At 65.5% G+C, this 57,079-nt stretch carries 52 protein-coding genes (2 of these 52 only partly in view); 26 read left to right on the forward strand and 26 right to left on the reverse strand.

The genetic code is table 11. The features are described 5' to 3' along the window. From dnaQ to FFS37_RS07170, 5 genes are all read right to left on the reverse strand, one after another. Nucleotides 1–411 carry the 5' portion of a DNA polymerase III subunit epsilon gene (dnaQ, locus tag FFS37_RS07145; RefSeq protein ID WP_137930244.1) on the reverse strand. Its footprint begins 324 nt before the window's first position, so only the first 411 of its 735 coding nucleotides appear in the window; the start codon lies at nt 409–411; the stop codon falls past the left edge of the window. Nucleotides 412–620: 209 nt separating this feature from the next. After that, entirely contained in the window at nt 621–1,208 is a 588-nt protein-coding gene (coaE, locus tag FFS37_RS07150; protein ID WP_137930245.1) for a dephospho-CoA kinase, read from the reverse strand. Further along, nucleotides 1,205–2,047 carry a shikimate dehydrogenase gene (locus tag FFS37_RS07155; protein ID WP_137930246.1) on the reverse strand — a complete coding sequence of 281 codons (843 nt, stop codon included), beginning with the start codon at nt 2,045–2,047 and terminating at the stop codon, nt 1,205–1,207. The genes coaE and FFS37_RS07155 overlap by 4 nt, the downstream gene beginning before the upstream one ends. Beyond that, nucleotides 2,040–2,639 (reverse strand): Maf-like protein, encoded by a 600-nt coding sequence (locus tag FFS37_RS07160; RefSeq protein ID WP_137930247.1) that lies wholly within the window; start codon nt 2,637–2,639, stop codon nt 2,040–2,042. Before FFS37_RS07160 ends, FFS37_RS07155 begins: the two co-directional genes overlap by 8 nt. Before the next feature lie 286 nt (nt 2,640–2,925). After that, a complete protein-coding gene (locus FFS37_RS07170) occupies nt 2,926–3,747 on the reverse strand; it encodes a pyruvate, water dikinase regulatory protein (RefSeq protein ID WP_137930248.1) in 822 nt (273 codons plus the stop codon). 404 nt (nt 3,748–4,151) lie between these two features. Between FFS37_RS07170 and hemE the strand changes: the two genes are divergently transcribed. The 4 genes from hemE (at nt 4,152) to yddG (ending at nt 8,282) form a co-directional block, all read left to right on the forward strand. Further along, nucleotides 4,152–5,183 carry a uroporphyrinogen decarboxylase gene (gene hemE / locus FFS37_RS07175; protein ID WP_137930249.1) on the forward strand — a complete coding sequence of 344 codons (1,032 nt, stop codon included), beginning with the start codon at nt 4,152–4,154 and terminating at the stop codon, nt 5,181–5,183. Next, entirely contained in the window at nt 5,183–5,728 is a 546-nt protein-coding gene (gene hemJ / locus FFS37_RS07180) for a protoporphyrinogen oxidase HemJ (RefSeq protein ID WP_137930250.1), read from the forward strand. The genes hemE and hemJ overlap by 1 nt, the downstream gene beginning before the upstream one ends. Nucleotides 5,729–5,903: 175 nt before the next feature. Then, the gene (gene rho / locus FFS37_RS07185) at nt 5,904–7,169 is read left to right on the forward strand and encodes a transcription termination factor Rho (RefSeq protein WP_137930251.1); all 1,266 of its coding nucleotides are present in this window, start codon (nt 5,904–5,906) and stop codon (nt 7,167–7,169) included. 192 nt (nt 7,170–7,361) lie between these two features. Then, a complete protein-coding gene (yddG, locus tag FFS37_RS07190; protein WP_137930252.1) occupies nt 7,362–8,282 on the forward strand; it encodes an aromatic amino acid exporter YddG in 921 nt (306 codons plus the stop codon). Between the two features lie 16 nt (nt 8,283–8,298). Here the strand turns inward: yddG and FFS37_RS07195 are convergent, their stop codons facing one another. Beyond that, complete coding sequence (locus tag FFS37_RS07195) at nt 8,299–10,317, reverse strand: thioredoxin domain-containing protein (RefSeq protein ID WP_137930253.1); 2,019 nt, start codon at nt 10,315–10,317, stop codon at nt 8,299–8,301. 69 nt (nt 10,318–10,386) lie between these two features. Between FFS37_RS07195 and mnmE the strand changes: the two genes are divergently transcribed. The 6 genes from mnmE (at nt 10,387) to FFS37_RS07230 (ending at nt 17,331) form a co-directional block, all read left to right on the forward strand. After that, nucleotides 10,387–11,715, forward strand: a complete 1,329-nt coding sequence (gene mnmE, locus FFS37_RS07200) for a tRNA uridine-5-carboxymethylaminomethyl(34) synthesis GTPase MnmE (protein WP_137930254.1) — start codon at nt 10,387–10,389, stop codon at nt 11,713–11,715. Nucleotides 11,716–12,189: 474 nt separating this feature from the next. Beyond that, nucleotides 12,190–14,061: a tRNA uridine-5-carboxymethylaminomethyl(34) synthesis enzyme MnmG gene (mnmG, locus tag FFS37_RS07210; protein WP_137930255.1), complete on the forward strand. Its 1,872-nt coding sequence runs from the start codon at nt 12,190–12,192 to the stop codon at nt 14,059–14,061. Further along, on the forward strand, nt 14,058–14,690 hold the full coding sequence (rsmG, locus tag FFS37_RS07215) for a 16S rRNA (guanine(527)-N(7))-methyltransferase RsmG (protein ID WP_137930256.1): 633 nt from the start codon (nt 14,058–14,060) through the stop codon (nt 14,688–14,690). Before mnmG ends, rsmG begins: the two co-directional genes overlap by 4 nt. Before the next feature lie 54 nt (nt 14,691–14,744). Next, nucleotides 14,745–15,545, forward strand: a complete 801-nt coding sequence (locus FFS37_RS07220; protein WP_137930257.1) for a ParA family protein — start codon at nt 14,745–14,747, stop codon at nt 15,543–15,545. Nucleotides 15,546–15,610: 65 nt separating this feature from the next. Beyond that, nucleotides 15,611–16,498: a ParB/RepB/Spo0J family partition protein gene (locus FFS37_RS07225; protein WP_137930258.1), complete on the forward strand. Its 888-nt coding sequence runs from the start codon at nt 15,611–15,613 to the stop codon at nt 16,496–16,498. Nucleotides 16,499–16,800: 302 nt separating this feature from the next. After that, nucleotides 16,801–17,331 (forward strand): dihydrofolate reductase family protein, encoded by a 531-nt coding sequence (locus tag FFS37_RS07230; protein WP_137930259.1) that lies wholly within the window; start codon nt 16,801–16,803, stop codon nt 17,329–17,331. A gap of 157 nt (nt 17,332–17,488) precedes the next feature. Here the strand turns inward: FFS37_RS07230 and holA are convergent, their stop codons facing one another. After that, entirely contained in the window at nt 17,489–18,532 is a 1,044-nt protein-coding gene (gene holA, locus FFS37_RS07235) for a DNA polymerase III subunit delta (RefSeq protein ID WP_137930260.1), read from the reverse strand. Between the two features lie 544 nt (nt 18,533–19,076). On the opposite strand from holA, the gene FFS37_RS07240 reads away from it, so the two are divergent. The 4 genes from FFS37_RS07240 (at nt 19,077) to lpdA (ending at nt 24,295) form a co-directional block, all read left to right on the forward strand. After that, nucleotides 19,077–20,309: a 3-methyl-2-oxobutanoate dehydrogenase (2-methylpropanoyl-transferring) subunit alpha gene (locus FFS37_RS07240; protein WP_137930261.1), complete on the forward strand. Its 1,233-nt coding sequence runs from the start codon at nt 19,077–19,079 to the stop codon at nt 20,307–20,309. A 3-nt stretch (nt 20,310–20,312) separates the two neighbouring features. Next, nucleotides 20,313–21,326 carry an alpha-ketoacid dehydrogenase subunit beta gene (locus tag FFS37_RS07245; protein WP_137930262.1) on the forward strand — a complete coding sequence of 338 codons (1,014 nt, stop codon included), beginning with the start codon at nt 20,313–20,315 and terminating at the stop codon, nt 21,324–21,326. A gap of 16 nt (nt 21,327–21,342) precedes the next feature. Continuing rightward, nucleotides 21,343–22,668: a dihydrolipoamide acetyltransferase family protein gene (locus FFS37_RS07250; RefSeq protein ID WP_137930263.1), complete on the forward strand. Its 1,326-nt coding sequence runs from the start codon at nt 21,343–21,345 to the stop codon at nt 22,666–22,668. 229 nt (nt 22,669–22,897) lie between these two features. Continuing rightward, on the forward strand, nt 22,898–24,295 hold the full coding sequence (lpdA, locus tag FFS37_RS07255) for a dihydrolipoyl dehydrogenase (RefSeq protein ID WP_137930534.1): 1,398 nt from the start codon (nt 22,898–22,900) through the stop codon (nt 24,293–24,295). 144 nt (nt 24,296–24,439) lie between these two features. Here the strand turns inward: lpdA and FFS37_RS07260 are convergent, their stop codons facing one another. Further along, nucleotides 24,440–25,795, reverse strand: coding sequence for a saccharopine dehydrogenase family protein (locus FFS37_RS07260; RefSeq protein WP_332311469.1), 1,356 nt, complete (start codon nt 25,793–25,795; stop codon nt 24,440–24,442). Here FFS37_RS07260 and FFS37_RS07265 point away from each other — a divergent pair. From FFS37_RS07265 to FFS37_RS07275, 4 genes are all read left to right on the forward strand, one after another. Then, complete coding sequence (locus FFS37_RS07265; RefSeq protein ID WP_137930264.1) at nt 25,695–26,123, forward strand: Lrp/AsnC family transcriptional regulator; 429 nt, start codon at nt 25,695–25,697, stop codon at nt 26,121–26,123. The two genes, FFS37_RS07260 and FFS37_RS07265, sit on opposite strands and share 101 nt — an antisense overlap. 165 nt (nt 26,124–26,288) lie before the next feature. Beyond that, nucleotides 26,289–26,441: a hypothetical protein gene (locus FFS37_RS35720; RefSeq protein ID WP_171026203.1), complete on the forward strand. Its 153-nt coding sequence runs from the start codon at nt 26,289–26,291 to the stop codon at nt 26,439–26,441. Nucleotides 26,442–26,514: 73 nt separating this feature from the next. Beyond that, nucleotides 26,515–28,074 carry an ArnT family glycosyltransferase gene (locus FFS37_RS07270; protein ID WP_171026204.1) on the forward strand — a complete coding sequence of 520 codons (1,560 nt, stop codon included), beginning with the start codon at nt 26,515–26,517 and terminating at the stop codon, nt 28,072–28,074. Nucleotides 28,075–28,136: 62 nt separating this feature from the next. After that, on the forward strand, nt 28,137–28,688 hold the full coding sequence (locus FFS37_RS07275) for a phosphatase PAP2 family protein (RefSeq protein ID WP_137930266.1): 552 nt from the start codon (nt 28,137–28,139) through the stop codon (nt 28,686–28,688). A 61-nt stretch (nt 28,689–28,749) separates the two neighbouring features. Here the strand turns inward: FFS37_RS07275 and FFS37_RS07280 are convergent, their stop codons facing one another. The 5 genes from FFS37_RS07280 to FFS37_RS07300 form a co-directional block, all read right to left on the reverse strand. Then, a complete protein-coding gene (locus FFS37_RS07280; RefSeq protein WP_137930267.1) occupies nt 28,750–29,004 on the reverse strand; it encodes a DUF1344 domain-containing protein in 255 nt (84 codons plus the stop codon). Nucleotides 29,005–29,185: 181 nt separating this feature from the next. After that, nucleotides 29,186–30,550 (reverse strand): sensor histidine kinase, encoded by a 1,365-nt coding sequence (locus FFS37_RS07285; RefSeq protein WP_137930268.1) that lies wholly within the window; start codon nt 30,548–30,550, stop codon nt 29,186–29,188. A gap of 30 nt (nt 30,551–30,580) precedes the next feature. Continuing rightward, nucleotides 30,581–31,264: a winged helix-turn-helix domain-containing protein gene (locus FFS37_RS07290; protein WP_137930269.1), complete on the reverse strand. Its 684-nt coding sequence runs from the start codon at nt 31,262–31,264 to the stop codon at nt 30,581–30,583. A gap of 95 nt (nt 31,265–31,359) precedes the next feature. Next, entirely contained in the window at nt 31,360–32,154 is a 795-nt protein-coding gene (locus FFS37_RS07295) for a COG4705 family protein (RefSeq protein WP_137930270.1), read from the reverse strand. A gap of 27 nt (nt 32,155–32,181) precedes the next feature. Further along, on the reverse strand, nt 32,182–32,439 hold the full coding sequence (locus FFS37_RS07300; RefSeq protein WP_137930271.1) for a hypothetical protein: 258 nt from the start codon (nt 32,437–32,439) through the stop codon (nt 32,182–32,184). Nucleotides 32,440–32,701: 262 nt separating this feature from the next. Between FFS37_RS07300 and FFS37_RS07305 the strand changes: the two genes are divergently transcribed. Continuing rightward, on the forward strand, nt 32,702–33,337 hold the full coding sequence (locus tag FFS37_RS07305) for a methyltransferase family protein (RefSeq protein ID WP_137930272.1): 636 nt from the start codon (nt 32,702–32,704) through the stop codon (nt 33,335–33,337). Between the two features lie 40 nt (nt 33,338–33,377). Here the strand turns inward: FFS37_RS07305 and FFS37_RS07310 are convergent, their stop codons facing one another. From FFS37_RS07310 to FFS37_RS07350, 9 genes are all read right to left on the reverse strand, one after another. Next, nucleotides 33,378–34,697, reverse strand: coding sequence for an NAD(P)/FAD-dependent oxidoreductase (locus tag FFS37_RS07310; RefSeq protein ID WP_210240445.1), 1,320 nt, complete (start codon nt 34,695–34,697; stop codon nt 33,378–33,380). Nucleotides 34,698–34,774: 77 nt separating this feature from the next. Next, entirely contained in the window at nt 34,775–35,827 is a 1,053-nt protein-coding gene (locus FFS37_RS07315) for an ABC transporter substrate-binding protein (protein ID WP_171026205.1), read from the reverse strand. Next, nucleotides 35,820–36,938, reverse strand: coding sequence for an ABC transporter ATP-binding protein (locus tag FFS37_RS07320; protein WP_137930274.1), 1,119 nt, complete (start codon nt 36,936–36,938; stop codon nt 35,820–35,822). Before FFS37_RS07320 ends, FFS37_RS07315 begins: the two co-directional genes overlap by 8 nt. Further along, on the reverse strand, nt 36,935–37,750 hold the full coding sequence (locus FFS37_RS07325; protein WP_137930275.1) for an ABC transporter permease: 816 nt from the start codon (nt 37,748–37,750) through the stop codon (nt 36,935–36,937). The genes FFS37_RS07320 and FFS37_RS07325 overlap by 4 nt, the downstream gene beginning before the upstream one ends. Next, nucleotides 37,747–38,628, reverse strand: a complete 882-nt coding sequence (locus FFS37_RS07330; RefSeq protein ID WP_232375592.1) for an ABC transporter permease — start codon at nt 38,626–38,628, stop codon at nt 37,747–37,749. Before FFS37_RS07330 ends, FFS37_RS07325 begins: the two co-directional genes overlap by 4 nt. Beyond that, nucleotides 38,625–39,800: an acyl-CoA dehydrogenase family protein gene (locus tag FFS37_RS07335; protein WP_137930276.1), complete on the reverse strand. Its 1,176-nt coding sequence runs from the start codon at nt 39,798–39,800 to the stop codon at nt 38,625–38,627. Before FFS37_RS07335 ends, FFS37_RS07330 begins: the two co-directional genes overlap by 4 nt. Continuing rightward, a complete protein-coding gene (locus FFS37_RS07340; RefSeq protein ID WP_171026206.1) occupies nt 39,797–41,950 on the reverse strand; it encodes an acetate--CoA ligase family protein in 2,154 nt (717 codons plus the stop codon). The genes FFS37_RS07335 and FFS37_RS07340 overlap by 4 nt, the downstream gene beginning before the upstream one ends. Nucleotides 41,951–42,130: 180 nt before the next feature. Continuing rightward, nucleotides 42,131–43,054: a LysR substrate-binding domain-containing protein gene (locus FFS37_RS07345; RefSeq protein WP_137930278.1), complete on the reverse strand. Its 924-nt coding sequence runs from the start codon at nt 43,052–43,054 to the stop codon at nt 42,131–42,133. Continuing rightward, a complete protein-coding gene (locus FFS37_RS07350; RefSeq protein WP_137930279.1) occupies nt 43,051–43,698 on the reverse strand; it encodes a TetR/AcrR family transcriptional regulator in 648 nt (215 codons plus the stop codon). Before FFS37_RS07350 ends, FFS37_RS07345 begins: the two co-directional genes overlap by 4 nt. Before the next feature lie 462 nt (nt 43,699–44,160). On the opposite strand from FFS37_RS07350, the gene FFS37_RS07355 reads away from it, so the two are divergent. Both FFS37_RS07355 and FFS37_RS07360 read left to right on the forward strand, forming a co-directional pair. Beyond that, a complete protein-coding gene (locus FFS37_RS07355; protein ID WP_137930280.1) occupies nt 44,161–45,546 on the forward strand; it encodes an aminotransferase in 1,386 nt (461 codons plus the stop codon). Nucleotides 45,547–45,583: 37 nt separating this feature from the next. Next, entirely contained in the window at nt 45,584–46,651 is a 1,068-nt protein-coding gene (locus tag FFS37_RS07360) for a peptidase C39 family protein (protein WP_137930281.1), read from the forward strand. Nucleotides 46,652–46,691: 40 nt separating this feature from the next. On the opposite strand, the gene FFS37_RS07365 is transcribed toward FFS37_RS07360, so the two are convergent. After that, complete coding sequence (locus FFS37_RS07365; RefSeq protein ID WP_232375593.1) at nt 46,692–48,830, reverse strand: TonB-dependent receptor plug domain-containing protein; 2,139 nt, start codon at nt 48,828–48,830, stop codon at nt 46,692–46,694. A gap of 331 nt (nt 48,831–49,161) precedes the next feature. Here FFS37_RS07365 and FFS37_RS07370 point away from each other — a divergent pair, with 331 nt between their 5' ends. From FFS37_RS07370 to FFS37_RS07380, 3 genes are read left to right on the forward strand one after another with little or no spacing between them, the layout of a single operon-like run. Beyond that, complete coding sequence (locus tag FFS37_RS07370; protein WP_408631430.1) at nt 49,162–50,205, forward strand: iron ABC transporter substrate-binding protein; 1,044 nt, start codon at nt 49,162–49,164, stop codon at nt 50,203–50,205. A gap of 38 nt (nt 50,206–50,243) precedes the next feature. Next, complete coding sequence (locus FFS37_RS07375) at nt 50,244–51,251, forward strand: FecCD family ABC transporter permease (protein WP_232375594.1); 1,008 nt, start codon at nt 50,244–50,246, stop codon at nt 51,249–51,251. Beyond that, entirely contained in the window at nt 51,248–52,051 is an 804-nt protein-coding gene (locus FFS37_RS07380; RefSeq protein ID WP_137930284.1) for an ABC transporter ATP-binding protein, read from the forward strand. The genes FFS37_RS07375 and FFS37_RS07380 overlap by 4 nt, the downstream gene beginning before the upstream one ends. On the opposite strand, the gene FFS37_RS07385 is transcribed toward FFS37_RS07380, so the two are convergent. Continuing rightward, complete coding sequence (locus tag FFS37_RS07385) at nt 52,033–52,518, reverse strand: hypothetical protein (RefSeq protein WP_137930285.1); 486 nt, start codon at nt 52,516–52,518, stop codon at nt 52,033–52,035. The two genes, FFS37_RS07380 and FFS37_RS07385, sit on opposite strands and share 19 nt — an antisense overlap. A gap of 219 nt (nt 52,519–52,737) precedes the next feature. Between FFS37_RS07385 and FFS37_RS07390 the strand changes: the two genes are divergently transcribed. Beyond that, nucleotides 52,738–53,103, forward strand: a complete 366-nt coding sequence (locus tag FFS37_RS07390) for a RidA family protein (RefSeq protein WP_137930286.1) — start codon at nt 52,738–52,740, stop codon at nt 53,101–53,103. 29 nt (nt 53,104–53,132) lie between these two features. Further along, a complete protein-coding gene (locus FFS37_RS07395) occupies nt 53,133–54,368 on the forward strand; it encodes an amidohydrolase/deacetylase family metallohydrolase (protein WP_137930287.1) in 1,236 nt (411 codons plus the stop codon). Between the two features lie 172 nt (nt 54,369–54,540). Here the strand turns inward: FFS37_RS07395 and FFS37_RS07405 are convergent, their stop codons facing one another. Both FFS37_RS07405 and FFS37_RS07410 read right to left on the reverse strand, forming a co-directional pair. Continuing rightward, entirely contained in the window at nt 54,541–56,331 is a 1,791-nt protein-coding gene (locus FFS37_RS07405; RefSeq protein ID WP_137930289.1) for an NAD(P)/FAD-dependent oxidoreductase, read from the reverse strand. A gap of 206 nt (nt 56,332–56,537) precedes the next feature. Further along, nucleotides 56,538–57,079, reverse strand: partial view of a MurR/RpiR family transcriptional regulator gene (locus FFS37_RS07410; protein ID WP_137930290.1) — the 3' portion only. 388 nt of this gene lie beyond the right edge of the window; the window shows 542 of its 930 coding nt (coding positions 389–930); its start codon lies beyond the right edge, outside the window; the stop codon is at nt 56,538–56,540.

Here is a 57,079-nt window from a genome sequence, read left to right on the forward strand (position 1 = left end):
GCACAGAGCGTCCAGGGAATTGGGGCCCATCGGGTGCTTGCGGCGGGCCAGCGCCAGCGTGTCGACGACGACCCCGTTGTCGACGGGCGGGTGGCCGAGCCGGCCAAGCTCGACGTTGAGGAAGCCGATATCGAACGTCGCGTTGTGGGCGATCAGCTTGGCGCCGTCGGTGAACTTCAGCCACTCCTCGGCGATCTCGGCGAAGGTCGGCTTGCCCTGGAGGTCGGCCGCGCTGATGCCATGCACGGCCTGCGCCTCGGCGTTGATCGCGCGCCCCTGCGGGTTGATGTAGTGGTGGAAGGTTTTCCCGGTCGGGAAACGGTTGACCAGCTCGACGCCGCCCAGCTCGATCACGCGGTCGTCGCGAGAATCGAGGCCGGTGGTTTCGGTATCGAAGATGATCTCACGCATCGAATCAGGTCGCTCCTGTTGGGGGGAGAATCGTGAGAGCGGAACAAAATGGCAATAGCTGTTTTCCCTTCTCCCCTTGTGGGAGAAGGTGGATTGGCGCGCCAGCGCCGAGACGGATGAGGGGTGTTCCAGCGGAATGAGACGTCGGTGTTCCCTGGAGCACCCGGTCGCCTTCGGCGACACCTTCTCCCACAAGGGAGAAGGGAAAATCAGCGCTCGCCGATCAGGCCCGTAACGATCGCATGGACCTGGGCGCGCGCCGCATCCATGCCCTGGCCTGTGTCGACAACGAAATCCGCAAGCTGCCGCTTTTCGGCATCCGGCACCTGCTTGGCCAGGATCGAGGCCAGTTTTTCTTCCGTCATGCCCGGCCGCGCCAGGACGCGCTGGCGCTGGGCCTCGGCCGGCGCGGTGACGACCACGACCTTGTCGACCCGGCCGCGTCCGCCGGTTTCGAACAGCAGCGGTATGTCGAGCACCGCGATCGATTCGCCGGCGCTACGATGCTTGGCCAGGAAGGCGTCGGCGTCGGCGCGCACCAGCGGATGGATGATTGCTTCGAGGCGCTTCAGCGCGTCGGCATCGCCGAGCACGCGCGCGCCGAGCTTCGCCCGGTCTACCACGCCGCCGGCGGTGGTGCCCGGAAAGGCCGCCTCGACCAGCGGGGCGGCCTTGCCGGCATAGAGGCGATGCACCGTCTCGTCGGAATCGTGGACCGGCACGCCGGCCTCGGCGAACATTTTTGCTGTCGTCGACTTGCCCATGCCGATCGAGCCGGTGAGGCCGAGCACGATCATGGTTTCGGAACCAGATCGGCGACGATGAGGGCGCGCAGCTCCGCCGAAACCTTCGGCCTGACGCCGAACCAGCGCTCGAAACCAAGCACCGCCTGGTTGAGCAGCATGCCGAGCCCGTCGACCGTTTTTAGCCCATGCGCGCGCGCCGCAGCAAGCAGCGGGGTCTCGAGCGGCACATAGACGATGTCATTGACCACGGCATGGCCGGGCAGCAGTGCCGGATCGGCCGGCAGGCCCTCATTGCCCTGCATGCCGAGCGCGGTGGTGTTGACGAGCAGGCCGGCATCGCGCAGCAGCTCGGCGGTCGCGGCCGGCCCGTGCGCCGAGACGCCGGCGCCGAAGCGGTCGCGCAGTTCGACCGCCCGCGCAAGCGTGCGGTTGACGATGCGGATATCCCTGACGCCGCGCTGCTTCAGCGCATGGATGACAGCGCGGGAGGCGCCGCCGGCGCCCAGCACCACGGCCGGGCCATTGCCCGCCCAGCCCGGCGCGTAATCGTCGAGATTGGCGGCGAAACCGTGCGCGTCCGTGTTGCCGCCCCAAAGCGTGCCGCCCTCGAACCACAGCGTGTTGACGGCGCCGATTTCGTTCGCCGCATGGTCGCGGCTGGCGACGCCGGCAAAGGCCGCTTCCTTGTGCGGGATGGTGACATTGCCGCCGGCATAGCCGTTCGCACGTAGCCCAGCCAGGAAATCGGCAAAAGCCTCGGGCGCCACATCGATCGCCTCGTAGCTGCCGTCGATGCCATGCTCGGCCAGCCAGTGGCCGTGGATCCTGGGCGAGCGCGAATGCTTTATCGGATGGCCGGTGACGAAAGCCTTCTTGGTCGCTTCAGCCATCGATCGCTCCCAGCGTGCGCAGTTCAGCCAGCAGCGGCAGCAGCGGCAGGCCGACAATGGTGAAATGGTCGCCTTCGATTTTCTCGAACAGCTGGATGCCTTCGCCTTCGACCTGGTAGGCGCCGACGCTGGCCAGCGCCTTGGCGCCGACCCGGGCAAGGTGCCGGCCGATGAAAGCGGGATCGAGCTTGCGCATGGTCATGGAGGCGATGCCGACATGGCGCCACAGCACCTTGCCGTCGCGCACCAGCACGGCGGCGCTGTTGAGCTGATGGGTCTTGCCCGACAGCGCCAGCAGATGGCGGCGCGCGGCTTCCATGTCAGCCGGCTTGTGAAACACTTCATCGCCGAGCGACAGGGTCTGGTCGCAGCCGAGCACCAGCGCGCCGGGCCGGCGCTCGCTGACCTCCGTGGCCTTGGCCTCGGCCAGCACCAGCGCGACATCCTCGGGCGAAGCGCCGCTGTCCTGCAGCGGCGCCTCGAGCGCGCGCTCGTCGAGCGTGGCGGGAACCGCCTCGATGTCTATGCCGGCGTTGATGAGCATCGCCTTGCGGAAGGGACTGCCTGAGGCGAGGATGATTTTTTCGGTCATTTTTCCGTATGGGCGCAAACACGGTGCGGTTGGAATGTGAGCAGCTTTACTTCTGTAAGTCGCCGCCGCCCCTCATTGTCCTGCCGGACATTTCTCCCCGTATAGAGACGGGGAGAAAGATTCAGCGTCAAGGCAGGCGCTCTTTCGAGCAATGCTGGCGGTTGGCGAAACCATCGAGGACAGCACCCCTCACCCCGTCCCTATACGGGGAGAGGATGCCGGCAGGCAGGTGAGGGGCAGCGCCGACCCTCCGTTCGGGAGACTGGGGAAGCTCATTCTCGTCTGCCTATCTGTTCTTCCCGCGCAGGGCAACGATAGCCGCGGCCGTTTCCTCGATCGAGCGGCGGCTGACGTCGATCATCGGCCAGCCGTGGCGCGTGCAGATCTGGCGGGCATAGGCGAGTTCCTCGTTGATGGCGGCGCGGTCGACATAGTCGGTCGGCACATAGGAGCTGCTGTTGCCGAGGATGCGGTTCTGACGGACATGCGAGATGCGCTCGGCGGTGGCGATCAAGCCGACGATCAGCGGGGTCTTGGCGTTGACCAGGCTCTCCGGCACCGGCACGCCGAGCACGATCGGAATGTTGGCGGTCTTGATGCCGCGATTGGCCAGATAGATGCTGGTCGGCGTCTTCGAGGTCCGCGAAATGCCGATCAGCACGATGTCGGCGTCGTCCATATTGGCGGGCAGCTGGCCGTCATCATGCTCCATGGTGAAGTTGAGCGCATCGATGCGGCGGAAATATTCAGCGTCGAGAACATGCTGGGCGCCGACGCGTCGGCCGGCCGGCGTGCCGAGATAGGACTGGAAGACGGTCAGCACCGGTTCCAGCACGGAGACGCAAGGCAGGCCCATGGCCGCGCAGCGCTCGTCGATGCCGCGCGCCAGCTTCTGGTCGACCACCGTATAGAGGATGATGCCCGGCTCTTCCTCGATGTCCTCGAACACCTTGGCGACCTGCTTCTCGGTGCGGATGAGCGGATAGATGTGTTCGATGGCGCGCGCATCCTTGTACTGCGCCGAGGCCGCCCGGCCGGCCGCCAGCAGCGTTTCGCCCGTGGCGTCGGAAATCAGGTGCAGATGGAAGAAGCTCTGGGGTTTGTTCACAGGGTTTTACCTAGGGCTGTGGGCGGATGTGGATAAGGCTGGATGAAATGACGGGCCGGCGGGAAGCGACTGTATCAGATGGCTGGTTGTCCACAATTCGATGCGCTGTAAGCTTCACCGGGCGGCTGGGGACAAGTCCGGGGACGACGGTTTTTGCCTTTCGGCCATCCACAGGGCAAGTCTCGGTGAGGGCAAGCCTAGCGCATTGACTCCAATGGAGGATTCCGGATTGTCCCCAGAACCCTGCAAACCGCGGCGGGAAATGCGCGACAATATGCTTGCTGGTTTTTTGACGGCCAAAGCGGGACAGGTGACAACCAACAGAACCAACAGACTCTTAGAATCAGAAGATTCTTTAAAATAAGATATTTGATTAAAGGGAAGTCTGGGGAAGCGAGCGTTCCATGCCTGCCAAGCGGATCATGCTGGATGTCCTGAAAGGGGAGGCTCATTTTCCGCCTCCGCTCTGGATGATGCGCCAGGCGGGACGTTATCTCCCGGAATACAGGGAAACGCGCAGGCGGGCCGGTTCGTTCCTCGATCTCTGCTACGATCCCGACCTTGCCGTGGAAGTGACGCTCCAGCCGATCGAGCGCTTCGGCTTCGATGCCTCGATCCTGTTCTCCGATATCCTCGTGGTTCCGCATGCGCTTGGCCGCGACGTGCGTTTCGAAGAGGGGCGGGGCCCGCTGCTGACGCCGATCACGGCGGGCGAGATCGCGGCTCTCGGCAATGATGTGTTTCACGTGAATCTCGAACCGGTCTATGAAACGGTCCGCCGGCTGCGGGCGAAACTGCCCGGCGAGACGACGCTGATCGGCTTCTGCGGCGCGCCATGGACGGTGGCGACTTATATGATTGCCGGCCACGGCACGCCGGACCAGGCGCCGGCGCGGCTGTTCGCCTATCGTGAACCGGCGGCGTTCCTGCAACTGCTGAAGGTGCTCGCCGATCATTCGGCCGCCTATCTGATCCGCCAGATCGAGGCCGGCGCCGATGTCGTGCAGATATTCGATTCCTGGTCGGGCGTGCTCGACGATGTCTCCTTCGAGCTGTTTTGCATCCGGCCGGTGGCCGAGATCGTCCGGCAGGTGCGCGCCGTGTATCCCGAGGTTCCGATCATCGGTTTTCCCAAGGGCGCCGGCGCCCGCTACGAGAGCTATCGCCAGAAGACCGGGGTGACCGGGCTCGGCATCGACTGGACGGTGCCGCTGGAGACGGCGAAGGCGCTGCAGCGTTCCGGCGCCGTCCAGGGCAATCTCGACCCGCTGCGCCTCGTCGCCGGCGGCAAGGCGCTCACCGAGGGCGTCGCCGCGATCCTGCAGACGCTGGGAGACGGGCCGCTGATCTTCAATCTCGGCCATGGCATCACGCCGGAGACGCCGGTTGCCCATGTCGAGGCAATGGTGAAACAGGTTCGGAGCGCGGCACGCTGATGACCCAATCGAACAATGGCAGCGGCACCAACAGCACCGGCCAGGCGATGATGCGCATGACCATAGGCATCGTCGTGCTGATCGTGCTGACCGCGCTTTTGTATTTCTTCGCGCCGGAGAGCTTCTATCCCTGGGCGAAGGCGATCCACATCCTCGGTGTCATCGCCTGGATGGCGGGCATGCTCTATCTGCCGCGCCTGTTCGTTTATCACGCGGATGCGCAGAAGGGCTCGGTGCAGTCGGAGACCTTCAAGGTGATGGAGCGCCGGCTGCTGCGCGGCATCATCAATCCGGCGATGATCGTGACCTGGGTTTTCGGGTTATGGATGGCCTGGAAGATCTTCGCGTTCCAGGGTGGCTGGCTGCATGCCAAGATCGGCCTGGTGCTGATCTTGTCGGGTATTCATGGCTATCTCGCCGGCGCCGTGCGCAAATTCGCCGAGGATCGCAACGAGAAACCGGCACGGCACTGGCGGATCGTCAACGAGATCCCCACATTGCTGATGATCGCCATCGTGATCCTGGTTGTCGTGAAGCCCTTCTGAGCTTTTACCGGGCGATCAGGACAGCCGCAAAAGGCGGCTTGCTCTTTCAGAAAACCGACGATACAAGACGGGTCTTCCTTCCCGTCATGCGCCGCCCTTTTCATTCGCTTTCGGCCGCGCCCGGCATTTGTCGCATCCCGCCGATTTTTCCCAAAGCCTACCCAGAGTCTATCTAATGCAAGAAATGAAACTCGCCGAGTTCAAGAACAAGAAACCGCCAGAGCTGATCGCGTATGCCGAATCGCTCGAGGTCGAGAATGCCAGCGTGATGCGCAAGCAGGAGCTGATGTTTGCGATCCTGAAGAAGCTTGCCGCCCAGGACGTCGAGATCATCGGCGACGGCGTGGTCGAGGTGCTGCAGGACGGTTTCGGCTTCCTGCGCTCGGCCAATGCCAACTACCTGCCCGGTCCCGACGACATCTACATCTCGCCGTCGCAGATCCGGCGCTTTTCCCTGAAGACAGGCGATACGGTCGAAGGGCCGATCCGCAGTCCGAAGGAGGGCGAACGCTATTTCGCGCTGCTCAAGGTCAACACGATCAATTTCGATGACCCCGAGAAGATCCGCCACAAGATCCATTTCGACAATCTGACGCCGCTCTATCCGACTTCGCGGCTGAAGATGGAAGTCGACAATCCGACCACCAAGGACATTTCACCGCGCGTGATCGACCTTGTGGCGCCGATCGGCAAGGGCCAGCGCGCGTTGATCAACGCGCAGCCGCGCACCGGCAAGACGGTGCTGCTGCAGAACATCGCGCACTCCATCACCGCCAACCATCCGGAATGCTACCTGATAGTGCTTCTGATCGACGAGCGTCCGGAGGAAGTCACCGACATGCAGCGCTCGGTCAAGGGCGAGGTGATCTCCTCGACCTTCGACGAACCGGCGGTGCGCCACGTGCAGGTCGCCGAAATGGTGATCGAAAAGGCCAAGCGCCTGGTCGAGCATGGCCGCGATGTCGTCATCCTGCTCGATTCGATCACCCGTCTCGGCCGCGCCTACAACACCGTCGTGCCGTCATCCGGCAAGGTGCTGACCGGCGGTGTCGACGCCAATGCGCTGCAGCGGCCGAAGCGTTTCTTCGGTGCGGCCCGCAACATCGAGGAAGGCGGTTCGCTGACCATCATCGCCACCGCGCTGATCGATACCGGCAGCCGCATGGACGAAGTGATCTTCGAAGAGTTCAAGGGCACCGGCAACTGCGAAATCCAGCTCGACCGCAAGGTGGCCGACAAGCGTATCTATCCGGCGATCGACATCCTGAAGTCCGGCACCCGCAAGGAAGACCTGCTGGTGTCGCGCCAGGATCTGCAGAAGATTTTCGTGCTGCGCCGCATCCTGGCGCCGATGGGAACCACGGACGCGATCGAGTTCCTGATCGACAAGCTCAAGCAGACCAAGACCAACGGTGATTTCTTCGATTCCATGAATACCTGAGTTTCGGTCCGGATCAGTCCGGGCCGCGCATTGAAGCCCCATTCCGCTTCGCCGGGATGGGGCTTTTTGCTGCCCTGCGCCGGGTCGCATTTGCAACAGTGATCGGGCGTGGGCGACGGCAGCCGGCCCGGGCCCTGTGCGATGTTTGGCGTGACCCCGATGTCGGGGATCGCATGCCGAGGTTGAAGCGACGTGAAGAAGACCATCCCGACCCTTGTCGGCTTTTCAGCCATCCTGACCTGGTCTTTCCTTGCCTTGCTTTCCACCGCGGCCGGGCCGATCCCGCCCTTTCAACTGGCGGCCATGACGTTTTTTCTCGGGAGCCTTGTCGGAGCGGGAAGCTGGGTGTTCCGGCCAGGCGCGATCCGCTCGCTGCGGCAGCCCTGGAAGGTCTGGGCGACCGGGGTTGCCGGCCTGTGCATCTATCATTGCGCCTATTTCTTCGCGATCCAGTCGGCGCCACCCGTCGAGGTCAGCCTGATCGCCTATCTCTGGCCGCTGCTGATCGTCGTCTTCGCCGCCTTCCTGCCGGGCGAAAGACTCAAGGCGCACCACCTTGTCGGCGTGGTTCTCGGTCTTGCTGGCGCGATCGTGGTGATCACCAAGGGCGGCAATGTCGGACTGGCGAACGGGGTGATGAAGGGCCATGTCATCGCGCTGTTCTGCGCTTTCATCTGGGCCGGCTATTCGGTGCTGTCGCGTCGCTTCGGCGAGGTGCCGACCGATGTCGTGGCGGGCTACTGCTTCATCACGGCGGTCGTGGCTCTGGCTCTGCATCTTGCCCTGGAAACGACGGTCTGGCCGCAGGCGCCGATGCAATGGGGCGCCATACTGGTGCTCGGTGCCATCCCGCTGGGTGCGGGCTTCTATGCCTGGGACTATGGCTGCAAACACGGGGACATCATGATCCTGGGCGCGCTGTCCTACGCGGCGCCGCTGTTTTCGGTGATCGTGCTGCTGCTCGCCGGCTTCGGCGTGTTCCATTGGTCGGTGGGGCTGGCGTGCATCCTGATCACCGTGGGTGCGGTGATTGCCGCCAAGGACCTGCTGTTCAGGTCCCGGCAACGCGCAACGCGGCTCGAAGCGCCGGCGCCGTCGGTGCCGCAGGCCTGAGAGCCAGCTGTTTCGGCTACTGTCGACGCAGCAAGCGCTCCAACGCCTGCGGATCCGGGACAGCGGGGAGGCAGACCTGGCCAGTGCAGAGCCAGGCGCCCGGCCGGTTGGTTGGTGGCAGAATCCCCCCGGGCAGCAAGGGTCGATTCGCTGCCGTACCGATCGGCACGACAATATCGACACGGCGCGGATCAGGGTTTCGATTCGCGACCGGAACAAGCGTCGGGTCTTCCAGCCGATCCACGATGACCAGTTTCAACGGCTCGATGGCGAGCGCGCAGGCATTGACGATACCCGTCTGGCCATAGGACTGATGCGCGGCCCGGCCGGCGGCGTGCTCGGCGATCGTCCATACTCTCTCATGCAGGTCCAGATCGCCGGTGACCGAGGCCAATCGCACCAGCGCCTCGATGATCTGGCTGGTGGCCGACGCAATGGCTTCGTCGACGTCGCCGCGGATGCGGATCGGCACGTCCGTGCTATCGGAAGCGGTCAGATAGTAGCCGGTTCGCTCGGCGTCGGCATGCCAGCGGTCAAGCTGTTCGATGAACCGGGCGGCCTGATCGACATAGCTCCACTCGCCTGATGCTTCGAACAGGGCGATGGCGGCATTGGTCATGGCGGCATAGTCGCTCGAGAGCGCCGGAAAGAGTTTCTTCGCACCAAGCATGGAGTGCGGCAGGCGGCCGTCGCGGCTGGCCCCGCTGATATGAGCGAAGGCCTGCGCTGCCGCTTCGATCCAGTCGGGCCGCGCCAGGGAACGGCCGGCCTCGGCCAGAGCGGCGATCATCTGGCCGTTCCAATCTGTGAGGGCCTTGGCGTCGAGACCCGGCCGAACCCGGTCTTCCCGGGCCGCGAGGAGCCTCGCCTTGAGCGGGACCAGCCGGTCGTGGTCGGCGATACCAAGGGCTTGCTGGTCACGAGTTTGGTGGACGACAGGCTTGCCTTCCCAGCCATGCGGGCTGGACAGGGTGAAGTGGTTGAAAAACATGGTGGAATCGTGAACGAGCGCGGTTTCCACCTCATTCTGGGTCCAGGTGTAGAAAAGACCTTCCTCGCCGTCGCTGTCGGCGTCGAGGCTGGCGGCGAAGGCGCCGCCGTCGACCTGCATTTCGCGTAGCAGCCAGGCGACCGTCTCTTCGATTCGTATCCGGAACAAATCATTGCCGGTCGCGGCATAAGCCCAGTTGCAGGAGCGGATGAGTGCGGCATTGTCGTAGAGCATCTTCTCGAAATGCGGCACCAGCCATTGCGCATCGGTCGAATAGCGGCTGAGCCCGCCGCCGACATGATCGTAAATGCCGCCGGCCAGCATCTGTTCGAGGCTGACAAGCACGTCGTCTCTGTGCGTGGCGTTGCCGTCGCGCAGCCAGGACAGCCAGAGCGTCTGCATGAAAGGCGCGTTCGGAAACTTCGGCGCGCCGCGCAGGCCGCCGAGGTCGCGGTCGATCATGCCGTCGATGCGGCCGGCGAGATCAGACAGCGTGTCGCGATCGAGAAGCTTCCTGGCGTGGGACCCGGCAAGGCGGGCCTCGACATGGGACGTCAGTCCATCGGCGCTCTGGTTCAGGCTATCGCGCTTCTCGCGCCAGGCCTTGTCGATGGCTTCCATCACCTGGATGAAGCCGGGGCGCCCGTAACGCGGCTGGCGGGGAAAATAGGTGCCGCCCCAGAAGGGCTTGCCGTCCGGCGTCAGGAACATGGTCAGCGGCCAGCCGCCCTGTTCGCCCATCGAGGACAGCGCGGCCATGTAGATCTGATCGATGTCCGGACGCTCTTCGCGGTCGACCTTGATATTGACGAACAGACGGTTCATGACGGCGGCCACATCGTCATTCTCGAAGCTCTCATGCGCCATGACATGGCACCAATGGCAGGCGGCATAGCCGATGGAGAGCAGTATCGGCCTGTCCAGGGCCTTTGCTTCCTCAAGCGAGGCCGGCGACCAGGCCCGCCAGTGGACGGGATTGCCGCTGTGCTGCTGCAGATAGGGGCTGGCCTCGTCGGCGAGCAGGTTTTTCGCGGGCAATGTCACGGGGACCAACTTTGGCGGTAACGTGGTTCGGTGTGGCGGGAAGCTAGGGCGGTTCGGCAGAGCGGGCAAATGATTTCAGGCGATTCGATCGTGGCATTGTCGAGCGGCCGGCTTCCGGCCGGCGTAGCGGTGGTGCGGATTTCCGGCGCGCAGACTCGATTCGTGGTCGAAACGATTGCTGGCGCCATGGTTAAGGAGCGCGAGGCGATTCTGCGCAAGTTCAAGACGCCGGATGGCACCGTGCTCGACAGCGGTCTGGTGATCTTCTTTCGAGGCCCGGCAAGCTTTACCGGTGAGGATGTCGCCGAGTTTCACGTGCATGGCGGGCGCGCCGTGGTGGCCAGGATGCTGGAGACGATCACCGCCTTCGACGGTGTCAGGCATGCCGAACCGGGCGAATTCACGCGTCGAGCCTTTCTCAACGGCAAGGTCGACCTTGTCGAGACCGAGGCTTTGGCGGACCTCGTCAACGCCGAGACCGAGGCGCAGCGGCGTTTTGCCATCCGCAACGCCGAGGGCGTTCAGAGCGATCTTTATCTGTCATGGCGCCGGCGCCTCATCCACGCGCGCGCGATGATCGAGGCCGAGATCGACTTCGCCGACGAGGATGATGTGCCCGGCTCCGTTTCGGATGCGGTCTGGTCGGATGTGGGATTGATGATCGGCGAGATCGATCGTCACGTTGCCGGATTTCGAGCCGCCGAGATCATTCGCGACGGCTTCGAAGTGGTCATTCTTGGCGCGCCGAACGCGGGCAAGTCCAGCCTGTTCAATACGTTGGCGCGCCGCGATGCCGCTATTGTAACGGATGAGCCCGGCACAACGCGGGATCTGCTGGAGGTCGTGCTTGATCTTGGTGGCCTCCGTGTCAGGCTGACCGACACCGCCGGTCTGCGCGACGCGCCGGGCAAGGTGGAAGCGATCGGCATCGAGAAGGCAAGGGCAAGGGCCCACGGCGCCGACCTCGTTCTGCTCCTTGAGGACATGGCTGCGCCGATGCCTGTCATCGCTGCTGGCGATCCGAAACGAATGATGCGCGTCGGGACCAAGCTCGATCTCCTGGACGGCAAAGCGAACCGTGGCGGGGAAGGACATTACGACCTGGCGATCTCGACTTTGGACGGCGCCGGCATTGATGCATTGCTGGCGCAGATCAGCGCGCGCGCCGTAAGCGCCGCCGGGGATGTCAGCGATGTGCTGCCGTCACGGCTGCGCCATGTCGAACTGCTTGGCGAGACGACGCGCCATCTGGCGCGGGCCATGGAGCAGGCGGCAGGGCAGGAGTTGCGCGCCGAGGAGTTGCGGCTGGCGGCGGACCGCCTTGGCCGTATCATTGGCGCCGTGGATGTCGAGGATCTGCTGGACGTGATCTTCGCGCAGTTCTGCATCGGCAAGTGACTCACGTGAAACATTTCCGGCACGCTCGGGCCGGGCATGATTCACGTGAAACGGGGACGCGCGAGAAGCCCTTGGTGACTCACGTGAAACACCGAGGTTCGGGTCGCACGGCACTGTCCCAGAGGGTGGGGGATGCATGATCATAGCAGAAGTTAGCGCCGCCCCTCATCCGCCTGCCGGCACCTTCTCCCCGTATAGTCACGGGGAGAAGGGAGCTGTCGCACCCTTGGCGCCTTATCCTGCAACGTTGGTGATGGACGAAATCGTCGATAACAGCGCTCCTCTCCCCGTCACTATACGGGGAGAGGATGCCGGCAGGCAGGTGAGGGGCAGCGTCAGCGCTTGGAATTGATGGGCAGCAATCGCGGGGGCAGCAGGTCTGTTTCACGTGAAACCCGCCGCGAAGTCTTCTTGACAGTTTGCCGTCGTGGGGACATTTGTCCCCTATCTCTTTTGAGTCCTGGGAATCTTTCAATGACCGATCACTATGATGTGGTTGTGGTGGGTGGAGGCCATGCCGGCTGTGAGGCGGCAAGTGCTGCCGCGCGCTCCGGCGCGCGCACCGCCCTGGTGACGTTGCGCTTCGATACGATCGGCGTGATGTCGTGCAATCCCGCGATTGGTGGGCTCGGCAAAGGCCATCTGGTGCGCGAGATCGACGCCCTGGATGGCCTGATGGGGCGTGTGGCGGACGCCGCGGGCATCCAGTTCCGGCTGCTCAACCGCCGCAAGGGCCCGGCCGTGCGCGGCCCGCGCGCCCAGGCGGACCGCAAGCTCTACCGCCTTGCGATGCAGGAAGCGATTCGGCAGCAGAACGATCTCGACGTGATCGAGGGCGAAGTGCTCGATTTCGACATCTCCGCCGGCCGGATCGCCGCCGTGCTTCTTGCGGATGGCCGCAGGCTCGACTGTGGCGCGGTGGTGCTGACGACCGGAACCTTCCTTCGCGGGCTGATCCATATCGGCAAAAAGAAGATTGTCGCCGGTCGCATGAACGAGCAGGCGAGCCTGGGGCTTTCCGCAACCATGGGCAGGGCCGGTTTCCAGCTCGGCCGCCTGAAGACCGGCACGCCGCCGCGCCTGGATGGCCGCACCATCGACTGGGCCTCGCTCGAAAGCCAGGCAGCGGATGAGAACCCGGTGCCGTTCTCGCTGATGACCGATCGCATAACCACGCCGCAGATCGATTGCGGCATCACGCGCACGACTGCGGCGACCCACGAGCTGATCCGGGCCAATCTGGGGCGTTCGGCCATGTATTCCGGCTCGATCGAGGGGGTCGGACCGCGCTATTGCCCATCGATCGAAGACAAGATCGTCAAGTTCGGCGACCGCGATGGCCATCAGATCTTTCTCGAGCCGGAGGGGCTCGACGATTCCACGGTCTACCCGAACGGCATTTCGACCTCGCTGCCGCAGGATGTTCAGCTCGATATCCTGAAGACCATTCCCGGCCTGGAGCGTGCGGCCATGCTGCAGCCTGGCTATGCCATCGAGTACGATCATGTCGATCCGCGTGAACTCGCTCCCACACTGGAGACCAAGCGCGTCGCCGGCTTGTTTCTCGCCGGGCAGATCAACGGCACGACGGGTTATGAAGAGGCCGCCGGCCAAGGCCTGCTCGCGGGGCTCAACGCGGCGCGGCGCGCCGGCGGTGGCGAGCAGATCGTGCTCAGCCGCACCGAAGCCTATATCGGTGTCATGGTCGACGACCTGACCAGCCGCGGTATCAGCGAGCCCTACCGCATGTTTACCTCACGCGCCGAGTTTCGGCTTTCGCTGCGCGCCGACAATGCGGATGAACGACTGACGCCGCTGGCGGACAGGCTGGGGATCGCATCGGCCGGTCGCATGCGGCGCTATGGCGACGTCATGCAGCGGCTCGACGAAGCGCGCGACCTGGCGAGCACACTCACCATGACGCCGAACGAGGCGGCGCGGCACGGGCTGGAGATCAACCGGGACGGCGTACGCCGCACCGGCTACGAATTGCTGGCCTACCCCTCTGTCGATGTCGCATGGCTGGCCGGGGTAGAGCCGAGATTCGCCGAGATTGACGCGAAGACGGCGGAACGTCTCGAAACGGAGGCGAAATATTCGGTTTATCTCGACCGCCAGAAGACTGACGTGGCGCAGATACGGCATGAAGAAAGCCGCCTGATCCCGGAAGGCGTTGATTTCGCTGGCGTGCCGGGACTGTCCAATGAGCTGAAGCAGAAGATGCAGGCGCGGCGTCCGCGCTCTGTCGCTGATGCGCAGCGCATGGAGGGCATGACGCCGGCGGCGCTCGCGATCATCGTAGCACATGTCCGCCATCATGAGAGCGCGCAGAGGAATGTTGCGTGAGCTCTTTTACCCTGAAGAGCCTGCAGGATGCCGCAGGCCCGGTTTCACGTGAAACATTCGATCGGCTGGTGGCGTTCGAGGCGATGTTCCAGAAATGGAACCTCAGCATCAATCTCGTCGCCCAGTCGACATCCGGCGACGTCTGGCAGCGCCATATACTGGACAGCGCGCAACTGGCGCGCATCGAGCCCACGGCCAAGCACTGGGTCGACATCGGATCGGGCGGCGGATTTCCGGGCCTGGTCGTGGCCTTTCTGCTGGCCGAGCGCGATGGCGCCAGCATCGATCTGGTCGAGAGCAATCGCAAGAAGGCGTCATTTCTGCAGACTGTGATCGGCCAGTTCGGTCTGCCCGCCCGGGTTACGGCGCGGCGCATCGAAGACAGCCATGCCCTTGTTGCGACGCCGCAAATCGTCACGGCCCGGGCTCTGGCCTCGCTGCCGGTCCTGCTCGATCTGACGGCGCCATGGCTGACGGCCGGAGCGCGCGGCCTCTTCCACAAAGGCCGGGATTATCGCGCCGAGGTGCAAGAAAGCGTTAACCGATGGGCCTTCGATCTGGTAGAACATCCGAGCGTGACCGACCCCCAGGGGGTTGTCCTCGAATTGTCCAATGTGCGAGCCCGCTGACACGCGGATTGCACCGATGTCGGCGACCCAAACATGAATTTCTGGCATAAACCCATGATGAAGAATGGCCCCCGAATCATCACCGTAGCCAACCAGAAGGGCGGGGTCGGCAAAACGACCACCGCCATCAATCTGGCCACCGCGCTGGCGGCCATCGGCGAGAAGGTGCTGATCGTCGATCTCGACCCGCAAGGCAATGCCAGCACCGGACTCGGCATCGACCGCAAGGATCGCACGGTCTCGTCCTATGATGTTCTGACCGGCGAGCTGGATCTCGAAGCCGCTGCCGTGCCGACAGCGGTCCCGGGCCTTTCGATCGTGCCGTCGACGCTCGACCTGCTCGGCATCGAAATGGAGATCGCCTCGGCGCCCGACCGGGTGCTCAAGCTGCGCAATGCGCTCCGCGACGCGACCGGGCGCGGAGCGCCCTTCGGCTATGTGCTGATCGATTGCCCGCCTTCGCTCAATCTTCTGACCCTGAATTCAATGGCGGCGGCCGATTCAGTTCTCGTGCCGCTGCAATGCGAGTTTTTCGCGCTCGAAGGATTGAGCCAGCTGCTCGAAACCGTCGAGCAGGTGCGCCGCTCGATCAATCCGGAGCTGACCATCCAGGGCATCGTGCTGACCATGTATGACGGGCGCAACAATCTCGCCAACCAGGTGGTGCAGGATGTCCGCGCCCATATGGGCGACAAGGTCTACGAGACCATCATCCCGCGCAATGTTCGGGTGTCGGAAGCGCCTTCCTATGGCAAGCCGGCGATCCTTTACGATCTCAAATGCTCGGGCAGCCAGGCCTATCTGCAACTGGCCTCCGAGGTGATCCGTCGCGAGCGGAAATTGCGCGCTGCCTGATTGGTGGATGCATATTTAACGGCCGATTCGATACCGAAACGATCTAAGAAGACCTTGGAATAGAGATGAGCGAAGACCTTTCGAGAAAAAGACTGGGCCGCGGGCTCGCGGCACTGATCGGCGAGATCGATCGCCCGGCAGCACCGGAAAAGCCGGGCATGAGCGCCGACGGCAAGGTGCCGATCGAGTTTCTGAGCCCGAATCCGAAGAATCCGCGGCGGCATTTCGGCGAGGCCGAACTGACTGACCTTGCGCAGTCGATCCGCGAGCATGGCGTGGTGCAGCCGGTGGTGGCGCGGCCTTCGCCGGCGCAGGCCGGCCGCTACGAGATCATCGCCGGCGAACGCCGCTGGCGCGCCGCGCAACGCGCCGGCCTGACCGAAATCCCGGTCATCGTTCGCGAGGTCAACGACCGCACGGCGCTCGAACTGGCGATCATCGAGAACGTGCAGCGCGCCGACCTCAACGCGGTCGAGGAAGCGCTCGGCTATCAGCAGTTGATCGACGACCATGGCTATACCCAGGCCGATCTCGGCCAGGTGATCGGCAAGAGCCGCAGCCATGTCGCCAACACGCTGCGGCTCCTGAAGCTGCCCGACGTGATCCGCGGCATGCTGGTCGACGGCGCGTTGTCGGCGGGCCATGCCCGCACGCTGGTGACGGCGGAAGACCCGGCCGGCCTTGCCAAGCGCATCGTCGAGGAGGGGCTTTCGGTGCGCCAGGCCGAAGCGCTGGCGCAGATGCCGGCCGGCGGCGGCGCCAACGGCGCCAAGGCCGCTCCGGCCCCCGCCGCCGACAAGGATGCCGACACGCTGGCACTTGAAAAGCTGCTGACCGACACCACCGGCATGATCGTGTCGATCGATCACAAGGGCAAGGGCGGCACGCTGCGCGTGGCCTACCGCAGCCTGGAACAGCTCGACGAACTCTGCCGGCGGTTGAAGCAGGACTGACAGGCTGTTGAAACCGAAGATCAATTAGCCGGCAAATCAAGTTCCGGCGAAAGATCGAAGATGACCTCTCAAGGGCTGGCCAAAGCGCCGGCCCTTTTTCTTCCTGCTGCTTGAATGGAAGCGTCGAACTTCGCGACAGGCCGGAAGCGCCTGCAAGCGGCAACGGCGTCATGATCAGGGATGCGCCGCGGCGAGGCGACCGGCTGCTGTCTCTTCAGCGGCCCCCGGATTGTAACCCGCCTCGGTTCTGCGTAGCGTGGGCTCATCGCTTTCCAGAGTGGCCGGGGGCGGAGGTAAGAAGCATGGCGAAGCTCGTATACGCTTTGAATCAGTCGCTCGACGGCTATGTCGACCACATGGCATTCGCGCCCGATGCCTTGGTTTTCCGCCATTTCATCGACGATGTGCGTTCCGTGGCGGGCAGCGTCTACGGGCGGCGCATGTATGAGGTGATGCGGTACTGGGACGACGATCGTCCTGAATGGGCCGAGGCGGAGCGTGAGTATGCGACGGCGTGGCGAAGCCAGCCGAAATGGGTCGTCTCGCGGACGCTGACGTCGGTCGGCCCGAACGCCACACTCGTCGAAGGCGACGTCGAGGCTGAGATACGCGGGCTGAAGGCCCGGCTGGATGGCGTGATCGAGGTCTGCGGACCCGAGCTTGCCGGGAGCCTCACCGATCTTGGCCTTGTCGATGAATACAGGCTGTACCTCCATCCCGTGGTGCTTGGCCACGGCAAGCCGTTCTTCGCCGGCCCGCGGCCGCGCCTGCGGCTGGTGGCAAGCGATAGAATCGGTGACGACGTGATCAGGCTGACCTACGTTCCCGCCTAGGCTCGATATCGAAGCATGGCCGAAAAGTATGAAAGCGGCTGCTCTCGCGGACAAACGTCTCCGTTGGTCCCGGCATCCCGGCTCTAGGCGCGTCTCCAGGGAAAGCCGTTGCACTGCTTCTCCCGGGATTTCCCGGTCGCACGACGCAAGAAATCGCTCAGCGCTGCGCCAGCCGGCTGCTCTCCAGGGCGATGCCGAGCAGCGCCTGGCGAGCCAGCGCGACGGAAAGGTCCGGCCGCCGGCGTGTCTGCAGCACGGCCTGATGCAACCGGTTCAGCGCGCGGCTGAGTGCTTCGCTGCTCCAGCGGTCCAGCGTCTTTTCCACCAGCTTGCGGCGCGAGAAGAAAACCGGGGGACGGGCCGCGGCGACGACGGAGGCGGCGCTGCGACCGCCCGATTCCATCTGGCCGCGCATGACCTGAATCTGCTGCAGCTGCCGCATCGCCGAGGACAGGACGAGGAAGGGCGGGCCGCCGCCCTGGCAGTGACGGGTGAAGGCGGTGTCGAAGTCACCGACCTTGCCCTCGAGCAGCGCATCGACCGCGTCGTCGAAGGAAGCGCCGGACACGTCGCCCGAGGTGGCGCGCACCTCTTCCAGCCCGATCTCCTTCTGACCATGGGCATAGAGGACAAGCTTTTCGATCTCGCCGCGCGAAGCCAGCCGGTCGCCGCCGAGATTGCGGCGCAGCGCCTGCCTGGCCTCCAGAGTCATCGACATGCCCGCCTTGCGCAGCTCGTCGTCGATCACCGTATCGATGTCCCTGGCCTCGTCGGCGTAGCATGGCAGCGCCATGGCGTTGTCGGCGCCCTCGACCACGGCGCGCAGCCCGACGCCTTTCTTGAGGTCGCCGGCCTCGATCAGGATGATCGCGTCGCGCGCGGGCTCGGCCGTCAGCGCCTTGACGTCGTCGGCCAGCGCCTTCTGGCCAGTGGCGTTGCGCACCCACAGCAGCCGCCGGTCGGAAAACATCGGCACGGTGCGGGCCTCGTCGAGGAGCCGGCCCTCGTCGCGGTCGACCTCCGAGCCCTCGAGCCTGACCACCGAGAACGGATCGTCGAGCGGCAGGCCGGTCTTCGCGGCGAAGGCCTTGGCGCGCTCGGAAACCAGGCCGCGATCGGGTCCGTAAAGCAGGACGATCCAGACGCGCGGATCGGGCTTCGCCAGCCAGCCGTCGACCTCGAATGCTTTCTTCTGTGCCATGGGAGAGTGGTTAGCATGATGCGGGGGTGGCTTCCAGTTGGGTTCATTTCCCGGGAGTATTCGATCGACAGCGGGAGAAGATGGGTTTGCCGGCCTTGGCGTCTCCTCTCTCCCGAAGTGGTTCCCCCAATCCGTCGCTGCTTCGCAGCGCCACCTTTCCCCCTCCGGAGGGAAAGGAAGGGAGCCTTGCTGGATAAGCGTCGAGCGCAAAATGCCTGGCGCCTTTCCTCTCCCCCGTCGATCGGGGGAGAGGTGTCTCGGCGAAGCCGAGACGGAGTGGGGGGTCGACCAGCGCGGCATAAGTCGATGGGCGCGCCAGACTCTTGCCCTCCAATTGCCTTATCTGACGACAAACCCCGCGCAATCTTGCGCCAAATTGCGCGCCCGCGCCCAACATCGACAAGAAATTTCGCGGACATATCTTCATCTTGGCGTGGGGGCTGGATCGGCCGTCACGGCCGGGGGCCGGAGGCGTGCCGACGAATTGGCACTGGTGGGGCGATATGCGAATATCCACATCAGGCAACATTGGAGGACATAGGTCATGGCCGATGCTGGGATGTTGCGGTTTCACGTTCCCGAGCCGGAAGTTCGCCCGGGCGGTACGCCTGACTTCTCCAACGTGACCATCGCCGAGGCCGGCTCGGTGCCGCGTCCGGACATCGATGTCGACCCGCGCACCATCCGCGACATGGCGTTTTCGATCATCCGGGTGCTCAACCGCAATGGCGAGGCGGTCGGACCGTGGGCCGGGCTGCTTTCCAGCGACGAACTGCTGGAAGGCCTGCGCCACATGATGACGCTCAGAACCTTCGACGCGCGCATGCAGATGGCGCAGCGGCAGGGCAAGACCTCCTTCTACATGCAGCATCTGGGCGAGGAGGCGGTGAGCTGCGCCTTCCGCAAGGCGCTGGCGCCGGGCGACATGAATTTCCCGACCTATCGTCAGGCCGGCCTGCTCATCGCCGACGGCTATCCGATGGTGTCGATGATGAACCAGATCTATTCCAACGAGGCCGACCCGCTGAAGGGCCGGCAGTTGCCGATCATGTATTCGTCGAAGGAGCATGGCTTCTTCTCGATCTCGGGCAATCTGGCGACGCAATATATCCAGGCGGTCGGCTGGGCGATGGCTTCGGCGATCTCGAACGATTCACGCATCGCCGCCGCCTGGATCGGCGACGGCTCGACGGCAGAGTCCGATTTCCACTCGGCGTTGGTGTTCGCCTCCACCTACAAGGCGCCGGTCGTGCTCAACGTCGTCAACAACCAGTGGGCGATCTCTACTTTCCAGGGCATCGCGCGTGGCGGCTCCGGCACGTTCGCGGCCAGGGGTCTCGGTTTCGGCATCCCGTCGCTGCGCGTCGACGGCAACGATTACCTGGCCGTCCATGCTGTCGCCAAATGGGCGGCGGAGCGGGCGCGCAGCAACCTCGGACCGACGCTGGTCGAATATGTCACCTACCGTGCCGGCGCCCATTCGAGTTCGGACGATCCGTCCGCCTACCGGCCGAAGACCGAATCCGATGCGTGGCCGCTCGGCGATCCGGTCGTGCGGCTGAAGAACCATCTGATAGGGCTCGGCGTCTGGTCGGACGAGCGGCATGCGCAGGCCGAGGCCGAGATCCTCGACACGGTGATCGCGGCGCAGAAGGAGGCCGAAAGCCACGGCACGCTGCATGCCGGCGGCAAGCCGTCGACGCGCGAGATGTTCGAGGGCGTCTTTGCCGAAATGCCCGCGCATCTGAGGCGCCAGCGCCAGCAGGCAGGAGTCTGAGCCATGCCGAGACGGACCATGATCGAGGCCATTCGCGACGCCATGGACGTGTCGATGGGGCGCGACGAAAAAGTCGTCGTCTTCGGCGAGGATGTCGGCTTTTTCGGCGGCGTCTTCCGCGTCACCCACGGCCTGCAGGCCAAATACGGCAAGAGCCGCTGCTTCGATGCGCCGATCAACGAATCCGGCATTGTCGGCTCGGCCATCGGCATGGCCGCCTACGGGTTGAAACCCTGTGTCGAAATCCAGTTTGCCGACTACATGTATCCCGCCTACGACCAGCTGACCCAGGAAGCGGCCCGGCTGCGCTACCGCTCGAACGGCGATTTCACCTGCCCGATCGTGGTGCGCATGCCGACCGGTGGCGGCATCTTCGGTGGCCAGACGCACAGCCAGAGCCCAGAGGCGCTGTTCACCCATGTGTCCGGGCTGAAGACGGTGGTGCCGTCCAATCCGCACGATGCCAAGGGCCTGCTGATCGCGGCGATCGAGGATCCCGATCCGGTGATCTTCCTCGAGCCGAAGCGGCTCTACAACGGTCCGTTCGACGGCCATCACGACCGGCCGGTGACGCCATGGTCCAAGCATGAACTCGGCGAGGTGGCCGACGGCCACTACACCGTGCCGCTCGGCAAGGCGGCTATCCGCAGGGCGGGCTCCGCCGTCACGGTGCTTGCCTACGGCACGATGGTCTATGTCGCGCAGGCGGCCGCCGAGGACACCGGCGTCGACGCGGAGATCATCGACCTCAGGACCTTGCTGCCGCTCGACCTCGATACGATCGTGACCTCGGTGAAGAAGACCGGGCGCTGCGTCATCGTGCACGAGGCGACGCTGACCTCCGGTTTCGGCGCCGAGCTGTCGGCGCTGGTGCAGGAAAACTGCTTCTACCATCTGGAGGCGCCGGTGGCGCGCGTCGCCGGCTGGGACACGCCCTATCCGCATGCGCAGGAATGGGACTATTTCCCCGGCCCCGCACGGGTCGGCCGCGCGCTGCGTGAAACTCTCGAAGCCTGACCCGGGGAGGCCAGACATGGGCGAACACATCATCAAGCTTCCCGATGTCGGCGAAGGCGTCGCCGAGGCCGAGCTTGTCGAATGGCATGTGAAGATCGGCGACATCGTGCGCGAGGACACGGTGCTTGCCGCCGTGATGACCGACAAGGCGACGGTGGAAATCCCGTCGCCCGTCGACGGTGAGATCCTGTGGCTGGGCGCGGAGATCGGCGACACGGTGGCGATCGGTTCGCCGATCGTGCGGTTGAAGGTGTCGGGCGACGGCAATGTAAAGCCGCAGGACAGCGCCAAGGCCGAGCCCGTGGCCGCCGCACCGCCGGCCAAGCTTCCAACGCCGAAGCCTGAGACCGCCGTGCCGGCCGCGAAGACCCCGCCAAAGACCAGTGCGCCGGAGGTGAAACCCGCCCCGGTCGTTTCGAAAGGCTCCGGGCAGAATTCCGGCGCGCCGCGTCCGGAGGGTGGAAAACCGCTGGCTTCTCCGGCCGTGCGCCTGCGCGCGAAAGAGGCCGGCATCGATCTCAGGCAGGTCGCCGGAAGCGGCCCTGCCGGGCGCATCGGCCATGAGGACATCGAGGCCTTCCTTGCACGCGGGCCGCAAACGGCGAAGACCCCGGGCCTCGCCCGCAACGATGCGGTCGAGGACATCAAGGTGGTGGGCCTGCGGCGCAAGATCGCCGAGAAGATGTCGCTGTCCAAGTCGCGCATCCCGCACATCACCTATGTCGAGGAGATCGACGTCACCGCGCTGGAGGAGCTGCGCGCCGCGCTCAACAAGGAAAAGCGGGTCGCCAAGGGTGGTGGAGAGCGGCCGAAACTGACGCTGCTGCCGTTCCTTATGCGGGCGATGGTCAAGGCGATAGCGGACCAGCCGCAGCTCAATTCGCTGTTCGACGACGAGGCCGGCATCATCCACCAGCATGGCGGCATCCATATCGGCATCGCGGCGCAGACGCCGGCGGGACTGGTGGTGCCTGTCGTCAGGCACGCGGAGGCGCGCGACATCTGGGATTGCGGCGCCGAGGTCATCCGGCTGGCCGAGGCGGCGAAGTCCGGCACCGCGACGCGCGACGAGCTCACAGGCTCGACCATCACCATCACCTCGCTCGGCGCGATGGGCGGCATCGCGACCACGCCCGTCATCAACCATCCGGAGGTGGCGATCGTCGGCGTCAACAAGATCATGGTGCGGCCTGTATGGGACGGCACGCAGTTCCTGCCGCGCAAGATGATGAATCTGTCGTCGAGCTTCGACCACCGCGTCATCGACGGCTGGGACGCAGCGGTGTTCATCCAGCGGATCAAGGCGCTGCTGGAGACGCCGGCGCTGATTTTCGTGGATTGAGGGCGATGGGGTTGGTCTATCAGCGCGCGGTGTCGGGGTATGGGCTCCCCCTTCTCCCCTTGTGGGAGAAGGTGTCGCCGAAGGCGACGGATGAGGGGTGTTCCAGCGGAGTGAGACGTCGGCGTTCCCTGGAGCACCCCTCATCCGTCTCGGCGCTAACGCGCCGATCCACCTTCTCCCACAAGGGGAGAAGGGAGGGCGCGCACCGATCGCCGAAAGGATAGCCATGATGAAAGAAATCTCCTGCAAGCTGCTCGTCATCGGCGCCGGCCCCGGCGGCTATGTCTGCGCCATCCGCGCCGGGCAGCTCGGTGTCGACACGGTGATCGTCGAGGCGGGCAAGCCGGGCGGCACCTGCCTCAATGTCGGCTGCATCCCGTCCAAGGCGCTGATTCATGCGGCGGAGGAATTCGAGAAGGTCTCGCACATGGCCGGTGGCAAGAGCCCGCTGGGCATTTCGCTCTCGGCGCCCGTCCTCGATCTCCGCAGGACCGTCGCGTGGAAGGACGGTATCGTGAGCCGGCTCAACAGTGGCGTCGCCGGGCTGCTGAAGAAAGCCGGCGTGAAGACCGTGCAGGGTTGGGCAACCTTCCGCGACGGCAAGACCGTGGCGGTCGAGACCGAGACTGGAAGCCAGGTGATCCGGGCTGAAACGATCGTCGTCGCCACCGGCTCGGCGCCGGTGGAATTGTCGTTCCTGCCCTTTGGCGGGCCTGTGATATCGTCCACCGATGCGCTGGCTTTGAGTGCGGTCCCCAAGAAACTCGCCGTCGTCGGTGGCGGCTATATCGGGCTGGAGCTCGGCATGGCCTTCGCCAAGATGGGTGCCGAGGTGACCGTGGTCGAAGCCTTGCCGCGCGTGCTGGCGCAGTATGATTCGGAGCTGACCCGGCCGGTGGTCAAGCGGCTCTCCGCGCTCGGTGTCGAGGTGATGACCGGCGCCAAGGCAAAGGGGCTGTCGGCCAAGGGCGACGCCTTGCTGGTGGAGACATCGGACGGCAAGAACGCCAGGGTCGCGGCGGACAAGATTCTGGTGACGGTCGGGCGCAAGCCGGTGACGGATGGCTGGGGGCTCGACCAGATCGACCTCGACATGGCGGGAAAATTCATCCGCATCGACGACCAGTGCCGCACCTCCATGCGCGGTATCTTCGCTATCGGCGACGTCACCGGCGAGCCGATGCTGGCGCACCGGGCAATGGCGCAGGGCGAGATGGTGGCCGAGATCGTCGCGGGCCACAAACGCAGCTGGGACAAGCGCTCCATCCCCGCCGTCTGCTTCACCGATCCCGAACTGGTCACGGCCGGTCTCACGCCGGACGAGGCCAAGGCGCTCGGCGGGGAGATCAAGATCGGCCTGTTCCCGTTCGCGGCCAATGGGCGCGCGATGACGAAGCTGGGCGAGGACGGGTTCGTGCGCGTCGTGGCGCGCGCCGACAATCATCTGGTGCTTGGCATCCAGGCGGTTGGACAGGGCGCGTCTGAACTGGCGGCGGCGTTCGGGCTGGCTCTGGAGATGGGGGCGCGGCTGGAGGATATTGCCGGAACCATCCACGCACACCCGACGCAGGGCGAGGGTTTCCAGGAAGCGGCGCTGAAGGCGCTGGGCCACGCGCTGCATATTTGAGATTTACCCTCCCCCTTGTGGGGAGGATCGATCCGCGGAGCGGAGCGGGGTGGGGGTCTTCGTAGGGCGCACCCCACCCCGTCTCGCAATCCGCTTCGCTGCGACCGCGAGCCGACCCTCCCCACAAGGGGGAAGGTAAAGAGCTCAGCTCGCGAGCCGGCTTACCATTTCGTGCTGCGCATACGCCCGCCCAAAGCGGTTGGCCAGAAATGCGTCGAGCGCGATGTCTTCCTGCTTGACGAAACCCGTCGCCGGCAGGCTGCCGTCGGCGAGCATGTCGAGCACGGCGCAGATGCCGGAAGCGGTGGTGATCTGGATGGCGCTGCGCACGCTCTGGCCGACGCGCCGGGAATAGATCTTGTTGGCGTAGGTCTCCTGCAGCAGGCGACCGTTCCTGCGGCCAGAAACGGTGACGAAGACGATGACAACGTCCTGCAGCGTCGCCGGCAGGGCGCTTTCGAAGATGTCCTTCAGCACCTCGCGGCGATGGCGCAGGCCAAGATCGTTGAGCAGAGCCTTCATGATCGCGGCATGGCCGGGATAGCGGATGGTGCGGTAGTTCAGGGTGCGCACCTTGCCCTTCAAGGTCTCAGCCAGTGTGCCGAGGCCGCCGGAGGTGTTGAACGCCTCATAGGTGACGCCGTCGAGCGAAAACTCCTCGCGTTCCTCCAGCGGCGGCACTTCCACCAGCTCGCCCTCGACGATCGCCTCGCAGGGCTCGCAATATTCGTTGATGACGCCGTCGGTGCTCCAGGTCAGGTTGTAGTTCAGCGCGTTGGACGGGTATTGCGGCAGCGCGCCGACACGCATGCGCACGCTTTCCAGCGTGTCGAAGCGGCTGGCGAGATCGTTGGCGACGATCGAGATGAAGCCCGGCGCCAGGCCGCATTGCGGAATGAAGGCGCTTTTGGCGGAACGGGCAAGTTCCTTGACGCGCCGGGTCGAAACGACGTCCTCGGTGAGGTCGAGATAATGCACGCCGGCGCTGGCGGCGGCCTCGGCGATGCGCGTGGTGAGATGGAACGGGGCCGCGCTCAGCACGGCGAATTTGCCGGCGAGGGCCGCTTCGAGCGCACCGGGCGCCGCAATGTCGAGTTCGAGCGTCTCGACGCCGGCGGGCAATTCCGCCGCGGCAAGCTGAACGGCGGAGCGGTCGACGAGGGTGACCCGATAGTCACCGGTTGCCGCCAGCATCTCGGCGATGGTCGAGCCGATCTTGCCGGCCCCGACGATAACGATGTGGTTCATGGTCAATACCCCCTGCTGTTGGTGTTCGGCCAGTTCATGTCGGGCCAGTTCGAGCTGGCGGGAATCATCGCAGCTTGCCTGTCGAAAGGAAGCGTGGAATATGACAAAGTGAAACCTATCTTTGGTCAATCCGCCGGAGCCATTCGTCGAAATGCTCAGTGAACCTGAACAGGCCCTGCTCTCCCTGCTGAGCGCCAACGCCCGCGTCTCGACGGCCGAGCTGGCGCGGCAGCTCGGCGTCTCTCGCACCACGGTGCAGAGCCGGCTCGAACGGCTGGAGCAGCGCGGCATCATCGCGGGCTACGGCGTCAGGCTCTCGCCGGACTATGAGCAGGGGCTGGTCAGGGCGCATGTGCTGCTGACCGTCACGCCCAAGCTCGCCGACAAGGTGGTGCGGGCCCTGCAGGCGCTGCCGCCGGTCAGGACGCTGCACTCGGTCAGCGGCAATTTCGACATGATCGTCATCGTCGACGCGCCGTCGATCCGCGACCTCGACGCGCTGCTCGACCAGATCGGCGCCATGGAAGGGGTCGAACGGACCTCGTCCTCGATCATCCTGTCGACGCGGATCGATCGCTGATCGCGCGGCGGCCTCGCGTCGACAACTCGTGGGCGCCCGTCACTTTATTACCGATTTGTATGAATCCCGTAACGCTCACGTATAGTTGACAGGGCAATGTCACATCTGAACCGCTGCGGCTAATCAGTCCCAAGCCGAAAACCTGTCGTGTTCCGAGAGGTGGCTTTGCCCGTACCGCGTAGCGTCCCCGTCTGGCCGAGCCGATGGATATGGATCACGGCCAGCCTCGTGGTGCTGGCCATTGCCAGCCTGCTGATCATTCTGGCCGGTAACGAGTCCGTGCCCGACTATGGCTCCCATCTGCTCTGGTTCTGGTAGCGGGCGGATGGGGATCGACGAAACATTGCAGGGCGCCGGCGCCGCACAATGGCCTCGATCAGGCAAGACGCGATTGTCTGCCTTGAGCCCCGGTGCGGGGGTGGCGCTTCTCGTGCTCGGCTTCCTGATCTTCAGGATCGGGCTGGCGTCGGTCATCCCGTTGTCGATCGACGAGGCCTATGCGGTGGTGGTGTCGCGCAGCCACTCGCTCTCCTATTTCGATCATCCTCCGATCGGCTTCGCGCTTGCCCGCTTGATGGCGGATCTTTCGGGCAGCGAATTTCGGCTGCTGGTCAGGCTGCCCTATGTGATGCTCGGTTCGGCATCGGCGTTGCTGCTGTTTGCGCTCACCCGGTATGCCTATGGTGCGGTTGCGGCGTTCTGGGCCGTGGCCTGGTTCAGCGTCGCACCGTTCTTCCTCATATCGGCCGGCCATTTCGTGGTTCCGGACGGTCCGCTGGACTTCTTCCTGCTGGCCGCCGCCTGCCTGGCGGCGCCGATGCTTCTCGGCGGGGAGCCGCATCAGGCCTTCGCGCGCTGGTGCGCGGCTGGCGTGGCGCTCGGGTTGGCGCTGATGTCGAAGTATCAGGCCGGCCTGTTCTGCATTTCCGCGCTGCTGGTCCTGTTGCTGACGAAACCCGGCCGCGACCAGCTGCGGACCCCCGGACCGTGGGTGGCCGGCGCCATCGCGGCGCTCGGCCTGCTGCCGGTCGTCCTGTGGAACATGGAGCATGGCTGGATTTCGTTGGCCTTCCAGTCCGGCCGGGGCACCGCCAATGAGGGACATCTGCTGCACCCCGGCAATCTCGCCATCACATTGCTCGGCCAGGTGGGCTATGTCTGGCCGACCATATGGCTCGCCGCCATGGCGTGCCTTTGGCGAGGCGCCTGGGGCGGCACACCGGCGGATCGCTTCTTCGTGCTGCTCGCGGCGCCCTCCATCGTGTTCTTCGACCTGATGGCGCTGTTCAGCGCCCACTCGCTGCCGCACTGGTCGATGAGCGGCTTCCTGTTCGCCTTTCCGCTCGTCGGCCAGTGGTGCGGCGCCTATTCTGCCCGCCGGCCGGCGCGGCTGTTCACGTCCTTCGCCGTCGCCGCCGGGGTGGTTGCGGTCCTGGCCACGGGATTTGCGGTGCAGGCGACGACCGGCGCCCTGACCAGGCCCTTCTTCCAGCGGGCGCCGAAGTTCGACATCAACTGGCAGATCGTCGACTGGTCGGCGCTGACCGACGGCAAGGTCGCCGACGAGATCAGGCGCGCCAATGGATACGCCGTCGCCTCGAACTGGATGCAGGCCGCGAAGCTGGCTTATGAACTCGGCCCGGACGTCCCGATCGAGGTGCTGCCCGGCGACCCCAGGCACTTCCAGTTCATGGACGACAAGCGCCTCGCCGGCCGAACCGCGGGCTTTTTCATCGCCGCCGAACCTTTCGGCGAGGAAGCCATTCGTGAAAAGGATTATCGCGACAGTCTCGGTGGCCTGTTCGCCGTCACCGGCGATGCCCGGCATATGCCGCAGCAGGTCGCGGGATTTCCGGTCTTCGACATGCTGATCCTGCCGGTGCGGCGCAGCGGGCAGCCACTGCCCGAGGCCGGCGCCCAGCCGGCGACGCAAGGCGGGAGCCAGCCATGAGCGAGGTGGCTTCACCAACTCCCCCATCACCTGCCGCCCGCCAATAGCCGGAACGACCGTTCATGCTTCAGCTTGACGCAGCGATAACCGCCTGGATCAACACATGGGCCGGACAGGCTCCGGCAATCGACCCGATGATGATCGGTGTTTCGACCGTCGGCGTGCCGCTGATGGTGCTCGCGGTGGCGTCGCAATGGTGGCTGCCGCGCCGCGACCCGGCGATCCGTCATGTGCTGGTCGCGGCCGGGCTTTCGTTTCTTCTGGGGCTCGGCATCAATCAGCTGATCCTGCTTTTCATCCAGAGGGCCCGACCCTACGAGGCTGATGTCACCCACCTCATCATCGACAGAACAGTCGATTTCTCGTTTCCGTCCGACCATGCGACGGCAGGTTTCGCCATCGCGGCCGCGTTCCTCGTCCACGGCCTTTCCCGGCGCGGGCTTTGCTTCCTGGCCGCCGCCGTGCTGATCGGGGTCTCGCGCATCTATCTCGGAACGCATTATGTCAGCGACGTTGCCGGCGGCGCCGCGACGGGTTTTCTGGCTGCCCTGCTGGTCCGGAGCGCATACCGCGAAAACACCGGGCTCGACCGTCTGGTCACGGGACTGTTCTGAAGCTGCCTCAAGCCACCCGCCGGCAGCGTTCGCCGCCGGCGGGTGGCCGGGCTTACGTGGTCTACTTGGCGGGCTGGATGCTGGACACCAGCGATTTGCCCGACTTGGTCGAATAGGTGACGACGACCTTCTCGCCGGCCTTCAGCGTCTCGACCTCGATGCCTTCCGGCAGGTTCAGGGTCTTGCCGTCGGCCAGCGTGATGGCATCGCCCTTGGCGTCGACGCTGGTGATGGTGCTGGTGACCGTCCTGGCAAAGGCGGCGGTCGACAGTGCGGTCGCCAGCACGGCCGTGGTGACGATGACGAGTTTCTTCATGGTCGTTCTCCTGATGGTTCGTGACGCCGGAGAGATCCGGCTTCGACAGGGCCGGACTGTCGCCGGCCGACCTCTCTCCTTGTCGAGAGAAGATGGGATCGATCGTAGACGGCTGAGCTTTCGAGCGGTTTGCCGCGGCCTTACCAATGGGTAAGACGGTGTGGCGAAAATCCTTCGCCGGCTAAGCCAGCGGAAAACTCACCACCACGGCAAGGCCGGGGCGGGCATCCTCGAGCGCGATCGAGGCGCCGTGCAGGTCGGCGATCGCCCTGACGAGGCTGAGGCCGAGCCCGCTGCCCGGCGTCGAACGGCTGTGGTCCAGCCGGTAGAGCCGCTGAAACACCTTTTCGCGCTCGTCGGCGGGGATGCCGGGGCCGTTGTCGGCGACGGCGGCCAGCACGCGGTCGCCCCGCCGCGCCACCGACAGCTTGATCGTCGTCCCGGGCGGGCAATGACGCAGCGCGTTCTCCACCAGATTGGCGAACATCTGCGTCAGGAGTTCCCGGTCGCCATGGATGCGGTCCGCCGTGTCCTGCGGCTCCGGCGATGACAGCGACTTGCCGTCATCCTCGGCGACGTCGGTGTAGATTTCGGCGATGGTCTGCAGGATCTCGCCGGGATCGACATCGGTGAAACGCGCCTTGCGCGCGCCGGCCTCGATCTGCGCGATCCGCAGCAGCGCATCGAAGGTCTCGTTGATCTGGTGGCCCTCGGCCCGCGCGTCGGCGAGGTCGCCGGAGACGTCCTGGTCCCGCGCGGCCCTGTCGGCCGCCCCTTCCAGGATCATCTGCAGGCGGTTGAGCGGGGTCTTCAGATCATGCGCGATGTTGGCGCTGACCTGTTTCATGCCGTCGACCAGACCCGACAGCCGGTCGAGCGCCGCGTTGACCTGGCCGGAGACGACGTCGATGTCGTCGCCATTGCCGGTCAGCGGGATGCGGGTATCGAGCCGGCCGTGCGAGACGTCGACCATGGTGGCGGCGATGCCGTCGAGCCGCAGCTGGACGCGGGAGGCGAGCAGAGCGCCGCCGGCGACGGCGAGGCCGGTGATGATCAGGGTCGCCCAGCCGAAACTCATCAGCATGATCGTCTCCAGCGCCTCGGTTTCGGAGAGGCTGAAGGCAACCGTCAGATTGTTGCCGCCGACCGTGCCGGTATAGGCGCGGTAGTCGGTATCGGGCGGCAGGCCGGGCATTTCGGTGCCGAACATCGAGAAACCGTCGGGAAGCCCGGCCGCGGTGAAATTGCCGGCCAGCCGGTTGCCGGCGGTGTCGGTCAGCGAGAAGAGTTGCTCCTTCTTCAGGCTGCGCGCGGAGTGGTTCTGGACGGTTTCCACCAGTTCCCGGATGTCATCGTCCGTATAGGTGGCGGCGACGACGGAATATGTCTCCTTGATGGTTTCGTCGAGCTGCTCTGCGAGATCGGCGCTCATCATCTGGTAGACGATGGCGCCCGCCAGCACGAAGGCCAGCATGAACAGGAAGGCGAATGTCAGCGCGAGCCGGAACGGCGTGCTGCGCAGCAGGCGGGCCCATGTCCCGGTCATGCCTCGGTTCCGGTCATGATGCGGGCCCGGTTATGATGCGGGCATTGCATGCAGGCTGTAGCCGGTGTTGCGGACAGTGTGGATGAGCTGCGTTTCGAACGGCTTGTCGATCTTGGCCCGCAACCGGCTGATATGGGTCTCCACCACGCTGGTCTTGGGGTCGAAATGGAAGTCCCAGACGCGCTCCAGCAGCATTGTGCGGGTGATGACGCGGCCCTCGCCGCGCATCAGCACTTCGAGCAGGCTGAACTCCCTGGGCTGCAGGTCGATCGGCTGGCCCTGCCTGACGACGCGCCGCATGATCAGGTCCATTTCGAGGTCGGCGACGCGCAGAACGGTCTTCTGCTCCTGCGCCGCCGGGCGCCGGCCGAGCGCGTTGATGCGGGCGAGAAGTTCGGAAAAGGCGAAGGGTTTCACCAGATAGTCGTCGCCGCCGGCCTCGAGACCCTCGACACGGTCGTCGATGCCGCCGACGGAAGTCAGGAAGATCGCCGGCGTGCGCACGCCGGCGGCGCGGATCGCCTTGACCATCGACAGGCCGTCGAGGCCAGGGATCATCCGGTCGGCCACGATCACGTCATAACCGCCGCTGGTGGCGGCGAACAGCGCGTCGTGGCCGTTGCGCAGGAGGTCGCAGACATGGCCGGCTTCCGTCAGTCCCCTGACGATGTAGTCCGCCGTCCTGTGGTCGTCCTCGACAAGAAGTAGCCGCATCTCGGTTCCGGTTGATTGCCGATATCGGGGACAGGCTATCACCGGTACGGGTTCGTTCCTAGGATGGTGGCGACGTCCATTGCCGCCAGCCCGTTTCAGTCCGATTCGAGCAGGATCTCGTCGGCATCGTCGGCCGTCTTCTTCAGCGTCATGTAGAGGACGAGCGCGACGATGCAGCCGAGGAAGATCAGGCTGGTGAAGGTGGTGCCGAAGCCAAGGCCGCCATATTCGACCGGCTGCGACAGGAGATCGCCGAAGGACGCGCCAAGCGGCCGCGTCAGGATATAGGCGAGCCAGAAAGCCAGGATGGCATCGAGGTTGATCAGGTAGTAGGCGAGCGTGATGAGCGCGATGACGCCGCCGAACAGCAGACCCGTGGCGAGGTAGCCGATGTCGAAGCTTTCGGCGACGAGATCGCCGGCGGCGGTGCCGAGCGAGAAGGTGAACAGGATCGCCAGCCAGTAGAAGATCTCGCGCCTGGTGGTGAAGATGGTGTGGATCGACAGCGTCCGTTCGCTGGCATACCAGACGGCGAACGTTGCCGCGAGCAAGACCGAGAAGGCGATGGTGGTGGTCTGCAGGCGTACGCCGAAATTGTCGACGAGATTGTCGGTGATCAGCGTGCCGACGACGCTGATCAGCACCACCGCCAGCCAGTAGGCCCAGGGCACGTAGCGCTTCTGGGCGAACTGGAGGACGAGGGCGACGATCAGGACGCCGGTCATGATCAACGAGGTGACGGTCAGCCCGAGCCCGAGGTTGACGGCAAGATAGTCCGCCGCCGTCTCGCCCATGGTCACCGCCATCAGCTTGATCAGCCAGAAATCGACAGTGACGTCCGGGACCCTGTTAGAGGCCGGTCCGTTGGGGTGGGTGCTGGGCGCGAGCATGGCTGAGATCCTCGATGGCTGATGTCGTTACTTGCCCATGACCTTCATGGCCTGGGCGAAGAAGTCGTCGGCGCGCTTGTCGTCGTCGGCGTTGCAGCGCTCGATGCCCTTGCTCTCCAGATCCAGAACCTTGGCCTTGTCGGCGGTGTTGAGCTTGGCCTGCCCTTCGGCGGCCCGCAGCGCCTTCAGTGTCTCCTCGCAAGGCGCGGGGGCGGCGGAGGCGGCGGAAATCGAAGCGGAGACGGCGAGCGCGGCCGCCGCGAGGGCAAATGCAAATCTTTTCATGAAACCATTCCCTGTCTGATGCCGGCTGGCCGGCTGGTGCAATCGAACCGGCTTTCAAGTCCAGGCCGGCATCCAGACGATAGGGAAGCGACTTCACTGCAGCCTGTCCGTGGACATACAATTTCGTAAGAATGGCCGTCGTGCCGGCGAAAGGACTTTACGGAGGGCTCGCGGTGCGCTGATAGAAGGCCACGGCCTTGTATCCGCCATCAATCTCATGCCCCAGTGCTCCCGGGCCAGCCAGAGCCCAAGGAAAACACGAATGACCTACGCGTCCCTCAAGCCGGTTTCACAGGCTTTCGTCCAGCGCAAGCGGCTGATCTTCGTTCGTGTCGCGGCGGCGCTGGCGGTGGTGCTGCTGTTCCTCACCAAGCCGGCGCTCAGCGAAGGCTCGAACGGGCACGAAACGCTTGAATTCATCGGCTTCTGCCTGGTGCTGACCTGCGTCGCCGGCCGGCTGTGGAGCATTCTCTATGTCGGCGGCAAGAAGAACGAGGAGCTGGTTTCGACCGGCCCGTTCTCGATGAGCCAGAACCCGCTCTACTTCTTCTCGACGGTGGGCGCGGTCGGCATCGGCCTGCTCTACGGCTCGCTGCTGGCGGCCGCGGTGCTCGGCATCGCCAGTTTCCTCATCTTCCGTGTCACGGCGCGCAAGGAAGCCGAGTTTCTGCTGGGCAAGTTCGGCGCGGCCTATGTCGCCTACATCAACAGGACGCCACGGTTCTGGCCGAACCCGCTCATCTACCGCGACAGTGACGAGCTGCAATTCTCGACGCGGGCGCTGAGGCGCACTTTCTATGACGGGCTCTATTTCCTGGCCATTTTTCCAGCCATCGAGCTGATCGAGTATCTCCGGGAGACGGGGCTGCTGTTCCCGGCCTTCCTGACGGTCTATTGACGGCCGGCACGCGACAAGGCACGCGACTGGCGGCAAGCGATCACGCGGCGCTCCGGCTGTCGAGCAGCCGGTAATACTGGCTGAAGGCGAAGACGCCGACCTTGCGCAAGGCATGCAGCGCGTAGCGGTCAGGCGCGGTCACCGGGAACGGCAGGTCGGCCGGCGCGGTGCCCAGTGCCAGATCGGCGAGCAGCTTGCCCGTTGTCGTGCAGGCGGCCACGCCGCGCCCGTTGCAGCCGAGCGCGGTGAGCAGGCCGGGCGCCAGTATGTGGATATGCGGCATCGTATCCTTGGTGATGGCGACCTTGCCGCTCCAGACGAACTCGACCGGCGCGCCGGCGGCCTGTGGAAAGATGCGGGCCAGCGCGGCCTTCAGCGGCGCGGCGTCGCCCATCGTGGGATTGTCGTCAACGGGTGAGCGCCCGCCCATCACCAGCCGGCCTTCGTGGTCGAGGCGGAAATAAAGCAGCAGGCGCCGCGTGTCGGCGACGCCCTGGCCGCCCGGCAGGATGGTTTTGCGCACCGACGGCGCCAGCGGATGCGTGGCGATCTGGAAACTGGTGACCGGAATGACGGTCTGGCGCAGCCCCGGCCAGAGATTGCCGGTATAGGCATTGGTGGCGAGTACGACCTGGCGCGCCCGGACCGAGGCCTGGCCAAGATCGAGCCGCCAGCCGTCGCCATCGCGACGCAGGCCAAGCGCCGGCGACCGGGCCAGGATGGTGGCGCCGTGCGACATCGCCGCCGCCGCCAGGCCGCGCGCGTAGCTTAGCGGCTGCAGCACACCGCCGCGCGGATCGAACCAGCCGCCATGATAGGCGCCGGCGGCAGAGCCGGTGAGCTCGGCCATCGCGCCGGTATCGAGCAGGCGCGCCTCGACGCCGCGGGCGCGCCATTGCCGGAAGCGCGGCGTGACGATGTCCGAAAACGGCCCCGGCCCATGCGCGCCCTGGATCCAGCCGCTGCGCTCGGCGTGGCAGTCGATGCCGTACTTCTCGATGATATCGAAGACCAGATCGCCACCGGCGCCGAAGGTTCTGGTGATGGCGCCGCCGAGCGCCTGGCCGAACCTCGCCTCGAGCTTGTCGGGATCATGCTTCAGCCCGGCGATGATCTGCCCGCCATTGCGTCCCGACGCGCCCCAGCCGGGCTCGCTCGCCTCCACAACGACCACCTTCCTGCCTGCCTGGGACAGGTGCAAGGCCGTGCTCAGCCCGGTATAGCCGGCGCCGACGATGGCGACATCGGCCACGGCATCGCCTTTCGCCCTGGCATAGTCTGGCGCGGGCGCCGCCGTCGCCGCCCACAGGCTGGCCGGCAAGGCGAGGGATTCCTCGGCGTGCATGTCTTTCCCCAGCAAGGTGTCTTTCCCCAAGTAGGTGGTCCTGGCGTTTTACCCGGGGTGGCCAATCCCTGGCCACCCCGGGTAAAACGGGGTTACTGCAGCATCAGCTGGTTCCACTTTTCCTCATAGGCGACCGAATATTTGTCGGCTTCGCCTTCGTTGAGGATCAGCATCTCCTTGATGTTGTCCGGCGACATGACGAGGATTTTCTTCGTCTCCACATCGGCCCCCGATGTGGCGCTGCTCAGCACCGGGCCATAGGTCTTGAGCTCCAGCAGTTTCGCCTGCTGGGCATCCGCCAGCGCGAAGTTGATCGCCTCATGCGCCAGTTCGACATTGGGCGAGCCCTTGGGGATGACCCACCAATTCGCCCAGGCGATGCCGTCCTTGTAGGTGAAGCCGACCGGCGCGCCTTCCGCTTCCGCCGCCAGCACGCGGCCGCTCCAGGCCGAGGACAGCGCCAGCTCGCCGGAGGAGAGCAGCTGAGGCGGCTGCGCGCCGCTGCCCCACCACACGGTGACATGCGGCTTCAGCTCCTTGATCTTGGCCATAGCCATATCGGCCTTCTCGGTGGTGTAGGGGAAGACTTCTTCATGCTTCAGGCCGGCGGCGAGAAGGGCGGCCTCGTAGTTGTAGTAGAAGAAGCGGTAGAGGCCGCGTGGTCCGGGAAAGCGCTTCACGTCCCAGAAGTCGGCCCAGGATTGCGGGCCGGCATCCGGGAAGGCGGTCTTCGACCAGGCCATGATGGTGGCGCCGGTCGAGGTGGCGATGCCGTTGGGGGCGACCCAGCCCTTTTCGAGCGCCGCCGCATTGGGGATCTTCGACACGTCGATCGGTTCGAGGAAGCCTTCATTGGCGCCCTGCCAGACCGTGCGCCCGCCGACGTCGACCAGGTCCCACTCGACCGCCTTGGCCTGGACCATGGCCTTGATCTTGGCGGTCTCGGTCGGCGAGGTGTTGACCACCGGGATGCCCTTGAGCTGGCCGAACGGATCGATGAAAGCCGCCTTTTCGGCATTGGACAGCGCGCCGCCCCAGGAGGTGAAGGTGAAGGGCCGGTCCGCCGCGCGCGCCAGCCGGGGAAGACCCGCCGCGCCGGCCAGCACGCCGCCCGCTGCCGTCAGAAGGAAAGTACGCCTATGCATCAGCTTTCTCCGTTTTGGTGGGTTTGGATGGGGAATGCGGAACCGCGCGGACATGGCCCGGTTTCCAGGTGACATGCACCCTGGCGCCCGCCCGCAAGGCGCGGTCGGTGATCTGGCGGGCGGCAAGCGTCTGGCCGCTCTCCAGCCGCAAGGTGAGTTGCGTAAGCTCGCCGAGATAGATCACCTCGACGATCTCGGCGGCGACGCCCTCACCGTTGCGATCGAGCTCGACATGTTCGGGCCGGAGCAAGAGCCGCGCCGGCTCGCCCGCTGCGGTGCCGGGTGCCGCGTCGACGGCGATCGTCCTGCGGAAGGCCTCGACATCGACGGACGCCTGGCCGCCTGATGCCGAGAGGACGCGCACTGGCAACAGGTTGGATTCGCCGATGAAGCCGGCGACGAAGGCATTCACGGGACGGTCGTAGAGATCGTCGACCGTTCCGAGTTGCTGGATGCGGCCACCGTCCATCACCGCGATGCGGTCGGAGAGCACCAGCGCCTCCTCCTGGTCATGGGTGACATAGATGGTGGTGCGGCCGAGCTTCTGGTGCAGCCGGCGCAGTTCGAGCTGCACGGAGCGGCGCAGCTGCTTGTCGAGCGCGCCGAGCGGCTCGTCCATCAAAAGCACGTCGGGCTCGATGACCAGCGCGCGGGCCAGCGCCACGCGCTGCTGCTGGCCGCCGGACATCTGTTGCACGGCCCGGTCGGCGAAACCGTCGAGACGCATCAGCGACAGGATTTCACCGACGCGCCTGGCGATCTCGGGCTTGGGCAGGCGCCGCACGCTCAAGCCGTAGGCGACGTTCTCGCCGACGCTCATATGCGGAAACAGCGCGTAGTTCTGGAACACCATGCCGATGTTGCGATGGCGGGCGGGCAGGCGGGTGACGTCGCGTTCGCCGATGCGGATCTCGCCCGCCGTCGGCTCGACATAGCCGGCGGTGAGGTTGAGCAGTGTCGTCTTGCCTGAACCCGAAGGCCCGAGCAGCGTCAGGAACTCGCCGGCCGCCACATCGAGATCGGTCGGCTCCAACGCCCTGAAGCTTCCATAGCTTTTGGAGACGCCGGTGAGGCGCAAGGATTGCCCGGTGTGTACTACGGATTGAGTCATCGGCTCGGGCTCCCGGTTTTGCGGCTGCCAGTTTGGCGGCTGAATGCCTGCGCCAGCGCGAACAGGATGATGGCGAGTGCGATCATCACCGTCGCGGCGACCGCGATGACCGGCGTGAATTCAAGCCGGATCGATTCCCATATCTTCACCGGCAAGGTCTTGGAGGCGTAGCCGGCCATGAAGACGGCGATGATGACCTCGTCGAAGGAGGTGATGAAGGCAAAGATGGCGCCGCCGACGATGCCCGGCGTGATGTTGGGCAAGGTGACGGTGCGGAAGATCCGCCATGGGCTGGCGCCCAGACCGGCGGCGGCGCGCAGCCAGTTGTCGTCCACGGCGCGGAGCGCGATACCGACATTGATGACGACGAAGGGCAGCGCCAGTATGGCGTGGCCAAGGCTCATGCCCAGGATCGTGCCGGAGAGGCCGACATCGAGCGCACTGCGGTAGAGCGCCACCGCGGTGACGATGACGGGCACGATCATCGGCGCCAGGAAGAGGCCGGTGACCAGCATGCGCAGCCGTCCATCGATGCGGCGCAGGCCGATCGCGGCAAGGGTGCCGAGCACCACCGCGATGATGGTCGCCAGCGTCGCGACCTCGACGCTGTTGACCAGGGATGTGTGCCATTCGGGATCGGCGAGAAAGCGTTCGTACCAGACCCCGGACCAGGCGCGCGGCGGCAGATAGATGAAGCTCGCCTTGTTGAAGGAGGCCGGCACCACGGCCAGGATCGGCAGCACCAGGAAGGCGAGCACCAGGCTGGCACCGGCATTGGCTGCAATGCGCAGGAGGAGCGGCAGCCGGTTCATCGCGCGAAAAGCCCCCGCTCGATCGGCAGCAGCCGGGCGGCCAGTCCCATCAGCACCAGCACGATCGCCAGAAGGGCGAGCGAGCCGGCGGCGGCGAGCGACCAGGCGAGCCGGTCGTTGACGAAGCTGGCGATCAGCATCGACAGGGTGATGGCGTTCGAGCCGCCAAGCAGCGCTGGCGTGATGAAGAAGCCGAGCGACAGCAGGAAGACGAAGGTGGCGCCGCCGGCAAGGCCGGGCAGGCAGAGCGGCAGATAGATGCGCCGGAAGGTGTCGACGAGGCTGGCGCCCAGCCCGTCGCTGGCCAGCAGAAGCCGGCGGTCGATGCGGACCATGGCGCCGTAGAGCGGCAGGATCATGTAGGGCAGGAGAATATGGATCATGCCGATGAGCACGCCGACATTGTTGAACAGCAGCGCCAGCGGCGCCTCGGTTATGCCGGCGCTCATCAGGAGCCGGTTGATCGGGCCGTTGCGCTCCAGAAGCAGCATCCAGGAGAAGGTGCGCACCAGAACCGAGATCCAGAAGGGGAACAGCACGCCGTAAAGCGCGATGCCGAACCAGACGCCTTCGAGGCGCGACAGGACGTAGGCGACGGGCCAGGCAAGCAGCACGCAAAGCGCCGTCACCATCACGGCGACGACGAAGGTGTTCCACATCACCTGGCGATAGACCGCGCTTTCAGCGAGCACGCCGAAGGTCGCGAACGGCCCTGCCGGATCGATGAAAGCCAGCGAGAACAGCCGCGCCAGCGGCACCACGAACAGCAGCGCCAGCACGACCAGCGCCGGGCCGAGCAGGAACGCGGTCTCGGCATGCCGGCGCGACAGCAACGCGGCCCGCGCTTTCGGTTGAGTATGGGTGCCGGCAGCGGTCACGCCCAGGCAACCTCGCTGAACACGCCCATGCCGCGCTTGCGGATCTGGCCGGCGACCACGACGCGCTGGATTTCCGACGTGCCCTCCCAGATACGGTCGACGCGGATGTCGCGGTAGAGCCGCTCGACCGGGTTCTCGCGCATGTAGCCGCGTCCGCCCAGCACCTGCAGCGCCTTGTCGATGACCCGGCCGGCGGCTTCCGAACAATAGAGTTTCAGCGCGCTGGCATGGGCATGCACGCGCTTGCGGTCGAGACCCTGGTCGATCTCCCAGGCGACGCGGTAGAGCATCGACTTGGCGGCGAAGATGTCGATGGCCATGTCGGCCAGCATGAACTCGACGCCCTGGAAATCGCGGATCGGCCGGTCAAACTGGTGGCGCGTGGTGGCATAGTCGTTGGCGATCTCGGCGGCGCGGGTGGCGGCGCCGACCGCATGCGAGGCGATCTGCAGGCGGGCCTCGACGAACCAGTCCTTGGTCAGTTCCAGGCCCTGGCCGATACGGCCCAGCATCTTGTCCTCGCCCACGGTGGTGCCTTCGAAGCGAAGCTCGGCGTGGTCGAAGGCGAAATTATGCATGAATTTCGGCGAGCGCAGATGCACCATGTTGTTCACCGGCTTGTCGACCAGGAAAAGGGTCGGCTTGTCGGGATCGTCGTCGACATGGGCATGGACGATGACGAAGTCGGATGCGTTGTAGGAGGTGACGAACCATTTCTCGCCGGTGAGATGCCATTCGCCGTTCTTCAGCACCGCGCCTGTCTTGACCCGGCGCGGGTCGGAGCCGGCCTCCGGTTCGGTGATGGCGAAGGCGCCGCGCCGGTAGCCGTGCGAGGATGGGACGAGATAGTCGCGCTTCTGCGCCTCGGTTCCGAATTTCAGGCTGACCGGCGGACGCCAGACGCAGCTCCACAGGCCGTTGGTGACGCGGCCGAGCTGTTCCTCGATCGCCGTCTGCTCGACCATGGTCAGGCCGAGGCCGCCATTTTCCTTGCTGTGATTGATGCCGGCGAGGCCCCAGTCACGCACCTGTTGCCGGACGGCCTCACGGCGCTCCATCGGCAATTCGCCATGCTCGTCGGTGATCATCTCCAGCGGCAAAAGCACCTGGTCGCAGAAGTCGCGCCCCTTTTTCGACAGTTCTTTTTCACGCGGGCTGAGGTCGAAGTTCATGGCATTTCCCTGATGTGTGTATCGTGACGAGCGGCCGGCTTCGCGGCGACCACAAGCGCGTCGACGGCGATGCAGCCGCGGTCTGAAACCATGAGCGGGTTGACGTCCATCTCGTCGATGAGGTCGCCGAGATCGGCGGCAAGCATCGAGAAGCGGGCGAGCGCGGCGACAAGCGCCGGCCTGTCGGCGGCGGGCTGGCCACGGCCGCCGTCGAGCAGCGGGCTGACCTTCAGCCTGCCGATCAGGTCGCGTGCCTGTTCGAGGCTGAGCGGCGGCAGGGCAACGGCGCGGTCTCTCAGCACCTCGATCCAGATGCCGCCGGAGGCGACGACCAGATAGGGGCCGAACTGCTGGTCGCTGACCAGGCCGAACGCGATCTCCACCCCCTTCGGCGCCATTTCGGCGACGAGCGCCTGCGGGCTGAGCCGCGCCGCCATCCCGGTATAGGCATCCGCCAGCGCGCTCTCATCCGCGAGGCCGAGATGGACGCCGCCGACATCGGATTTGTGCTGGATGCCGGGGGCGGCGGTCTTCAGCGCGACGGGAAAGCCGATTTTTTGCGCGCTGGCGAGAACACCGTCCAGCGTGGCGGCGGCGATCGATCGCGGCGTGGCGATGCCGTAGTCGGCCAGCAAGGCCAGCGCCTCGCTCTCACCGAGCGCGCCTGGCTGGGCGAGCCTACGGCGCCAGCGCTCGCGGACATCGCGCGCCACGGCGGACGGATAGGTGTGGCTGACGGCGCGCCGGTCGCGGAACGCCAGCAGGCTGCGGATGGCGTGCAGGCCCTCGTCGGTGCCGTCGATGACCGGCACGCCGGCCTCTGTCGTGGCGAGCGCCAGCGCGCGGTGGTTGACCGCACCGTAGTTGCTGACGACGCAGACCGGCTTGTTCGTCTTGGCGCTGGAGCGAATCACGGCGCGGGTGAAGCCCTCGGCGATGTAGGATCCGTCACGAATATCCTGGAACAACACGCCGATGGCCGTGTCCGGGTCGGCCAGCATGGCATCCATGCAGGCCTCGACATGCATTTCGAAGTCGAGGCCGGAGCCCCAGACATCGAGCGGATTGGCCGGCTGCAGGCCGCTGTCGAGATGGAGCCGCAATCCCTCGCGGGTCCGCTCCGTGATGGCCGCGAACGGCACGCCGGCCCTTGCCGCGAGGTCGGCGACCATTTCGCGCTCGCCGCCGGAATCGTGCAAGCTGGCCAGGCCGCCTTTCGCCGCCCGCCTGCCGGCCGAAAACAGAGTGAGGTTGGCGGCGAGCTGGTCCAGCGTGTCGACGCTCGCCACGCCCCATCTTTCGAACAAAGCCTCGTAGGCGGCATCGTCGCCGGCGATGGCACCGCTGTGGCTGGCGGCGAAGCCGGCGCTGAGCTCGGTGCGCCCGACCTTCAGCGCCACGACGGGGATGCCGAGACGGTCGGCTTTTTCCAGGCAGCGGGCGAAATCGTCCGGCCGCCGCGCCGTTTCCAGGAACAGGCCGATGACGGAGGTGGCGGGCTGGTCGAGCGCCCAGTCGACATAATCTGATGTCGTCGTCGTCAGTTCGCGGCCGCTCGAGACGCAGAGCTGGTACTTCAGACGCTGGTCGTTGTAGGCGAGCGCCGAGAAGGCCGAGCCCGACTGGGTGATCAAGGCGACGCCGCCGGGCCGCATGGGGAGGTCGGCGGCGAAACCGGAGACGCGCAGCCCGATCTGCGGGTTGCAGAAACCCATGCCGTTGCCGCCGCAGATGACGATGCCGGCCTCGCGGGCGATGTCGGTCAGCCGGCCGGCGAGCGGGTCGTTGGCCGCTCCCGTCAGGTCGCAGCTGGCAAAGATGGTGACCGCCCGGGCGCCATGGCGCGCGGCGGCCAGCAAGCCCTCTTCGAGATAGTCATTGGCCAGGCCAAGCACGACATGGTCGACCATTTCGGGCAGGCTGGCGAAGTCGGGGAAGCACGGCACGCCTTCGACCACATCGTATTTCGGGTTGATGGCGTAGAGCCGACCCTTGTAGCCGTCCATCGCCGCGGCCCGCACCATGGTGTTGCCGGGCGTGTTGGGGCGAACGGAAGCGCCGACGAAGGCGATCGACGCCGGCCGCAGCAGCGGGTCGAGGCGATGCCGCACTTGCGTCATGCCGCCAAGGGCGGCGATGGTTCCGGCCAAATCTCTGCTCCCACGGCTTGTTCCCGAAGCCTTCGTTCCGCCCATCCCGCTTTTTATGTTTTCCGGGCGGATCGGATCCACGCCGACTATAGAGTCGCATGACGATCGCGCACGCTCCGAATAGTCAGGAGGCGATGACTTGTAGTCATGGGGCGCGAGCCGACAGGCCCTGACGAGGGATCAACCGCTCAAGGTCTCGCGTTTCAGCTCGGCCATTTCGTTGAGCAGCCAGTCGCGCACCAGGATCGCCGGTTTGCGCAGCGGACGCCTGGCCGTTGCCACCAGGTAATAGTGGTCGCCGGTGCGCAACTCATGCCTGGCGCCCTTGACGAGACCCTTCTGCATCAATTCGTGCGCCACGACATGCCACCAGCCGAGCGCCATGCCGCGGCCCTTGATCGCCGCCTGGATGACCAGCGTGTAGTCGGAGAAGGTCAGGCTGCGGCTGCCCGTGGGCTGCGGATAATCGAATTGCGAGAGATAGCGCTGCCAGGGAATGCGCAATGCCCCGGACAGATGGGCGAGCGTATGCCGGCTGAGATCGCCGCAATCGTCGAGACTGCCGTGCTCGTCCAGATAGGCCGGACTGCACACGGGCAGCACGACCTCTTCCATCAGCGCCCAGCTCTGCTGCTCGGCGCTCGGCGGCTGGTTGTAGCGGATGGCGAGGTCGACGTCCTCGATCGGGCCGGTCGGCTCGCCGCGCACCAGCTGGAAGCGCAGGTCGATGCCGGGAAAGGACGCCTGGAAGCGGTCGAAGCGCGGCATGAACCAGTGCATGGCGAAAGCCGACGACAGTGACAGCGTCACCGTGCCGGCTTCGCCCTGGCGGGCCCTGATATCGTCCAGCGCGATCTCGATCTGCTGAAAGCCGCTGCCGACGGCGCCGTAGAGCAGGCGGCCATCGTCGGTCAGTTCGATGCCGGTCGGCGCGCGCACGAACAGTTTCACGTCGAGATGGCTTTCGAGCCGGGCGATCATGCGGCTGATGGCCGACTGGGTGACGTTGAACTCGCGCGCCGCGCTGGTGAAGTTGAGATGGCGTGCGGCTGCCTCGAACATGAAGATCGCGTTGGGCGACGGCAGCAGCTTGCGCAGGCTCATGACAGACGGTCCGTTTCGGTACCGAAACTTTTCGGGAAGAAAGCGCCGAGATAGGCTCGGCAGATGCGGCGCGCCTGCGTCCAGTCCGCGTTGCCGTGCCCGTCGCCGATCTGGCTCTCGACCCAGAGACCGTCGAAGATGGCGCTGAGTCCACCGGCGATCAGCCCGACGTCGGCGGCCGGCGGCTCGCTGGCGGCGAGCGCGGCGACGAGCGGTTCGAGCCGCGCCATATAGGCCCGGTTGAGTTCGCTGAAACGGGCCCTGTAGTCGGCATTGCGCGAAGTCTCGGCCCAGAATGCCGTCCACACCGCTATGTGCCGGTCGTCGGTCACATCGGAGCCGAGGTCGAGGTCGATCAGGGCTTCGAGCTTGGCCGCGGCATCCGCGTGGGCGTCGCTGCGCGCATGCCATGCCGCCCGGTACTCTTCGACCAGCGCGTCGAGCGCGGCCAGCAGCAGCCGGTCCTTGGTCTCGAAATGGAACGAGACCAGGCCGTAGCCGCAGCCCGCCTCGCGCGCGACGTCGGCCAGGGTGACGCCGGGCAGACCTTTTTGGGCAATGACGGTGATGGCTGCCTGGGTGAGGCTCTGTCGCCGCCGGGCAACCTTTTCAGCATCGCGGGTCTTCTTGTCAGGCTTGGTCAACGGTGCCGGTTCTCCCTTGGAACGATTTCGTATCCGGTTTTCGACCGGCTAAGCAATGTTTGGTGGCGGCGGTGCGTGCAGGCAACCGCTGGAATTTGCTGGTAGCCCTTTCCGAACGTTGGCGCCGCCCCTCACTGTCCTGCCGGACATCTCTCCCCGTAAACGGGGCGAGAGGGGCTGGCCGCAACGCCGGCGCATTTTCTGCGATGCCGGCGATTGGCGAAATCGGCGACAACAGCGCCCCTCGCCCCGTTTACGGGGAGAGGATGCCGGCAGGCAGGTGAGGGGCAGCGCTGACCTCGACAGTCGATGGCTCCCACCCGATCGGAAATTGTCCTTGTCTTCAAGCCATTGCCTGTACCTGCATACAACATCATTGACTGATCAATCAGTCTACGAGAATATTGGCAGGCCGCAACTGAAAACGCAGGCGCGGTCGCGCCATAAACAGGAAGCCCAGCCATGCCGCCACAGGATCTCGCCAACGACCAGCGCGCCGCACTCGACGCGCGCCACCTGATCCATCCGTGGACGGATTTCCGCGAGCAGCCGGTGCTGATCCTGGAGGAAGGCAACGGCGTCCATGTCCGTGACAGCAATGGCCATGAGATGATCGACGGCATCGGCGGCATGTGGTGCGTCAACATCGGCTATGGCCGCAAGGAGATGGCGCAGGCGATTGCCGCCCAGGCCGAGAAGCTCTGCTACTATTCGCCCTTCGGCTTCCTCTCCAACACCCCGTCGATCGAGCTGGCGGCAAAGCTTGCCGCCTATGCGCCGGGCGACCTCAACCGCGTGTTCTTCACCACCGGCGGCTCGACCGCGGTCGATACCGCGATGCGGCTGGCGAGCTTCTATTTCAACGTCACCGGACGGCCGGACAAGCGCCATGTCATCACGCGCGACCTCGCCTATCACGGCTCGACGCATCTCAGCGCCTCGCTGTCGGGAAAGCCGTCGGACCGGGGGCTGATCAGTCTCGTCGAGGACACCATCCACCATATACCGGCGCCCAATCCCTACCGGCGCCCGGACGGCATGACGGAGGCGGAATTCCTCGACGAGAAGGTGCGCGAGCTTGAGGACAAGATCCTCGAACTGGGACCTGAAAACGTCGCCTGCTTCATCGCCGAGCCGATCCTGGCTTCCGGCGGCGTCATCGTGCCGCCCGCGGGCTATCACCGCCGCACGCTCGAAATCTGCCGTCGCCATGACGTGCTCTACATCTCGGACGAGGTCGTTACCGGCTTCGGCCGCAACGGCGCGATCTTCGCTTCGGAGCCGGTCTATGGCATCGTGCCGGACATGATCACCTGCGCCAAGGGACTGACGTCGGGCTACGTGCCGCTGGGCGCGGTGATGGTCTCTGACCGGATCTACCAGGAGATCGCCGAGACGACCGAGGGCCGGATATTCGCCAACGGCTTCACCTATTCCTCGCATCCGGTGGCCTGCGCCGCCGGCCTGAAGAACCTGGAAATCATGGAGCGCGAGGATATCTGCGGCCACGTGCGCGAGGTCGGCCCCTATTTCCTGCAGGCGCTCAGGCCGCTGCTGGATTCGCCGATCGTCGGCGACATCCGCGGCAGCCATCTCATGGCCTGCGTGGAATATGTGAGCGACAAGCAGGCCAAGACCGTGCCGCCGCAGGCCTGGCGGATCGCCCAGCGCATCATCGGCGAGACCATGCCGCGCGGGCTGATGGTGCGGCCGATGGGCTCGATGGTGATCATGTCGCCGCCACTGATCATCACAAAGGCCGAAATCGACGAGCTGGCCGGCATCCTGCGCGAGGCGACCGAGGTGGTGACCGCACAGTTGCGGCGCGAAGGGCTGCTGGCGGCGTGACGAAATTGCCGGTCTTCGTCCTGGCGGGAGGCGAACCATGTCGAATGCGTGGCTGAACAGCAGGGCGAGGATGACGACCTTCGCGGCGGAGGACGCGGCCGTGTGGGCAAGTCTGCCGGCGGCGGTGCCGGCCGCGATCGCCGACCGGCTGGCGGAATTGCGCAAGAACGCCGGCGTCGCCGGCGTGGTGCAATACAGCCCCGAAGGACGGCCGCTGGCCATCGTCGTCGGCCAGCGCCGGCCGGCGGCGGCGATGATGCGCATCGTGCTCGCCTGGACCGCCGCCGGCTTCACGGCCACGGACGGCCCGCGCCTGCTGGAGACGCTGGAGAAGGAAGCGTTCGGGCAGGATGTGCTTTGCCTGCGCGCCGACGAGGAGACGGTGTTGCGGATCGGCGGCCAGTGGGAGCGCCGGGACGGGTTCCTGCAACGCTGGATCGGCATCGAGCCGACCCGTCCGCAGGAACGGACACCGCCATCCTGGCCACAGACGGCGGGCTTCACCTGCGGGCCGTCGGCGCTCGCCATGGCGATGGCAGGCCTCGATCCGGCCTTGCTGCCGGACCGGGCGCTGGAGGTCGCACTCTGGCGCGAGGCCACGACCATCATCGGTCCAAGCGGCCCCGGCGGCTGCGACCCTTATGGCCTGGCCCTGGCGGCACACCGGCGCGGGCTGCGGGCGCAAGTGTTCATGAGCAGCGCCGACCCGATCTTCCTCGACCGCGCCAGTTCGGCGGAAAGGCGCGGCCTGATGGAGTTCGTGCAGACCGGCTTCAGGCGCGAGGCCGTTGCGTCCGGCATTCCCGTTGCGCCCCGCGCCTTCGCCATCGAGGAGATCGGCCAGGCGCTCGATCGCGGCCTGCTGGCGCTGGTGCTGATCGATCAGGCGCCGATGATGGGCTACACCTGTCCGCACTGGGTGCTGGCCCACGGCCATGGCGACGGCATCTATTTCCTCAACGACCCCTGGATCGAACCCGACCGGCAGGAGCAGCCGACGGATGTTCACGACCTTCCGGTGATGGCGGCGCAGCTCGACAGGATGGCCTGGTACGGCAATCCCGCCTACCGCGCCGCCGTGCTGATCGGACCTGGCAGGCCTTGAGCCGCCGGGGCGGCGCCGATGCGCCGCCGATCCTCTGCGCTCAGAACGTTATGGCGCTGCTGAGGAAGAACGTGCGGCCAGCCTCGGGGAAGCCATCCGCCAGCTGATAGTCCTCATCCAGTATGTTGCGGATGCCGAAGTCGAAGCTGGTGTGGTCGTTCAGCCTGTAGTTCATGGTGAGGTTGACCAGGGCAAAGCCCTTGGTCTGGAAGAAATTGTTCTCCAGCCTGTCGGTCGACCAGCGCGAGCTGTAGAGTTCGACACTCGGCGAAACCGTGAAATCCTCAAAGGGCAGCCATTCGGCATAGAGGTAGGCGCTGTGATCGGGCGTGCCGACCGGCCGTAGCGTCGGCCGGATCGGATCGATCAGTTCCCGGTGCAGATAGGTATAGCGCGCGCCCAGCGTCAGGTTGGCGAGCGCTTCCCACTCGCCGTAAAGTTCGACGCCGTAGTAGCGGCCATCGCCGACATTCTGGTTCTGGTGCGTGGTCACGGCCGGATTGCTCGGCGAGGGAATCTCGACGCCCTGGATGACGTCAGTCAGGTCGCTATAGAACAGCGAGCCGCCAAGCTTGAGCGTTTCCACCGGCCGCCCGGCCCAACCCACTTCATAATTGGTGGCCTTCTCGGCCCTCAGGTCGGGATTGGCCACCGCATCGCCGAAGCGGGTGCTGTAGAGCTCGAACAGGGTGGGGAAGCGGGTGCGGGAGGATATGCTGGCGTGAAATTCCGAGGCATCGCTCTGGCGATAGATCGCCGCCATCTGCCAGTTGAAGGCATCACCTCTGCTCAGCGGATTGTCGTAGAGTTTCGGCGTTGGCGTGCCGCCGTACTCCTCGGCCTTCAGGATGCTCATGCGGTCGTAACTGATGCCGCCCACGAAATCGAGCCTGTCGGTGGCATGGAACGTGTCCTCGGCGGCGATCGACCAGGTGTCCTGGATCGTTTGCTGCCAGGGTTCCATTTTTGGCTTAGGTGTCGCGCCCGGCGCCGTCAGCTGCTGTTCGTTGTGGACGTCGCGGCGGTAATGCAGCGCCGTCTTCAACGTATTCATGGGGATCAGTTCGGTGCCGCCCTCGAGGCTGAAGCCGGCGGCGTGATCCTTGTAGTAGCTGTCGAAGGAGCGTGTCGAGACACGCTTGTCGAACTTGGCGTCGTCATAGGCCGACAGCAGATTGTCGAAGGTGTTGTAGTAGACCTTGGTCTTTACGTAGGACTCGTCGCCGACCGCCGTGTTGGAATTGAAGGCCAGGCTGCCGATGTTCCAGTAGGGCCAGTTCCAGTTGCGCTGGTAAGTCGTGCCGGGAGGCTGCGTGGTGATGCCGCGAACCGGCTCCTTGACGCTGTAGGGCGCACCCTTCTCGCCTTCCTGGTGGGTGTAGCTGATGACATATTCGTCGGTCGCGTTCGGGGTGAAGCCGGCCTTCACGTTGGCGCGCCAGTCCCTGACGTTCGAGAAGTCGCGCCGTCCGCCGTCCTCGACCACGCCGCCACCGATGGTGACCGGATCGTAATGGCGCGACAGGAACCAGCCGTCGCTGTTGCGGAACGAGCCGCTGGCCTGCAGATAGAAGTTCTCCTGCTTGGTGCCGACGGAGCCGGAGGTGGTGAAGGCGGCCACATCGCCGGTGTTGCCGAGGTCGACGCCGGTGCGAAGCTCGCCCTCGAACTCGCGCGTCGGCTTCCTGGTCACCAGATTGATGGCGCCGCCCATGCCGCCCGGTCCGCTGAGCACGGAAACGTAGCCCTTCTGGATCTGGATTTCCGCCAGGTCCGGCGTCAGAAAGCGGCCATAGTCCAGCCGGTTGTCGGCAGGCAGGTAGATGCGAACGCCGTCGACATAGAGCGGCACCTGGAACCGGTCGAAACCGCGCACGAAGATCAGCCGCTCGTTGCGGCTGCCGCCGGTGTTGGCCACCTCGACGCCCGGCGTGGTCGTCAGGGCATCGTCGAGCGTGTTGCGATTGCTCTTGTGGACCTCGTCGGCGCTGACGATGCTCTGCGAGATGGACTGGCCGCCGATCTCGGACTGCTTGTCGGCATCGCCATAAACCACGATCTGGCCGAGTTCGAACGCCTGCGGCGTTGCGCCGAACCGCTCCTGCGCCGGTGCGTGCTGTTCGTCGGCCTTCTTCTTCTTGATGTCAGGTTTTTCCTGGGCCGCGGCACTCCCGAGCATCACGGTGCCGGACAAAAGAACAAACGAAATTCCAGACAATATGCGTCGCATTGATCGCCCCCGATCATTTTTCAAAGCCGATGACGACCGCCGGAGTTGCCTGTCCGGCTGCGAGGCTTCCCACAGCCCTGCCGGTCGTCGTTATATCTGCATGAATACAGAGGTTCGCGAGACGATCAAGAGCCGTTAGCCGATTACACTGGTACAAAGGGCAGCTCATGACTGTGGCAGGCGGGACCGGTTCATCGACCTGCTTGCCGGTCGCTTGACCGATCTATCCGATCGACCATAACAATGGCCGCCCGTGCAGCGCTGGACCATGGAGACGATGATGAACAGGCGCGTGTTTCTGATCGGCCTTTCACTGCTGCTCCAGATGTTGCTCTGGCTGCCGGGCGTGGCGGGCGCGCAAGCCGGCGTGTTCGTCGATGCGGCCGGTCGCAAGGTCGAGATCCCTGATGGCGTCCATCGCGTGCTGGCGGCGGGGCCGCCGGCCTCGGTGCTGCTCTATGCGCTTGCGCCCGACAAGATGGTCGGCTGGGTGCGCGAGCCGAGCGCGGAGGAAAAGGCGTTCATCGCGCCAGCCTATCGCGACCTGCCGGCGCATGGCCGCCTGACCGGCAAGGGCAACACCGCCAATCTCGAGATGGTGCTCAAGATGAAGCCCGATCTCATCATCGACGTCGGCACGGTGGACCCCACCTATGCCTCGCTGGCCGACCGGGTGCAGCAGCAGACCGGGATTCCCTATGTGCTGATCGACGGCGCATTCGCCAGGACGCCGGACTCGCTGCGCCAGGTGGGGGAACTGCTCGGCGAAAAGGAGCGCGGCGAGGCGCTGGCGCGCTATGCAGAAACCTCGCTCAAGCGCGTCGAGGCGCTGGCCGCCGGCATCGCGCCCGACAAGCGTCCGCGCGTCTACTACGGACGCGGCCCCAAGGGTCTGGAAACGGGGCTCGCCGGATCGATCAACATGGAAGTGCTCGGCGCGGTGGGGGCGGTCAACGTCGCCGAGGCGGCGGGCAAGGGCGGGCTGGCCAACGTGTCGGTCGAACAGGTGCTGTCGTGGAATCCGGATGTCATCCTGACGCTCGATCCAAACTTCCAGGCCTCCGTGGCGAACGACCCGCAATGGGCAGGCATCGCGGCGGTCAAGCAGGGACGCGTCTACCGCGCGCCGACCCTGCCGTTCGGCTGGTTCGACTCCCCGCCTGGCGTCAACCGCCTCGTCGGCGTCTCATGGCTGGAGAGCGTGCTCTATCCGCAGAGCCAGGTCGACCTGCGGTCGGAAGCGCGCGGCTTCTACAAGCTTTTCTACCATGTCGAGGTCAGCGACGCGCAGCTTGACGAGCTGCTCGGCCCCGCCAAGCCATGACCAGCGGCGGGCTCCGGCGCGAGCCCCCGGCAAGCCGCATGCCGGCATGGGTCGGCAAGGCTGTCCCCTGGATCCTGCTGGTGGCGGTGACGCTGGCGGCGCTGGCTAGCGGCAAATATAGCGTTTCGATCCACGATATCGTCCTTGTCCTGGCCGCCAAGCTGAGCGGTTCGGCCAGCGGCCTGCCCCAGAATGTCGAGACGGTGATCTGGAACGTGCGGCTGCCGCGCGTCGCTTGCGGATTGCTCGTTGGAGCCTCGCTCGCCGTGGCCGGCGCCGTCTATCAGGGCCTGTTCCGCAACCCGCTGGTGTCGCCCGACATTCTGGGCGTGTCGGCGGGATCCAGCCTTGGCGCGGTGCTCGGCATCTTCCTGTCGCTGCCGGTGCTGGCGATCCAGAGCATGGCGTTCGCCGGCGGCCTGGCCTCGGTGGCGCTGGTCTACGCCATCGGCGCCGCCGTGCGCAGGCACGATCCGGTGCTCGTGCTCGTCCTGGCCGGCATCGCCGTCGGCGCCCTGCTCGGCGCCTGCATCTCGCTGGTCAAGGTGCTGGCCGACCCCTACAACCAGCTGCCGGCAATCACCTTCTGGCTGCTGGGCAGCCTGGCCAGCGTCACGCAGGGCGACTTCCTTTCGGTGTTGCCGGCGATGATCATCGGCCTGGTGCCGATCGTGCTGCTGCGCTGGCGGCTCAACCTGATGACCCTCGACGACCAGGAAGCGCGCGCGCTTGGCATCGAGACGACACGCATGCGGCTCGTGCTGATCGCCTCGGCGACGCTGATGACGGCGGCGGCGGTTTCGATCTCAGGCATCATCGGCTGGATCGGCCTTCTGGTGCCGCATGTGGCGCGCGCCTTCGCCGGGCCGAATTTCTCGCGCCTGCTGCCGGTGGCGCTGCTTTTGGGCGGCGGCTACCTCGTCTGCGTCGACACGCTGGCGCGCAGCATCGCGCCGGTGGAGGTGCCGCTAGGTATCCTCACGGCCGCCATCGGGGCTCCGTTCTTCATCTGGCTGCTGACGACGACGAGGCAGGGCTGGCAATGACGCTGTCGGCGGTCGACCTGTCCTTCGGCTACCGCGGAACGCCGCTTGGCCGCGGCCTGACCCTGACCGTCGAGCCGGGCGAGGTGCTGTGCCTGCTCGGACCCAATGGCTGCGGCAAGACCACGCTGTTCAAGACGTTGCTTGGCCTGATCCCGAGCCTCGGGGGCCGGCTCGAACTGGATGGACGGGCGGTCTCCTCGTTCTCGCGGGCGGAATTCGCCAGGCGTGTCGGCTACGTGCCGCAAGCCAGCGCCGGCTATTTCCCGTTCGAGGTGCGCGACGTGGTGCTGATGGGTCGGGCGAGCCGGATCGGAATTTTCGCGGCGCCATCCCGGGCCGATCAAGCCATCGCCATGGGCGCGCTCGAGACGCTCGGTATCGCGCATCTTGCCGCGCGCAGTTTTTCGGCGATCAGCGGCGGCGAGCGTCAGCTGGCGCTGGTCGCGCGGGCGCTGGCGCAGGAGCCCGGCATGCTGGTGATGGACGAGCCGACGGCGAGCCTCGACTTCGGCAACCAGGCACGGGTGCTCGAACGCATCGGCACGCTGGCCGCCTCCGGATTGACGATCGTGCTTTCAACGCACGATCCGGGCCACGCCTTCGCCTGCGCCGACAGGGTGGCGCTGATGAAGAGCGGCGCCATCGTGGCGACCGGCGCACCCGAGACGGTGCTCACGGCGCAGGCTCTCGGCTCGCTTTACGGCGTCGATGTCGCCGTCTCGTGGCTCGAACAGGCGCGGCACCATATCGCCGTGCCTGTCCTGCGGACGTCGCGCGCGCGTCAGGCTCCGAGCGGATAGGGCATGTAGCCGACGAAGCCGGCGATCTTCCAGCTGCCGCCAACCTTGCGGCAGAAATACAGCGTCTGCCATTTCAAGCGGTCGACGCTGCCGTCCGCCTTGGCGACCGAGCCATCGAACTTCTTGTGCAGCACGGCGCGGTCACCATCGACATCGATGTCGCGCAGATTGGTGACGCGAAACAGCGCCTCGCGCAGCGGTTCGGCGAATTTCGTCGCCGCCGTTTCCCCGGCCTGGCGCAGCCATTCGTCGCGATAGATTTCCAGCCTGGGGAATTGCAGCCGCCAGGCGTCGGCATTGGCCAGGAAATGCGCGTGCATGCCGAAGAAGCTCTCGGCGATGAAATCGTTCTCGACCATCGACCAGTCCTGGCCGATGAAGGCGTCGATGTCGCGCCGCACCAGCATCTCCCACAGCGCGTGGCGGTCGGCGTCGCCTGTTGGAAACGGGTTCTTGTCGAAGGTCATCGTCGGGGTCTCCGGTCTCGTAGGGGCATCTGTCCGCCGCGGCATGAGCCCGTCCGGCAAGCGCGCACGATGCAAGCGCTTCTGTAATAAAGCAACACGGATTTCAAACAATGTTGCTTTCCAACAAGGCCCCTATCGGGACGGCCGCGATCGCGATAAATCTTGTGCGAAGCGGGCGCCGCCCTGGTGTCCCGTCGCGTGACCGGAGGAGGTTGTCCCTTGCCCAAGCAGACTTTTGGAACATCCCATGTGCCGCTGTCGCCCGCCGTGCGGGCCGGCGATTTCGTCTTTGTCTCGGGCCAGGTTCCCGTCGGCGGCGACGGCATCGTGGTCAAGGGCGGCATTACGGAACAGACCGAGCAGGTGCTTGCCAACGTCAAGGCGGCACTGGCGCTCGCCGGCTGCACCATGGACGATGTGGTCAAGACCACCGTCTGGCTGGAGGACGCGCGTGACTTCGGCGCCTTCAACGCGGTCTATGCCAGGCATTTCCCCAGGAATCCGCCGGCCCGCACGACCGTCGAATCCAGGCTGATGATCGACATCAAGATCGAAGTCGAGGCGGTCGCCTACCGGCCGGCCTGACCCAAGACATACGAGGCGGAGGTTTTCCCATGCAATTCGACCTCCTCGTGAAGGGCGGCCGGCTGATCGATCCTGCGTCCGGCATCGATGCGCCACGCGATGTCGCCATCGCCAGTGGCAGGATCGCCGCGATCGACGCCGATATCCCGGCGGATCGCGCCGCCCAGCTCGTCGACGCGGCGGGCTGCATCGTCGCGCCAGGCCTGGTCGACTTGCACAGCCACGTCTACTGGGGTGGCACCTCGCTCGGCGTCGATGCCGACAGGCTGGCGGCCAAGAGCGCAACCACCACCTTCATCGATGCCGGCAGCGCCGGCGCCGGTAATTTTCTCGGCTTCCGCCGCCATGTCATGGAGCGGTCGAGGGCGCGCATCCTGGCCTATGTCAACATTTCCTTCGCCGGCATTTTCGGCTTCTCGCAGACCGTGTCGGTGGGCGAGTGCGGTGATCTCAGGCTCTGCGAGCCGCGCGAGGTGGTGGCGGCGGCGCGCGAGCACGCCGATGTCGTCGTCGGCGTCAAGGTGCGTTCGGGCAAGCATGCCGGCGGCTCGAGCGGCATCGCGCCGGTCGATCTGGCGCTGGAAGCGGCCGACAAGGCCGGACTGCCGCTGATGGCCCACATTGACGAGCCGCCACCCGGGCGCTCGGAAGTGCTGCCGCGCCTGCGCCGGGGCGACATCCTCACCCACTGCTTCCGGCCGTTCCCCAACGCGCCTGTCTTCGCTTCGGGCGCCGTGCGGCCCGACATGCGCCTCGCCCGCGAGCGCGGCGTCATCTTCGACCTCGGCCATGGCATGGGCTCGTTCGACTTCGAGGTCGCCCGCGCCATGCTGGCGGAAGGGCTGGCGCCCGACGTGATCTCGAGCGACGTGCATCTCTACTGCGTCGACGGTCCGGCCTTCGACATACTGGTGTGCATGTCGAAGCTGATGGCACTCGGCATGCCGCTGGTCGAGGTGCTGCGAGCAGCGACGCAAGGACCGGCGCAAGCGATCGCGCGGCCCGATCTCGGCACGCTGGCGGTCGGCACGGTCGGCGACGTCGCCGTTCTTCGCCAACGGTCCGGCCGCTTCACCTTCGTCGATGCCGTCGGCGCCTCCCTCGTCGCCGACCAGCGGCTGGTTTCGGAGGGCATCGTTATCGGCGGCACATGGTGGCCGAACGAAGCGGTCGACGATGTGAGCGAGACGGAGCGTTTTGAGCCGCATGCCGCCCATACCCATGTCGAGGTGGCGGCCAGGCATTTCGGGCACCGGCATGATTAGCTGATCTCCCCCCTTGTGGGGGAGATGCCCGGCAGGGCAGAGGGGGGCGTGCCGGAACGCGAACCTTCGTCAGACTGCGATCGAGCAAGTACCTCCGACGGATACGCTGGCGGGACAGCGCCCCCCTCTGGCCTGCCGGCCATCTCCCCCACAAGGGGGGAGATCGGCAGCTTCACCGCCGCGCGTTGCTCACCGGCCCATACACCTGCGTATCGATGCCCTCCATGCGCGCCTTGATCTGCAGCGCCACATATTTCGAATAGAAGCGCGACAGCGCCAGGTTGCCGCCATGGAACCACAGCGCTTCCTGTGCCGTCGGCTTCCACATGTTGCGCAGCTCGCCCTGCCACGGGCCGGGATCGCCCTTGACGCCCGAACCGAGGCCCCAGCACGGGCCGACCTTGTCGGCGACCTCGCGCGAGACGAGCGCGGCGACATTCTCGTTCATGGACTGGTAGCCGGTGCAGGCGATGATAGCGTCGGCCTCGAGTTCGGTGCCGTCCTCGAACAGGATGCCTTTTTCCGTCAGGGCCTTGATCGGGACGCCGCTGCGGATGCCGATCTTGCCGTCGATGATCAGGTCCGAGGCGCCGACATCGATGTAGTAGCCCGAACCGGTGCGGTAGGCCTTCATCAGCAGGCCGGTCTCGTCGTCACCGAAATCGAGCGCGAAGCCCGATGCGGCGAGCCGTTCGTAGAAATCGGCATCGCGCGCGCGGATGACATCGTACAGCGCCCGCTGGCCCTTGGGCACCAGCGCGAAGGGCGTCGAGGCGACGATCATGTCGGCCTTCTCGGTGGTGATGCCGCGCGCCAGCGCATCTTCCGAGAAGATCTCGAAGCCGACCTGCATCAGCGTGTCCGACTTGACCACTGTCGTCGGCGAGCGCTGGATCATGGTGACGTCGGCGCCGCTTTCCCAGAGGTCGACGCAGACATCATGGCCCGAGCTTGCCGCGCCGATGACCGCGACGCGTCTGCCGCGATATTTCTCGCCGCTCGCATACTGGCTGGAATGCAGCAGCTCGCCCTTGAACCGGTCCGCACCCTCCAGGTCGATCTTGCGCGGCGGGCCATACGCGCCGGTGGCGAAGACGATGTGCTTCGGCTTCAGCGTGATCCGCCGGCCGACACGGTCGACCACCACGGTCCAGACCTTTTCCTTGTCGTCGTAGGAGGCGCTGAGGCACTTGGTGGCGACCCAGTAATTGAGCTCCATGACCCGCGTGTACATTTCCAGCCAGTCGCCCATCTTGTCCTTGGGCGTGAAGACAGGCCAGTTGTCGGGAAACGGGATGTAGGGGAGATGGTCGTACCAGACCGGATCGTGTAGCACGAGCGTGCGGTAGCGGTTGCGCCAGGAATCACCCGGCCGCGCGTTCTTCTCGATGACGATGGTTGGCACGCCGAGCTGCCTGAGCCGGGCACCCAGCATGATGCCGCCCTGGCCGCCGCCGATGACCAGGCAATAGGGCTGCTCCGAAGCGCCGAGATCGCGCGCCTCGCGCGCCCGCGCCTCCGACCAGGTCTCGCGCTCGGGATCCGCCTTGTGGCGCACGCCGAGCGGGCGGCCTTGCCCCTTGCGCTCCTCGAAACCCTTCAGCTCGGTCATCGCCGTGAACAGCGTGCGGCAGCGTCCTTCGCGCAGGCGCAAAATGCCCTGGCCGGTGGCGACAGCGGTTTCGAAGGTGAACCAGGCCTCGATCGTGCCCTCCTCCGAGGTCGCTTCGCCGGTGATCCGCCACGCATGGGGCTTTGTCGTCGCCAGCGTCGATCCCAGCATGCCGGCGATGGCGTCGCGGCCTTCCATCGTGGTGACGTTCCAGGTGAAGGCCAGGAGATCGCGCCAGTAGCAGTCGTCGACGAACAGATTGCTTGCAGCCGTCGCATCGCCGGCTTCGAGGGCCTGCGCCAGGGAATGGAGCCATGCGGCGGCCTGTTTGGTTGGTGCGATGTCGAGCATTCTGTCTCTTTCCCTCTTCACTTTTCACATTGCGCCGACGCCTCTCCCTTCTCCCCTTGTGGGAGAAGGTGGCCTCGCGAAGCGAGGTGGGATGAGGGGTGTTCCAGGGAACACCAACGCGTCACTTCGCTTGTACACCCCTCATCCGTCTCGGCGCTGCACGCCGATCCACCTTCTCCCACAAGGGGAGAAGGGAAGACGCCCCCCTAATCCCCCAGCGGCTCCATTTCCTTCCCCGTCCGGTGGATCTGGGCGTTGTATTTGATGCGGCGCACCGTCTCGCGCGCCGAACCGTCCAGCTTGTAGGCCGAGGCCACGGCCAGCAGGTCGATCATCGCCAGGAAGGCGTAGCGCGAGGCGGTGGGCTTCAGCGTGTCGGGATATTCGGGCACGGCAACCGTCAGCCTGACGTCGCAGGCGCGCGCGAGCTCGGTGTCTGGCGCGGTTACGGCGATCGCGTTGGCACGGTAGTGTTTTGCGAGCTCGACCGCCTCGATCACCTCGCGGGTGCGTCCGGTCGCCGAAATGGCGATCACCAGGTCGCCCGGCTTCAGCGTCGAGGCGGTCATGCGCATCAGATAGGGATCGCACTGGGCGCTGACCGTAATGCCGTAGCGAAACAGCCGGTACTGCGTTTCCTGCGCCAGCGCCGACGAACTGCCGCCGAGGCCGAAGACGGTGACCTGGCGCGCGCGGGCGATCAGTTCGGCCGCCTTCTCCAGTTGCCCCGGATCGAGCTGCCGCTCGG

The sequence above is a fragment of the Mesorhizobium comanense genome (assembly GCF_005503535.1).
Classification (GTDB): Bacteria; Pseudomonadota; Alphaproteobacteria; order Rhizobiales; family Rhizobiaceae; genus Mesorhizobium; species Mesorhizobium comanense.

Bases quoted from the DNA above. Each gene is read 5' to 3' on its own strand.
- mnmE (WP_137930254.1), top strand. From the start codon at position 10,387: ATGATTTCAGGCGATTCGATCGTGGCATTGTCGAGCGGCCGGCTTCCG.
- FFS37_RS07325 (WP_137930275.1), bottom strand. From the start codon at position 37,750: ATGAACCGGCTGCCGCTCCTCCTGCGCATTGCAGCCAATGCCGGTGCC.
- FFS37_RS07225 (WP_137930258.1), top strand. From the start codon at position 15,611: ATGAGCGAAGACCTTTCGAGAAAAAGACTGGGCCGCGGGCTCGCGGCA.
- FFS37_RS07220 (WP_137930257.1), top strand. From the start codon at position 14,745: ATGATGAAGAATGGCCCCCGAATCATCACCGTAGCCAACCAGAAGGGC.
- hemE (WP_137930249.1), top strand. From the start codon at position 4,152: ATGCCTGCCAAGCGGATCATGCTGGATGTCCTGAAAGGGGAGGCTCAT.
- FFS37_RS07365 (WP_232375593.1), bottom strand. From the start codon at position 48,830: ATGCTCGGGAGTGCCGCGGCCCAGGAAAAACCTGACATCAAGAAGAAG.
- FFS37_RS07360 (WP_137930281.1), top strand. From the start codon at position 45,584: ATGTCGAATGCGTGGCTGAACAGCAGGGCGAGGATGACGACCTTCGCG.
- FFS37_RS07280 (WP_137930267.1), bottom strand. From the start codon at position 29,004: ATGAAGAAACTCGTCATCGTCACCACGGCCGTGCTGGCGACCGCACTG.
- FFS37_RS07370 (WP_408631430.1), top strand. From the start codon at position 49,162: ATGAACAGGCGCGTGTTTCTGATCGGCCTTTCACTGCTGCTCCAGATG.
- FFS37_RS07275 (WP_137930266.1), top strand. From the start codon at position 28,137: ATGCTTCAGCTTGACGCAGCGATAACCGCCTGGATCAACACATGGGCC.
- FFS37_RS07155 (WP_137930246.1), bottom strand. From the start codon at position 2,047: ATGGCTGAAGCGACCAAGAAGGCTTTCGTCACCGGCCATCCGATAAAG.
- FFS37_RS07240 (WP_137930261.1), top strand. From the start codon at position 19,077: ATGGCCGATGCTGGGATGTTGCGGTTTCACGTTCCCGAGCCGGAAGTT.
- FFS37_RS07230 (WP_137930259.1), top strand. From the start codon at position 16,801: ATGGCGAAGCTCGTATACGCTTTGAATCAGTCGCTCGACGGCTATGTC.
- FFS37_RS07305 (WP_137930272.1), top strand. From the start codon at position 32,702: ATGACCTACGCGTCCCTCAAGCCGGTTTCACAGGCTTTCGTCCAGCGC.
- FFS37_RS07320 (WP_137930274.1), bottom strand. From the start codon at position 36,938: ATGACTCAATCCGTAGTACACACCGGGCAATCCTTGCGCCTCACCGGC.
- FFS37_RS07160 (WP_137930247.1), bottom strand. From the start codon at position 2,639: ATGACCGAAAAAATCATCCTCGCCTCAGGCAGTCCCTTCCGCAAGGCG.
- hemJ (WP_137930250.1), top strand. From the start codon at position 5,183: ATGACCCAATCGAACAATGGCAGCGGCACCAACAGCACCGGCCAGGCG.
- FFS37_RS07245 (WP_137930262.1), top strand. From the start codon at position 20,313: ATGCCGAGACGGACCATGATCGAGGCCATTCGCGACGCCATGGACGTG.
- FFS37_RS07265 (WP_137930264.1), top strand. From the start codon at position 25,695: ATGCTCAGTGAACCTGAACAGGCCCTGCTCTCCCTGCTGAGCGCCAAC.
- rho (WP_137930251.1), top strand. From the start codon at position 5,904: ATGCAAGAAATGAAACTCGCCGAGTTCAAGAACAAGAAACCGCCAGAG.
- FFS37_RS07315 (WP_171026205.1), bottom strand. From the start codon at position 35,827: ATGCATAGGCGTACTTTCCTTCTGACGGCAGCGGGCGGCGTGCTGGCC.
- FFS37_RS07250 (WP_137930263.1), top strand. From the start codon at position 21,343: ATGGGCGAACACATCATCAAGCTTCCCGATGTCGGCGAAGGCGTCGCC.
- FFS37_RS07295 (WP_137930270.1), bottom strand. From the start codon at position 32,154: ATGCTCGCGCCCAGCACCCACCCCAACGGACCGGCCTCTAACAGGGTC.
- FFS37_RS07375 (WP_232375594.1), top strand. From the start codon at position 50,244: ATGCCGGCATGGGTCGGCAAGGCTGTCCCCTGGATCCTGCTGGTGGCG.
- FFS37_RS07380 (WP_137930284.1), top strand. From the start codon at position 51,248: ATGACGCTGTCGGCGGTCGACCTGTCCTTCGGCTACCGCGGAACGCCG.
- coaE (WP_137930245.1), bottom strand. From the start codon at position 1,208: ATGATCGTGCTCGGCCTCACCGGCTCGATCGGCATGGGCAAGTCGACG.
- lpdA (WP_137930534.1), top strand. From the start codon at position 22,898: ATGAAAGAAATCTCCTGCAAGCTGCTCGTCATCGGCGCCGGCCCCGGC.
- FFS37_RS07290 (WP_137930269.1), bottom strand. From the start codon at position 31,264: ATGCGGCTACTTCTTGTCGAGGACGACCACAGGACGGCGGACTACATC.
- FFS37_RS07335 (WP_137930276.1), bottom strand. From the start codon at position 39,800: ATGAACTTCGACCTCAGCCCGCGTGAAAAAGAACTGTCGAAAAAGGGG.
- FFS37_RS07345 (WP_137930278.1), bottom strand. From the start codon at position 43,054: ATGAGCCTGCGCAAGCTGCTGCCGTCGCCCAACGCGATCTTCATGTTC.
- FFS37_RS07395 (WP_137930287.1), top strand. From the start codon at position 53,133: ATGCAATTCGACCTCCTCGTGAAGGGCGGCCGGCTGATCGATCCTGCG.
- FFS37_RS07385 (WP_137930285.1), bottom strand. From the start codon at position 52,518: ATGACCTTCGACAAGAACCCGTTTCCAACAGGCGACGCCGACCGCCAC.
- FFS37_RS07285 (WP_137930268.1), bottom strand. From the start codon at position 30,550: ATGACCGGGACATGGGCCCGCCTGCTGCGCAGCACGCCGTTCCGGCTC.
- mnmG (WP_137930255.1), top strand. From the start codon at position 12,190: ATGACCGATCACTATGATGTGGTTGTGGTGGGTGGAGGCCATGCCGGC.
- FFS37_RS07300 (WP_137930271.1), bottom strand. From the start codon at position 32,439: ATGAAAAGATTTGCATTTGCCCTCGCGGCGGCCGCGCTCGCCGTCTCC.
- FFS37_RS07355 (WP_137930280.1), top strand. From the start codon at position 44,161: ATGCCGCCACAGGATCTCGCCAACGACCAGCGCGCCGCACTCGACGCG.
- holA (WP_137930260.1), bottom strand. From the start codon at position 18,532: ATGGCACAGAAGAAAGCATTCGAGGTCGACGGCTGGCTGGCGAAGCCC.
- FFS37_RS07405 (WP_137930289.1), bottom strand. From the start codon at position 56,331: ATGCTCGACATCGCACCAACCAAACAGGCCGCCGCATGGCTCCATTCC.